A 44,405-nucleotide genomic window follows, 5' to 3' on the forward strand; every position below is an offset into this window, starting at 1 on the left:
AAAATCGCTACACTCCACTATTTCTCATGCTTCCGCCTCCTTGTCACCCCTTCAGAATATCTACTTATTTCAACTTGACAGAAGTATTGAGTGAAGACTCAATACTATATGACCAGTTTGTTAAAGAAGTATTTTCAATACTACAATAATTTGTAATGTCTATTTTAATCAGATATTTTCTGTGTGCGATCGCGTATTGGGAGTCAAAGTAATTAAATCATCAATATTACGCTTCATTGTCTCGCAAATTGCATCTAATGGTAAATCATTAGCGTCATAACCAAAGGGGTTTTCTATCTCTAAGCCAATGGCTTCAATGCCAAATACAGTGAACCCAACTAAAGAAGAAATTAAACCTGTCCACCAACCAAGACTATCTACTATTTGAAATGGTAGCAGAAAGCAATATAATATCAGCAATTGCTTCAAATGAATAGCATAAGCAAGCGGCATAGGCGTTTTTAAAATACGTTCGCAAGCACCTAAATTATCCACAAGATTATTCAATAATTCTTGCATAGATGTTAGTTGGTAGCTGTTAAGGCAATTACGATTATACTGTTCCTGTAAATAATCTCCTATCCAAAAGGCAACCTCTATGGGGGGATTATTCATAATCTTCAGTTTTATGTACTTAGTAGATGGCATTAAATCTTCTAACTCGCTATTGACAGCTTCTCCTCGCAAATGTAATTTAGTTGTTACAGCAAAAGCTGCTAATAAGTTTAATGCTGTAATTTTCTTGTCTTTATCTTCTGGTGAAATTTCATCAACTGATACCCAAATTTGCCGCGCTAGATTTCGGACGTTATTTACTATAGATCCCCAGCATTTTCTCCCTTCCCAAAATCGCTCATAAGCAGTATTTGTACGAAAGACAAGTAACAAACCTAAAACAATACTAGGAATAACACTTCCTAAAATAGGTTGGGATACAGGTTTGTCAAAATGGTGAAGCAGAGAAATTAAAAATCCGAAAGCTCCACACCATAAAATATGTTTGAAAATTGCTTTCGTCACTGAACCTTTAGGTTGTAGTGCTGTGTGCACCCATTTGATTTTTTCGGCTATCATGTAGTCACCCTAATAAAATATTTATTGAACCGATATATTCAGCATTTATTAGCTTAAAAATAATCATTACAAAACTAGCAGAATTAGTAAATAGATACTAGAAAAACTATTCTTGCTAAGAGGTTGTTTGAAAAGTGGTATGTTGTGATTTTAATCGAATTATTACCCCCCTCAATCCCCCCGATATATTGGGGGGAAATAAGAAAATCCGGTTCCCTCACGCCACTTGCTTTTCCCAAGGGGAAGGGGAGACGCTGCGCGAACAAGTCGGGCATTGCCCGCCCAACGCAGTGGCTCCCCAATATAGCGGGGAGGGTTAGGGTGGGGTAAAAATATTTGATACATCAATCATGACTTTTCAAACATTCTCTAAAAACATAATATTCTGACGGTTATGTATTGTATTCTAGTTTCTGTTATAGAATTTCAAGCCCGGTTAAATACTTCTTATTACTACTGACACAAAGAGTTTTTTGATCGTCAATTAGGTAAATATTATATAAAAGTCAAAAGCGATGCCTACATGACAATTGTAAATAAATGTAAAGATTTTTCCGTGGCTGCATAAACTCCACATTTCATCCCGATAAATCTATGGAAGAAAAGGTATATTCCTATCGATAATGTTCATACAGCATTAGTCGGTATCATGTACCTTAGTAAATCAAAAAGTTCTAGCCTGTAAAAATCCTGCCCTGTACATTAAATATCTAGACATAACTTATTGGGTTATGTCTTTTTTGTTGTCATTAGTCTCGAAACGTTGAATTTCAATCAAATAACCATCAGGATCGCGGAAAAAACAATGGTAAATGTTGTATTTTTCATTTAATGTAGGTGGCTTTTCAAATTCGACGCCACGTTTTTTGAGATATTCAAACCATTCATCCACCTGCTGTGTTACTAGGGTAAAAATAATATTTGATTGCTTATCGGTTGGAGGAGCCGATGTTGCGCTTGCTTGACATAATCCTAAGTATCCAGAACCACTAACAGTATAAATTCGGCAGGTTCCTTGGTCAAGCCATAACTCCAAGCCTAGCTTTTGTTCGTAGAATTCTGTAGATACATTGAGATTATGGGTAGAAAAGAAGGTAACTTGTTGGTCGATTTGCGGATGAGTAGACATAAAACACATTTGAGTATATACCCTAACGACATCGGGCGATCGCAGATGTAAAAATTGATTGATGTTAGAAACCTGTTACTGCTCCAGAATGCCTTAAGTGCATCTGGAGTTTCCTTTTGAAAAAAGCTATAAAAATTTTCCCAATCATCGTGATATGCCAAAACATGGCTAAATAAGGATGCATACTGAATTATCTATATTTACCACGGGCATCACTTATTGATGTACCCCTCCTACCAAACAACTCTCGCAAAACAGCCTCAGTTTACCTGGGGCTGTTTTGCGTTACTTCCCACAGAGAAGGAATCTAAACAAGAATCCTCAAATACTTTTATCTACATTTGAGTGTATACCCGGATGACGTAGGATTTTATCAGGGTGAAAATTTGGTATAGGTAAATGCGTATCTTTCCTGACTCCAGATTTGTCACAAACATTTCTGGAGTTTTTATCATTACTGGAGTTTGAAATTAGCCATCTAGTCTAGATAGTGAATATTTTATTTTGATTATCAACACGTATGTTATAGCTGTGCAGTAAAATAAATATAAATTAGGAATTCTTATAAGAATTACTGAGAAAGTATGGAAATCTCAAATTTTACTCCTCAGAGAGACATGCCACAGCTACAAGCTTCAGAAACACTTGTACAAGCTAAGAGTATCAGCCGTCGGGAGTTTATGAAATTGTCATTAGAAGAACGGCGATGCATATTGGCAGCACAGGCTGAGTTAATGTTATTACATTACGAGCAAGATAGAGAATGGCAGGAGTTACAGACAGGAGACTTGATTGATTATTAGCTTTTTTACTTATAAATAGGGTTATCTGGCTTGCTGATTTTGATCCGACAGTGAAAGCATAAATAACAAAGGTCTGCTCTTTTTTTAAAGTAAGTTTAAAAACCTATTATCATTGTCATCATCGTCTTGATCTCTCCCAAGATTTAATATATTTTCTATACTTTTATGTATATATTTTTTACTTGATTCCGCCGATTGAATCACATTTATTAGGTTTTTAGACAAACCATCAGCGACAGCAATACCATTATGTCCTACAATTTCTTTAGCATTCTCCACTTGAAGACTAATTGGTTTGCCTATTTTACAATAACGTGCAAAATGCTCACAGTTATTATAAAAAATATTGTATGTTTCTTCTCCTAACCTTCGTTTTGCTCTCATAAAGACAACTATTGGAGGATCAAATGTATCATATTTCTCAATATAAACTTTCCTGTTTTTAGCAAACTCAATCATAGAAACCCATAGGATTATTCCATCATTTCTGTCTTTATATTTTTTTTGATAATGAATAACAGTTTCGTTACCACAATCGATTCCATGATGATAAGGAGGTTTATCATTATTATAAATACTACAGTATATGTGATCTCCTTGTGCCATTATTGATCTCCAGATATAACTATATATTTATTTTTAAATCTTTAGGCACATTTTATTAAATGGATTACTTATTTGTCATGAGTAAAAGTCGTAAATTTTTTCAATCAAGTTAGAAAAATCTTTAATTAGAAAGGTTTAAATATTAGATTTTGTCTAAGTAAATATTCAGTAAAATCAATAAAAAATATAAAACATTATAGAAAGTAAATCGCAAAACATAAAGTAAATTAGAAGCGCGATAGCACCAATCTTATTGATCTGACTCCGAGGAAAAATAGTTAAGCGATCGCACTTCCAATTTTGACTAAATCAAAGTGCGATTGCACTAAATATAAATGTTTATTTCGTTGTATATGTCACAAAAATATCCTTTTTCATTTCAACTTCTGCCGGTGCATCTGGATTATAAACTGGTGATAATAAAAAACTAGCAAACGACGGTAAAGGAACTCCAGTTTTAGAACCACATGAGGGATAAAATAATGTGTAAAATGGCTCGGCTACAGAAGGAGTACTAAGTTTAACTTCCATCGCAGTTGCTAAAGCCTGAGCGCGGCTTTGAGCATCTTTCATCGCTGATTGATAAACTGAACTCTGCAAAGCCTGACAGTCATTTACTGCATATTCAACACCCACACTCTTGACAGAAAGGTTTTCAATTTGGCTCGTGGACTTATTCGTTGTACCAACAATTTCCTGGACGCGATCGCGTGTTGGTTTTTCTAGTCTCACCAATATCTTGGCGTTATTGTCACTGGAATTAGGGTTAATCTGCACTTGAATTTTATCAGCCCTAATGCCTTTGGCAACTAAGCTATTAACTATAGGCTCAAGAGTTGCTTTAGTTAGGGATTTTTTGCTTGGTAAAGATTCTGCTGCTGTTTTGTAATTTAAAAGTAGAGTCGGTAAGGATATGGGACGGGTTTCGGGTAGAGATGATGGTTGCGTTTGTAACTGATCATTGCTACTTCCGCTACTGAATACCAACTCAATATCTGCTGTATCTGCTGGCACTCTCACTACGCCTTGACCGATTACCATTAATGAATGGCGATCGCTTGCTGGTGGGTAAAATAATTGGGCATTAGTGACTTTGGGTGTTAATGTCCCTATCCCAACAGTCACAGTAATATTTAGCAGTATTAAAGCAGTTATTTTTTTCATATCCTGGGAATGTCCTTTGAACTTAGTAATTGTCAAAGTTTACACCTCAAGAGGAATATACTGAATCCTTTATCCAAAATAATTGACTAAAAAAGGTACTGGTGATTGGGAATTGGGGATTAGGGGCTGGGGAAGAATTATTCTAATCCTCATCCCTAATTCTACATATAGTGCCAACCATCAAAGAAAGGTTGCGCTTTGACAAAAAATATTGAGCCAATCCCACGTTTTTTACACTGACTTTAGTCGTGAGATTAGCTGAAAATTCAAAAATTAACTGCGTACATGATTATATCTCAGCAGAGAGCCAAATTTTATTAAAGATATTAACCAAACCAGTGGGAAGGTTCACAAGCTGGTTCAACTGTTTCACAAACATGATGGTTAATCCAATCTGATTTTTCTTGAACGATTAGACAAATGCCTTGGTGAATCAAATTCTGTAAATGTAGTTGCTGCTCTAAGGGTTTACGAGGCAATTTGTAATAAGCCAAGCTTCCTTGTTCAGCCTCCGGTGGAATCTGTTCGTCAGACATGACGCTGTAAAAGGAAGGAATGCGATTGAGGACGAAAGTAATTAGCTCTTGGCGTAAATCAGGAATCGCAAAGGCTTGTTGATATGGATCGGATGGATATGTATTCAAAACACTTTCAATTTCTTCCACTATTGATTGTTGTGTTAAATTGACTACCGTTTTCATGATTTTTAAACTCCTTTTTTAATCAAGTCAATGCTTGGTTTAGAAAATAACTTTTTTAGATGGTCATGTCCTGATGACAACCAGTCAAATTACTTTTAGCTAATAGATACAATCAACCCCGAAACTAGCTTTTTATCTTGGTACAATATCAGACATTTGGCTTTGCTTATTTTAGTTAAATTTTATACTGTTTCACAGCATCACTTATTAAAATAGCGTCCAACCATCTGGTAAGTTAGCGACATTTTATATTTATAATCATAATTATTTCAAATTTCTGCCAAAAAGGCAGAAATCTACATAAAACGCAGTATCAAAGCTAGGGGATCAAGGTTAACAGCAATAAAATAACTTGAATTAGGAACAAGTTTTGAATGAAATTAAGCTTTTTGAGTAATTGACATCACTTTTTAGGCTTGGGGCAAAATTTGCTATTTCATCTAAAAAACTTATTTGTTGCACTTTGATTTAGTCAGTCATAAAAATTGCGACTCACTATAGTGCAGAATCAGTCTAGCGACAGATGAAATGAACGGGTAAAAACGTTTAAAAAGTTCACATTATCGAAAGGGAGATAACGCAACTGATTGTTAATTTCATCAGCCGCAGCTAATCCAGAAAGCATCGCACCTTTTACAAGATTGCCGCCACACCAATTACCACAGCAAACTAAAGGTAAGCCTGTTGTCAAAAGAAGCAGGGGAGCAGGGAGCGGGGAGCAGGAGCAGGGGAGAGAGCCTGGGACGAAGCTTGTAACCCCTCCCCAGCCGAGCCTTACAAAGGTAGGTATTTTGTATTTGGTCATTTTTTGACTATTTCAGCTGATGCTTAAATCCTGAAACGACCAAATCACGTTAAACACTTGAGAATTTTCTCAACTATTTTCAAGATTCTAAAAAACCTACCCTTGAAAGCCCTGCTCCCTTCCCCTCTGCCTCTTCGGTGAGTTCGTAAACCTCATCTGTCCAAACTTCGAGGATATGGCACGCTCGCAATATCTCCACAAAACGTCTAAATAATTCACCCTTTGGCTTCAGGTAACAAGCCCCATGATCCACCAAAGTTCCATGCAAGCGGCGTGTAGCTAGTCTTCCTCCCAAACCACGCGACTTTTCCACCACTACCACCGAATATCCAGCTTGACTTAACTGCTGGGCGTAGACTAAATCGGCAATTCTGGCACCAATCACTGCAATATCAGTCATGAGTCAATAGTCCTTAGTTAGTTATTGGTCATTAGTTATTGGTTATTATCAAAGGACAAAATTACTACTAATGACTGCTGAAAGCTAATAGTAGAATAAGGTACAGAAAGCTGCACGGAAGGGAGGAAGGGAAAGTGGATGAAATGAGGGCGGCGCTAGAGTTAGCGACCGAAGAAGAGTTGCAAGACTTAACGGCAATTCTATTTAGTCGTAAGTTCAATCCCTTAGACTATGTACACACACCCGAACCCATCGAAGTACAAAGCCAAGACCGCAAAGCTTGGTTAGATGCACTAGAGGGCCGCTTTCGTTTTTTGGCGGCAGATGGGATGACAGTATTACGGGGACGCACAGGGCAGGTAACTTACCGACAAGCGTTAGTTCAAGTATGTAAGTATCTAAAAATTCCCTATTCTCATCAGCTGGCAACTATTGATTTAGAAGCAGAAGTATTTTTGCATCTGCTAGGACAGGTGTGGAAAAAATTGCCGGAACAGGAAAAGCAAAAATTGACTATACAGGTGCAGCGTCAGCTGCTGAAATCAGAACTAAAACAACCCCTACCACTTTTATTGCAACGCGATCCCTTGGGATTACTTTTTAAAGGCGGTAGTGCGCTGGCGGTTACTTCTCTTCTCCAGCCACTTGTACTTAAGCAAATTGCCCGTCAATTTGCCATTCACTTTGCTACTTATGAAGTAGCAAAACAAGCGGCAATTACAGGCTCAGAAGCAGCTGCAACCCAATTTCAAAGCTATGTAACCATGCAAATGGCGCAACGGGGTATGACAGTGAGTGCAGCTCGTTATGGGGCAGCCCGCACGATGTTTGCTGTGATTGGCCCAATGATGTGGACTTGGTTTATTGCAGATTTAGGCTGGAGAGCGATCGCCACTAACTATGGTCGAATCATCCCCACTATCTTCGCCTTAGCTCAAATTCGCCTCACCCGTGAGGAATGTTGGGAGCCAGCTTGAACAAGGTTTTTGACTATTTCAAATCTCGTTGGCAATCTTCTTGGAACTACTCTCTATGGGCACTGTTAATCTTCCCATTGAGTCCTTTAGTGGGGGCGGTGACTGTAGGTTTTGTCTCATTAATAACTTGGCTGAAACAATCCCGCAAAATTAATCGCCGCCCCCTCAACTGGGGATTTGCCCTATTGAGTGTTTTACTGATCGTGAGTGCTGGGTTTGCCCAAGACAAAACAGCAGCTTTCCTCGGCTTATTTAATTTATTACCATTCTTTTTACTTTTCGCTGCCCATAGCGCTCTGATTCAAACATTTACCCAATTGCGGCAAATGGCTTGGGTTTTGGTGATTGGTTCCATGCCAGTAGCAATTATGGGCTTGGGACAGTTATTTTTAGGCTGGAGTTTCAAGTTCCAGTTTGTGTGGGTTGTGTTTAGTTGGACAATCAGACCAGGCGGAAACCCACCAGGTCGTATCGCTTCACTTTTCTTGCACGCTAACACCTTCGCAGCTTATCTAGTAATAGTTTTCATCCTTGGTCTAGGGTTGTGGATTGAACAATGGCGATTGGCGATTGGGTATTGGGGATTGAACATAAAAGGCAGAGGGGAAAGACTTACTGCAACTTTTCCTCTGCTACCCCAGTCCCCAGTTGCCTTTTTCTTCCTAACCGTGGCGGTGATTACAAATTTCATTGCCTTGATTTTCACCAACTCGCGTAATGGGTGGGCGATCGCTATTTTTGCCTGTTTAGCTTATGCACTCTACCAAGGTTGGCGCATTCTTGTAGGTAGCGTTGCTGCGATCGTTTCTAGTGTGTTTTTGGCAGCTTTTGCTCCCTTACCAGTTGCTCAAATTTTTCGCTTGGCAGTTCCTGCATTCTTTTGGGCAAGGTTAAATGACGATATGTATCCAGATAGACCAGTCGCTTTAATGCGAAAAACTCAGTGGGAGTTTGCCTGGTCTTTAGCTCAACAACATCCTTGGACTGGTTGGGGATTACGCAGTTTTAGTACACTTTACAGAGCAAAGATGCAGATTCCCTTGGGTCATCCCCATAACTTGTTTTTGATGTTATCTGCTGAAACTGGTTTTCCCAGTGCTTTTTTATTTTGTGGCTTACTAGCTTGGATTTTGATTACAAGTGTCCAATTACTGCAAAAGTCAAAATATCTAAATACAGGAGACAAATTGATATTTTTCAGTTATCTTCTGTCCTTTGTTGGGTGGATTTTATTGAATACAGTAGATGTAACCCTCTTCGATTTTCGTCTGAATGCGCTTTCATGGCTAATTTTGGCTGCCATTGCTGGAGTAGTACATCGTTATCACGAAAAAGACAGGCATGCATCTCATCAAAATTAGCTATTAGTTTTTTCAGTGTATGCACTGGGGACATTGAGAGTTTTAAGTTAATAATATTGTTATATTCACGTCTGTGAGTGTGACTAATACCTAATTAGTCACTGTTGCTGATTGTTGGGAAGGTGTAGGGACATCCCTTTGGGGTTTTCCTGCATGACGGGCATCTCTTGTAGATGCCCTTTTGTATATTTATTATTTTTCTTTAGTTAAACACCATCTTAACAATATTTAATTTGACCAATATCTGAAAAATTTTTATCTTTCATAAAGGAATGTAAAACATGGTTACTGAAGTGAAATTAGGTCTTTGTAACCCACCAGAACCTATTTATTTGCATGTGAAAAGCGGAGAATTAAACGGGGAATCATACTTGTGGTACAACTACGATATCAATAACGATCAAACTATTCCTGTCCACAAAACAGGGCTAACTGGGTATATATCTGAACTGAAATTAAAATCGGGAGAATTTAGGGGAAATATCAACCATAAATTACATATCGTTGTTAGAGCGGATGAAATTTATGTTGTTAGGACTGGGATAGAAACAAACTTTGCTAAAACTTTCCTTTTAGCTGCGTCATGTGTCCAGGACTTTTCCAAACCCCTGATTATCGCTGCAATTGCTGGAAAAGAGAATGTGGTTTTTTGTAACCTCTACGACGCGGCGACTAAAACCAGGATTCGCTCTGAATGGAACAGAGATGCCGATTGGCTAGCAATCATTGATAGTGTTCAAACGAAGTTGCAGACATCTCAAAATTCCCATATTGTTTCTGGTGAGCCAATACTATTTTAGAAAAACTGGGGAGGCTGGGGAAGTCGGTTAAGCAATTTCTTTCCCAGCTTTATTCGCTAAAACCTAACAAAATTAAATTACTCACTAACGGAATGATGCTGTGTTTTTTAGCTATGGCTCTAAGCCTTGGCTACGTTTTTCTTGGATGATTTGTTGTAGCTCATCTACTGAATTAAGACGTTTGCCATTAGACTGAACATGTAATGTTAGGGCGTGAATTGCTTCTGTATCGCCACGATTTTGTAAGATATAATCTCGCAATTGCTTGCGTGTCATTTCTCTAAAGTTAGGCTTATTCATAATCAACCTCTCCTTCTGGATTAATTACTACAACTGTCTCTTCACCTGCTATTACTACGATGTTATCTGTTCGCTCATCTAAGCTAACTAGGTAAACCGGGAGATACATTCGCGTTAACCAAGTCAAGACTCTGTATAACTGTTTCAATTGTTCTGAGGTTGGCTCTATTCACCGCTAAACTTAGGCTAAACACAAGTTGAAACTTTATTATGACCGATAACCTTTATGGTGTAATACTAATTCTTTGTAGAAACTGCACAAAATTAGGCTTGGTGATACAAGAGGCTTAAGCAAGTTGTTCTATCTATGCAACCTCACAGGTAATCGATGTAAGCTCTCGGTAAAATGGGTGTGTCGGTAACGAAAAAAAGACGCCTCCATAACCAACTTTATGCTCACAACAGCTAACTTTCTTCAGTACACCCAATGGTCAGGTATAGCTACATTGGTATTTGCTGCCTTGACATTTTTGGCTTTTATTCTCAAATGGGGCATTCGCTTTCGCCTGGTGGGTACGACTGGCTTTATGCTGGTGGTGACTGCTGGTTTATTTGCACTCTCAATAGTCCCCTTGAGTCGGACTGTGATTCCCGGAGCAGCTCGGTACACTCTAGTTTATGACAATGGCTCAACACAAGCAGTGATTGCCACATCACCCCAAATTACACCCACACAATTAGAAGCAACTTTACGTCAAGCAGCTAGTAATCTCTTTTCTTATGGTCGCTCAGGTACACAAGAAGACGACAAGTTGACAGTTCGCGCCCGTACCATTATCCATCAGGAAACAGGGATTTCTGTCCCAGTTTACTTGGGTGAGGTCAAGCGATCGCTCATTTCTCATCAAAATTCCCCAGTTACAGTCAAAATTTACACAGACAATTTTGCCAAATTGCCAAAACCCAACGCTTAAGAGGTAGGGAGCAGGGAGTAGGGAGAGCAAAGGAGAAGAATAATTAATGCCCCATGCCCCATGCCCCATGCCATATGCCCTATGCCCCATGCTCAGAGAAAAAAAGTAATTTACCTGTTATCAGGATGACAAAAATTATTTTGTATTTACTGATACATTAATGGTTATTTTTAGATTAAGATATTCACACTTTAGTGGTTATACTGTGGGAAAAAGTTAATCAGCGTGGGGTAATGGGTACTAATAGTTGTAATTTGTCAGTTGTTATCCTAATTGCCCCTGTTGCCATTTTCAAAATTCTTTGCAGCAAATCAAGGGGTTGTAGGGGCATATATTTGCATACTTTACATATATATCTGTAGCTAAAAATTGTATGAAATAGCACGCTCGCCTACACATTATCAATTCTCGATTGCTTTTCTTGAGAATCTGACAATGGTAATGTTAATTAATTATACGGTTATTCAAAACTTTGATAGTTCGGAATTTCAGGTCAATGGGTATTTATAGATTCAAGCAATGTCGTCAAACTACCCAATCAGTCGGCAACAGGACTTGTCTATTTAATTGCTTGGCTAAAATCCAGATCAGCCGGGTGTCAGGTTGGAGCCATCCAAAAACCAGCTTGGCAACAAGTATCCTCGATCGCCAGTCTATTTGATTAAGAAATATCAAGGTTTTGGCAAACGAGATTATATGCCCAATAATTTTTCTACTCAACCTTCTTTGTCTACTCAAACCTCTAGTTCATTATTTACGCTCACAGTTTCCCCCGCAAAAGTAATCCGTGGTTCTGGGGTGTTGCAAACAGCCGCAGCAGAGATTGCCTGTTTGGGAAGTCGTCCCTTAATTGTGGCAGGTAAGTCTACTCTCGGCATCAGCCAACAAAATTTACAACCAATTTTAGAAGCACAACAGTTACATACTGTCCAAGCTTCTTATGGTGCAGATTGCTGCGAAGCTAGCCTGAAATCTTTACAGAAGAAGGCAAAAGAACATAAAGCTGATGTAATTATCGGTGTTGGTGGCGGCAAAGCCTTAGATACAGCGAAATTAGTCGCGCAGCAGTTACAGCTGCCAGTGGTGACAATTCCCACTTCCGGGGCTACTTGTGCAGCTTGGAGTGCCTTATCGAATGTTTATTCGGAAGATGGGGCTTTTCTCTACGATGTGGGGCTATCTCGTTGTCCCGATTTATTGATACTCGATTATGACTTGATTAAAACTGCACCACAACGTACCTTAGTAGCTGGAATTGGTGATGCGATCGCTAAGTGGTACGAAGCCTCAGTTAGCAGTGGACACTTGCAAGACACTTTAATTATTGCTGCGGTGCAACAAGCACGAGTTTTGCGAGATATCCTGTTGCAAAAGTCAGCCACCGCCCTCGAAGAACCAGGTAGTGAGGTTTGGCGAGAAGTGGTAGATGCCACTGTTTTATTAGCTGGGGTAGTTGGGGGACTTGGAGGGGCACAGTGTCGCACTGTTGCCGCCCATGCTGTGCATAACGGTTTAACTCATATTTCAGGACGTGGAAGTATTCATGGCGAAAAAGTTGCTTTTGGGATTTTGGTGCAACTGCGTTTAGAAGAAATGCTACAAGGCAATCAACTTGCTGCATTGGCACGGCAACAGTTGTTAAAGTTCTACGCAGAAATTGGACTACCCCAAAAATTAACTGATTTAGGATTGGGCAATATTACATTAGGCGAATTGCAAACAGCCGCCGAAATGGCTCTAGTTCCTAATTCTGACATCCATCGACTACCGTTTAAAGTCGCGCCAGAACAGTTAATGGCGGCAATGGTTTCTACCACTGCACCTATAGATAGTAGAGATACTACAAATCGAGTTTCGCCCAAGGGAATGAGTGACGAGGTTTTATGAGTTTAAATTGGATTGTCCCAGCAGAACGCATACAAAAACTACCACCTTATGTATTTGCCCGTTTAGATGAACTGAAAGCTAAAGCACGGGAACAAGGGTTAGATTTAATTGACTTGGGTATGGGAAACCCGGATGGTGCAACGCCAGCACCAGTTGTTGAAGCGGCGATCGCAGCTTTAAAAGATCCTGCTAATCACGGTTATCCACCCTTTGAGGGCACAGCTAGTTTCCGCCGTGCCATCACTAACTGGTATCATCGCCGTTATGCTGTGGTTCTCGATCCTGATAGCGAAGCCTTGCCATTGCTGGGTTCTAAAGAAGGATTAACTCATTTAGCACTCGCCTACGTTAACCCTGGTGATTTAGTTCTGGTTCCTTCCCCGGCTTATCCGGCACATTTTCGCGGCCCGGCGATCGCTGGTGGGAAAATCCACAGCTTGATTCTCAAACCCGAAAATGACTGGTTAATTGATTTAGCTGCGATTCCTGACGAGGTTGCCAAACAAGCTAAAATCCTTTATTTTAACTATCCCAGCAATCCTACCGCCGCCACCGCCCCCCGCGAATTTTTTGAAGAAATCGTCGCCTTCGCCCGCAAATATGAAATTTTGCTAGTGCATGATTTGTGTTACGCCGAGTTAGCTTTTGATGGTTATCAACCCACTAGCTTGCTAGAAATTCCCGGCGCAAAAGATATTGGTGTGGAATTTCACACCTTATCTAAAACCTACAATATGGCTGGTTGGCGCGTCGGGTTTGTCGTGGGGAACCGCCATGTAATTCAAGGTTTGCAGACGCTGAAAACTAACTTGGATTACGGCATTTTTGCCGCATTGCAAACAGCAGCTGAAACAGCTTTGCAACTGCCAGATGTGTATTTGCACGAGGTACAACAACGCTACCGTACCCGCCGCGATTTCCTCATTCACGGGTTAGGAGAGTTGGGTTGGGATATCCCTAAAAGCAAGGCGACGATGTATCTTTGGGTGAAGTGTCCCGTTGATGTTGGTTCCACAGATTTTGCCCTGAACGTATTGCAACAAACAGGCGTTGTGGTTACTCCAGGTAATGCCTTTGGGGTTGCAGGTGAAGGTTATGTCAGGATCAGTTTGATTGCAGACTGCGATCGCTTGGGTGAAGTTTTACATCGCTTCAAGCAAGCTGGCATCCGCTATCAGCCTGAAGCTGTAGTCCCTGCTTCACAGGCGATCGCCGATCTCGTTAGTTGATTATAGAAAGGAAAACCAATATTACATGACTAACATTTTTGCTGATGATCTTTGAGATCGTGTAAAAAATAGATGAATCAGTTTTAAATTTTTCTTCTTTACCCGCAAACTAGGATATTGAATGAAGAGGGATTAATTGCGTCTCCCCTTCTCTACGAGACGCAATCATGCCAATGGTGGACGCTCAAAGCTTTTCAAGAGAGGGGTTTTTAGGATACTTTACGACTTTCCAAACATCTCTTTAAACTTAAACGAAGATAGTGTCAAGGCTAAACGAGAAGTTTGTTACGCCTTCCAATCTTGCGATCAGGTTATTGTCGGTTGTGCGAAGAAAGGTGTCGGCTCCAAAATTACCTATAGTTGCTCTATAATCGGATGCGCTACCTTTTAGGACAACCTTATCTCCTTCGTTTCGGTCGAAGTCCCGAATTATGGCAAAGCTATCATTGCCTCGATAGAAGACACTAAGGTTGGTACCGAGAACAAACTGGTCAGATCCAGTCCTACCAATAAGATTGTCTTGTTCGCCGTTAACCGGGTTTGGTACACCGCCTATCAGAACATCATTACCAGCTCCAGCATCAAGTTGATCGTTACCATTTCCTCCAACAAGTCTATCATTACCAGGTCCAGCAAATAGTCGATCATTACCATTAAGTCCGGTAAGAGTGTCGTTACCACCCAGTCCAGAAATAGATTCTGATGCATTAGTCCCTACAAGATTATCGTCGAATTGAGTACCATTTATATCAGCCATAAGTTTTCCTATTATTTAAACGTTTGATACTCCATATACACTTCAGCTAATAGGAATTATGCATGTTGTTGGCGAAATATAATTTAATCCTTCAACAGAATTTTCCCGTTAAGTCTTAAAAAGCTTGCTGAGAAAGGATTCTGGATAAAGCACAACATATACGGTACAGTCGATGCAATTGTTATCCTCAATCCCCAACAAATTCGCATTTTGAAAGCTAAATCACCCAAACTACCCAAGACATTAACAGTTAGTTGGGCTGTGCAAGCGTTGGCGCAGCCCGCCGCAGGCATCCCTTGTTTAGGGGGCTACTTAGAACATCGACATAAAACTCCTATTGGTATCCAGGTACTGTGGCGAGGCTGGTTAAAATTGCACGACAAGAGTGAGGGTTGGCAAGCTTGCAAAAGAGACTTAACGGGAAAAATCAGAATCTTAAATCCAATATCTAATTTTTTTGCTATGGTAATCCCAAAGGAATTGTTAAGTGCTTACGAGATGTAAATTAAGTGATTAACTACTTATTGAGTATATTTATACAAATATACAGACGTATTTTACAGATAAAATACATCTTTATTGTTACTTAGTAGGTTGAGTAATACGCATTTCAATATCTTTTAATGTTTGTAGCAATAAACGATTTGCCTGCAATTTCCAACCCCATTTCTGAATTCTATAAGCTAATACAGTTCCAACTACAGACGCTAACAAGCCTATGGGTTGATTTAAAGAAATTCCTAGTAACAAACCCAATCCAGCAATTCCCCAAAATGGTAAGGCTACTGCTTGTCTTTGTTCTTCTATAACTTGGGTAATTATATTAGATTTCATAGTAGCAAGTAATGCCTCTTTGACTTGCTGCTGTTCTGTTAGCGATACTGTTAAACTTATTTTACGGCGTAGTTTTTCTATTTTGCGAGCATCAGTGCTGTATTCAGTTAGTTCATCTTCTGCCATTTTTAGGAGTCGTTCTAGCTGCGCCATCATGTATTACATCCGGTATTTTGATTGAGTTATTAAACTGAATAATTGTTAATTTTTCTTGCTTAAAATTTTGTATTTCATTGCCAAAAATCAAACTACGCGACAGAACCAAAAATCTAAAGTTGAATATGGGAAAAATAAATATAGTAGCAGTTATGCACTTACAAGTTGAGTATAAACTTAAAAGGTAATATTTATGACTATAGTATCTAAAAGCACTTTGTCTCTATTTGCCCAAGAACGATCGCTCATTCTTTGGTTTGATGAAATTGGTATTGCTGATATACCAGTAGTTGGTGGTAAAAATGCCTCACTGGGGGAAATGATTCAACAGTTAACACCCAAAGGCATTAACGTTCCTACAGGATTTGCTACTACTGCTTACGCTTATCGTCATTTCATTCAATCAGCGGGGTTAGAAGCAAAACTACGTAAACTCTTTGCTGACTTGGATGTTGAAGATGTCAAAAATTTACGAGAACGCGGAAAAAAAGCGCGATCACTATTAATCCACACACCATTTCCGGTAGAATTGCGGGAGGCGATCGCCACAGCATACCATAGTCTCTGTGAACGATACCATGCAGACACAGATGTGGCAGTCCGTTCCAGTGCCACTGCTGAAGACCTTCCCGATGCTAGTTTTGCTGGACAGCAGGAAACCTACCTCAATGTTGTCGGTGTTGAAGGAGTTTTAGCAGCTTGTCATAAATGCTTTGCGTCTCTATTTACCGATCGCGCTATTTCTTATCGCCACACCAAGGGATTTAACCACTTTAGCATTGCTCTAGCTGTGGGTGTGCAAAAAATGGTGCGCTCTGACTTAGCAACCTCTGGGGTGATGTTCTCCATTGATACAGAAACCGGTTTTAAGGATGCAGCACTAATTACAGCCGCCTACGGTTTAGGTGAAAATGTTGTTCAGGGATCTGTAAATCCCGATGAATATTATGTTTTTAAACCAACTTTAAAAGCTGGTTTCCGCCCAATTATCGATAAAAAATTGGGCAGTAAAGAACTGAAAATGATTTATGATGACGGCTCAAAATTTACGAAAAACGTTTCGGTTTCGCTCAGCGAAAGAGGTAAATTCGCCCTGAGTGATGAAGAGATTTTACAACTAGCAAGTTGGGCATGTTTAATTGAAGACCATTATTCCCAAGTCCACGGCATTTTCACTCCAATGGATATCGAGTGGGCAAAAGATGGGATTACTAACCAACTTTTTATTGTGCAAGCGCGTCCCGAAACTGTCCAGTCACAGAAGACGGGAAATGTGTTGCGGAGTTATCGGTTGGTATTGGGGAATAGAGAATGGGGAATAGGGAATGGGGAAAATTCCCACTCCTCACTCCCTGATTCCCAATCCCCAATCCCTCTGGTTACGGGACGTGCGATTGGGGAAGCAATTGGTCAGGGAAAAGCACGCCTAATTTTAGATGTTCAGAAACTAGAACAGTTTCAAGTTGGGGAAGTTTTGGTGACAGAGAGAACCGATCCCGATTGGGAACCAATTATGAAACGTGCCAGTGCAATTGTCACCAATTCTGGAGGCCGCACCTGCCATGCAGCAATTATTGCGCGAGAATTGGGTGTACCTGCGATCGTCGGATGCGGCAATGCTACGGAAATCTTGAAACCTGGTCAAGAGGTAACAATTTCTTGCGCTGAAGGGGAAGAGGGAAAAGTTTATGCAGGTTTATTACCTTTTGAAGTGGAAGAAGTTCCTTTAGAAAATTTGCCCCGCACCCGCACTCAAATTTTAATGAATGTGGGTAATCCTCAAGAAGCATTGAGTTTATCTGCAATTCCCAACGATGGCGTAGGTTTAGCGCGGACAGAATTTATCATTGCTAACCAAATTCAAATTCATCCAATGGCGTTGATTTACTATGACTTGTTAAAAGATGAATTTGTCAAAGCTAAAATTGCTGACATTACCGCACTTTACGAGGAGAAACCCCAGTATTTTGTAGATAAATTAGCCCAAGGTATAGGTAGAATTGCGGCGGCATTTTATCCCAAACCAGTGATTGTGCGAATGTCAGATTTCAAAAGTAATGAATATGCCAATTTGTTAGGTGGGCGACAGTTTGAACCCCATGAAGAAAACCCAATGCTGGGTTGGCGGGGGGCGGCGCGTTACTATGATGAAGGTTACAGAAAAGCTTTTGCCCTAGAATGTCATGCCATCAAGCGGGTAAGGGAAGAAATGGGTTTGACAAATGTTATCCCAATGATTCCCTTTTGTCGCACTCCCGATGAAGGGCGTTTGGTTTTGGCAGAGATGGCAAAAAATGGTTTAAAGCAAGGTGTTAACGACTTGCAGGTTTATGTAATGTGCGAGTTGCCGAATAATGTGATTATGGCTGAGGAGTTTGCTGATGTATTTGACGGCTTCTCAATTGGTTCCAACGACCTAACTCAATTGACACTGGGGATAGATAGAGATTCGGCGTTAGTGGCGCGGTTGTTTGATGAACGCAGTCAGGGTGTGAAACGAATGGTAAAAATGGCGATAGAAGCGGCGAAAAAATGCGATCGCAAAATCGGCATTTGTGGACAAGCACCCAGCGACTATCCAGAATTTGCCCAGTTTTTAGTTGAACAAGGAATTGACTCGATTAGTCTGAATCCAGATTCGGTTTTAAAGACAATGTTGGAAGTGGCAAAAGTCGAGGGTACTAATTCGTAATTCGAGTAATTTATGCCAGTTAAAGACCGTTACCACGAGAACGTCAAAAATGCCCTGATTAAAGATGGCTGGACGATTACCGACGATCCATTTGATCTGAAGTGGGGAAAAAGGGATATGTATGTTGACCTGGGTGCAGAGAATTTGATTGCTGCTGAAAAGGAAGGACAGTGGATAGCCGTTGAGATAAAAACGTTTCGTAGTGTATCGGACATGACTGATCTTGAACACGCGCTGGGACAATATCTTGCATACCGCTCTGTGATGACCAGAACCAATCCCGAACGCGTCCTCTATCTCGCTGTTCGTGACGAAGTATACGCCGATATCTTTGATGAACCAATTGCTAAACTTTTGATAGAAGATTACAAAGTCCATATCCTTGTATTTCAGCTAGAGCAAGAGGTTATTTTCAGATGGATACCTTGGAGCAGTACAGGCAATTAATTCGGAATATTCTGATTGAGCATACAACAATCCCTTTCAGCATTGGCAATATTCAATTTGAAACAGTTTTCGACAGCGAACAAGACCGTTACTTGTTGATGATTTTGGGAAGAGAACCAGCCTATGATTTATCTCCTACTGTGACTCGTCGCGTTCACGGCTGTCTGATTCACATTGATATTATTGATGGCAAAATTTGGATTCAACGTGATGGCACTGAAGAGGGGGTAGCAACAGAATTGGTGAAGGCAGGTATCACAAAGGATCGGATTGTGTTAGGGTTCCGATCTGAAGAACTGCGGAAAGATTCAGAATTTGCGATTGCATAACCAACGGTAGTTAAACTTCTGCATAACTGCCCATAGCATAGCGAACGCCATATTTTGTTTGTGTAATTGTCTACATAACTTTTGACTGCTCAACCATAAGTATCTTAGTATTTTGCAGAATGGCGATTTATTTTAGCCAAAAGCAAGATGACAAATCTTTTGCAAACCGAACGCTTGATCATTCGCAGCTGGATACCCGAAGGCGATGCCGAACAAGCCTTTGTAATGTACAGTGATCCTGAAGTTACACACTTTCTCCGTAAAACTTCTCGCCCCGCAAGCATTGAGTTACAGCGTCAGCGCTTGATCGAAGGTATCGAGCGAATGCACCAACGCAACAATGGTACTGGTTCTTGGGCAATTGTTGAAAAGGAAACTACAACAATTGTAGGAACTATCCTTCTGTTACAATTGCCCGACAAAGATGGTTTACCCACTCCAGATTATGAAGTAGGCTGGCACTTGAGGCGAGCTTCTTGGGGTAAAGGGTATGCAACAGAAGCAGGACGAGTTATGCTCAACTACGGGTTTAGTGTCCTCAACTTGCCAGTGATTTATGCTGTAGTGAAGCCAGAAAATCATGCTTCAATCCGTGTAACTCAAAGACTGGGTATGAAACCAATAGGGACTACAAACAAGTATTACGGTATTGAGTTACTCCTGTTTCAACTAGATGCACTTAAAGAGGGGAGGGAGAACAGGGGAGCAGTTCTTGAGTAGAGGGTAGGGGGGCAAAGGAGTGGAGTTCAAAGACTCATTCACGAGTATCAAAGACTCGTCGGCGAGTATCAAAGACTCATTCACGAGTATCAAAGACTCGTCGGCGAGTATTAAAGACTCATTCACGAGTATCAAAGACTCGTCGGCGAGTATTAAAGACTCATTCACGAGTATCAAAGACTCGTCGGCGAGTATTAAAGACTCATTCACGAGTATCAAAGACTCGTCGGCGAGTATCAAAGACTCATCCCCTATTCCCCATGCCCAATCCCCAATCCCCAATGCCCCATGCCCAATGACTAATGACAAATGACTAATGACAAATGACTAATGACTAAAAAGTGGTTCCGAATTGGGATGGTGAGTGTATTTATTCTGTCACTTGCCTTACGGTTTTGGGGATTGGAGCGATTCAACACTCTGGTATTTGATGAAGTTTACTTTGCTAAATTCGGTAATAATTATCTCACGCGTACACCATTTTTTAATGCTCATCCGCCGCTGAGTCAATATATGATTGGCATCAGCATTTGGATTGGCAGTCACATTCCTTTTTGGCACGATACGGTAAATGGATTGACAGGTTCTTTGCGATCGCCTTGGACTTATCGTTGGTTAAATGCCCTCACCGGCTCATTTATTCCTGTAGTTGTGGCTGCGATCGCTTATCAGTTAAGTTATCGTCGTACCTTTGCAATACTTGCAGGATTATTCACAACTTGTGATGGTATTTTTTTAGTTGAGTCTCGGTATGCTCTAAGTAATATTTATATCGTTATTTTTGGTTTGTTAGGGCACTGGTTTTTATTATTGGCATTAGATAACCAAAATCGGCGACGTTCTTTTTGGTTAGTTTTTGCTGGCATTGGTTTTGGTGCCTCAGTCGGTACTAAGTGGAATGGTTTATGGTTCCTATCAGGTGCTTATCTCATTTGGGTAGCAGCTTGGGTAATTCATTTAACATATTCTTTTCCTAACCTCAAACTCTTTTTTACATCCTCTTCATTGAAGGAGGCAGGAGGCAGGAGGCAGGAGGCAGTAATCAGGAGTCAGGAGTCAGGGGTTAGTACTTATTCTCCCTCATCTTTCTCATCTTTCTTATCCCCCTCATCTCAGACACCACTACAAAACTTGACTCAGCTCAACATTTTTCAGATGCTGTTTTATCTAGGAATTATCCCAGCTTTTATCTATAGCATCATCTGGATTCCTCACCTTCAACTAGATAAAACTTATGGATTTATTGCAGTACATCAGCAGATTTTAAAGTTTCACTTACATTTAGGTGGCAACAGTCCTAATGTGCATCCTTACTGTGCTGCCTGGTACAAATGGCCTTTGATGACTCGACCAATGGCATATTATTATCAAACGGCTGAAAGTATCACCGATCCGTTACCTGTGATGGACCCGCCTTTGCCTGCCAGCGCTGGAAAAGTTATTTATGATGTCCACGCAATGGGCAATCCATTTTTGTGGTGGTTTGGTGTTGCTGCTATGTTGTTTTTAGTAGGAATGCTGGTTTCACAAATCCTAATTCCTTGGGTGAAGGAAAAGCGTTTTTCTTTTAAAGCAACTCCTAATGTTGATACTTGGATTGCTTTATATATAGTTATCAATTATGCTGCTAACTTATTACCTTGGGTGAAGGTTAATAGGTGCGTTTTTATTTATCACTATATGTGTGCATTGGTGTTTGTATTTTTAGCGATCGCTTGGTTTGTGGATCGATGTCTTTGCAGTTATTATCAACAACTCCGGGCGCTAGGTGTCACCATTACTTTTATTATTCTGGCTGCTTTTATTTTCTGGATGCCCATTTATTTGGGTTTACCCCTCTCTCCTGACAGTTATAAATTGCGGATGTGGTTCAACTCTTGGATTTGATTAATCAACTACTATTGATACATTCTACTGTCAGAAGTAGCATTAACAGTTACCAGTTATCAGTTACCAGTTACCAGTTATCAGTTAAATCAATTGGGTTTAAGTCCCCCACAAAAGGAAGAGTGGAAAGCGTTGGTGGCGGGTTTAAATCCCCCACCATACGCTTGGTCACTGGTCACTGTTTTAATACTGTTAAGTTGTCCGGTAGCACCGATGACGGTTTCAACAAAATCTTTAAAAGTGTCAGTTCCAATCGCACCTTTTTGGATAACCACTGGTCGGATTATTACCAAGCCCCGTTGGGGCGGGTGTGGGGGTTGCATGGTGGTAGGGCGGGGATATCTAGCCCCAACCACCCGCATGAGTCTTTAGCCCAGCTATAAGTTGGGCAACCGTGAAGTCCTTTGGTTTCAATCCAAAGGACTTCACCTTACACCCCTAATGAAAGGTTGTCCTAAACTGCTGTAGTCAATAAGCAATAGTACCTAAAATATCGCTATAATCGGGCTAAAATGGGGGTTGAAAACACAATTTTTGAGCAGGCGATGCCTACGGTATTTGCTAGCCTACGCGTAATTTTGATACGTATCTTTTATTCTTACTCCATTGGTTCAGCACAAGAGTTAACTTCATACCTCTGCTTGTTCTAAATTTTCAGCATAATTTTTAATTGCCAAACGTAAGATTATTTTAACCTCTCACCGATGGAGTCCTATATATCCTTTTGAATTACAAAAGTATTTTACTTGTAAAGAAAATGTACAGTAATTGTCGTATTTAGCCTAGCATTTCATAAAAGTTTTACGGTTAATTTACCGAATTCACATATATGATTTGTAGCTTGATATATACCTGACATACAATACATATAATACATAAAAAATTGTCCACTACTAGGGTAATCACTAGCCCCTAAATAAATTTGTTTGTGAGTGCTTGAGAAAATATATCCCAAGCACAAGGCTTTTATGCGTTTACAAAACTAACAATTTTACGTTTATGTCTGACTACCAAGGCAAACCGGAAACTAACTACTTAAGTGAATGTACTGGTAAGTATTTAACAGCGTTTCAGCGGAAACTGCTACTAGAAAATTTGCATAAAAGTTTACTTGAATCCTACCGCCAACGAATTGAAATCATGTTGTTGGCAGATGAGGGAAAAACTCAAAGGTCGATTTGTCAAACCTTGGGATGTTGTGCAGCAACAGCAAGACATTGGATGCACATAGCTCGGACTGGGATGGCGCATCAATGGCAAGATTGCCCCATTGGTCGCCCGAAGGCTGTGAATGACGAATATTTAGAACGTTTGAAAGAACTGATTAATAGTAGTCCCCGCGATCATGGCTATGCTTTTCGACGCTGGACAGCAAACTGGCTTGGGAAACATCTAGCGAAAGAATTGGGGATTGAGGTGAGCGATCGCCATATCAAGCGACTGCTCAAACAGATGGGATTATCCACACTACCAAAACCCAGCAATGCTGAACAGGCTCAGGGTTCCAAAATTTTGATTGGTGATCTCAAATCGGCAGCTGTTCCCGATGATTCCGAATTTTTACCTATTAACTTTCCAAAATTAGGAAAAGATGTAGATATTCATGGCGCAAGATATATCCGCTCAATTAGTAACTCTGCAACAGTTCAACAATACTCTGGGTTATTCTCTTTCGACAGAGGAATTTCAACATTGTCTTCAACAAATTAAATTTATCAATCCGAAAGTTGGCAAGTTCTGGCAAGGAACTGATGCCAAAGTAGGTATTTATATTGCGATCGCTGGTAAGGTCAGGTTGCTAGATAGCGCCGATGAGTTAATTGCCACTTTAGAGGCAGGTGAGTCATTTGGAGAATTTACCTTGTTTAATCAGGGTGACTTTAAACCTTACGCTGCCAGGGCTTCAGTAAACTTGCAACTGTGCTTTGTTCCGGGTGAGGTGTTGTGGCCATTGATGGCTAAATATCCCCAAATTCGGGAGCATTTGTGGGCTAAGGCGCTATCTCGTAACCCTCAACAGGTGGACTCAGATAATCCCCCATCTGACTCAAAACGCCTGCATGAAACAAATGTTTTGTCAACCCCAGCAGTAGAGTCACGCCAGAAAAAGATTAGCAAAGCCTATTTTCCCAACTCCACACAGCGAGTCGGGCATTTATTACAGCGTGTGATTCGGCGCTATCCGTTTTTTGCCCAACAGAGTGGATCGGATTGCGGTGCAGCTTGTTTAGTGATGGTGTCTCGTTATTGGGGGAAAAACTTTAGTGTAAATCGGCTGCGGGATATCGCCAATGTTGACCGTAATGGCTCGTCGCTGCGGGGGTTATCGGCGGCGGCGGAAAGTATTGGGTTTGCTACGCGACCGGTGAAAGCGAGTCTTGACCAATTGGCGAAGCAAAAATTGCCTGCGATCGCTCACTGGGAGGGGAAGCACTACATCGTTGTCTATGAAATCACTTCTAAACAGGTGATTGTGGCAGATCCTGGTATTGGTCAACGCACCCTCAGCCACGCGGAATTTAAAGCCTACTGGACTGGCTATACACTGCTACTGCAACCCACAGCCTGGTTGAAGGATGCCAAAGAGGCTACAACTCCCTTTTGGCAATTCTTTGAGTTGATCAAGCCTCACTCTTTAGTGATGCTGGAAGTGTTTATTGCTTCCTTATTTATCCAGATTTTTGGACTGGTTACTCCCTTATTCACGCAGTTAATTTTAGACCGAGTGGTGGTGCAGCGTTCTGAACTAACCTTAACGGCAGTGGGGTTAGGGTTACTGATTTTTAGTTTATTCCGTGTGGCGATGACGGGGTTGCGGCAATATCTGTTAGACCACACGGCGAATAAGCTCGATTTAGCACTGATTGTGGGATTTATTCGCCATACCCTGCGGCTACCTTTGAGTTACTTTGAGTCCCGTTATGTGGGGGATATTATCTCTCGTGTACAAGAAAACCGCAAAATTCAACGCTTCCTCTCCGGTGAGGCGTTGTCCATCCTGCTGGATTTAGTCACTGTCTTTATCTATTTAGGATTGATGTTTTGGTACAGCTGGAAAATGGCGTTACTGGTGTTGGTGATTATACCGCCTTTTTTCCTGCTAGCATTGATTGCCACACCTTTTTTACAAAAGATTTCTAGAGAAATATTTAATGCTGTTGCTAATGAAAGTAGCTATCTGATTGAAGCCCTTTCTGGTGTGCGAACAGTTAAATCTACAGCAGTGGAACAGACGGTGCGTTGGCATTGGGAAGAGTTATTAAGTAAGGAGATAAAAACTAACTTTTCCGGGCAAATTATCAGCAATCGCCTGCAAATATTTAGCAACACAATTGAAGCAGTGGTAACTACCATCTTGCTGTGGTTTGGGGCGTACCAAGTGATTCACAACCAGTTAACCATTGGGCAATTGGTGGCATTTAATATGTTGCTGGGAAATATTATTAGACCCTTCCAACGATTAACAGTTTTGTGGAATCAATTGCAAGAAGTGGTGATTGCGGTGGAACGGATTAATGATGTGTTAGATGCGGAACCAGAAGAGGATTTGCAGCACCAGGCGCGGCAATCTTTACCACTTATTCAAGGTAACATTCGCTTTGACAATGTGACATTTCGCTATCACCCTGAAAGCGATATCAATGTTTTGGAAAATCTTAGTTTTGAAGTACACAGCGGGCAAATGGTTGCCCTAGTGGGACGGAGTGGTTCAGGGAAAACCACGATTTCTAAGCTGGTTTTGGGGTTATATCCCCCCACAGATGGCAAAGTGTTGATTGATGAGCAGGATATTAGCAGTCTTTCGTTGCGTTCTCTACGCGAACAGGTTGGGGTAGTTGACCAAGATACCTTTTTGTTTGGCGGAACGATTCGGGAAAATATTAGCTTGGCACATCCTGGGGCAACTTTGGCAGAGATTATTGAGGCGGCGCGATTGGCGGGTGCTGATGAGTTTATTAAAAAGTTACCTATGGGTTATGAAACTCAGATTGGTGAAGGAGGGGGGATGTTGTCTGGAGGACAGCGACAAAGAATTGCGATCGCAAAAGCGTTGTTAGGCAATCCCAAACTGTTGATTTTGGATGAGGCGACTTCCCATCTGGATGCAGAGTCAGAAAGAATTATTCAGACGAATTTAAACACAATTCTCAAAGGCAGAACCACCTTAGTAATCGCCCATCGCCTTTCAACTGTGCGGAATGCAGATTTGATTTTGGTACTTGATCGCGGCGTGTTGATTGAAAGTGGGACTCACAAAGAGTTGATGGCAAAGCGGGGACATTATTTTTATCTCAATCATCAGCAGATGGATATTGCGGGGTGAAAGAAGAGGACAAGCAGGAAGCTTTTCTTGTCTCCCCACTCCCAATACGGTTCGGATAAGACTTGATCCCTCCGCCTGCGGCGACCCCTTTAAAAAACAGGTAAATAGGAGACTAAGCCCCCCTTTTTTAAGGCTACGGTGTACACACAAGTCTAAAGTTGTTCAAAAATCTGGGTTTTACCCCACCCTAACCACTGCTTGAATTCAATGAACGATACCTCCAATTCAATAAACGACCACCCGAAATCAATAAATGACCACCCGAATTCAATAAACGACCACCCGAATTCAATAAATGACCACCCGAATTCAATAAACGACCACCCGAATTCAATAAACGACCACCCGAATTTAATAAACGACCATCCGAAATCAATATATTTATTGCATAAATTCTCAAAACCTCACCTGAAACCTCATTTACTAAGGTTTTAGCTTTAGTTTTACCCCACCCTAACCATCACTGCGATTAAGTAGGTAATCTTTGGGATTTAAGAAGAAATTCAACTTGTGCGTACACGGTAGCTTTTTTAAGGGGGTTGGGGGGGATCTCCAAGAGCCAAACATATTAACCGAACTGTATTGTCCCCACTCCCAAAATCCAAAATTGATCTCAAGAAAAATCATGCCAAACACATTTAACGGAAGAGTTCAAACCCAAATCTATGAGGTAGAACAGCGCGAGGAAATTTTAAGGGAGCAAACACCAGCTAGATCAACTGATGATTGGGCTGACGCAACTAAGGATTTACTTGACAGCTTGCCCCAGGTTTGGACAAGGGGATTGCTGTATTTTTTGGTGGTGTTTGTGTCGATCATTTTACCTTGGGCGATGCTATCTAAGGTGGATGAAACGGGTACGGCAACAGGGCGACTTGAGCCAAAGGGAAAGACGGTTAGGCTGGATGCTGCTGTGGCAGGTACTGTTGCTGAAATTCGGGTAAAGGAAGGTGATTCAGTTAAAGTGGGGCAGACTTTATTGGTGTTGGAATCGGAATTAGTTAAGGCGGACTTGCGGCAGGCACAGGAGAAGTTGGAGGGACAATTAAATCGACTTTCTCAGTTAAATTCATCTAAAAGTCAGTTAGTTGTCTCTTTGACAACTCAACAGCAACAAAATCAATCTCAACAGTTAGAAAAGCAGGCTCAAATTGACCAAGCGCGACAAAATATGAATGCTCTTAGAAATTCCTATGATTTACAAAAAGACGAAAAATTAGCTCAAGTCAATCAGGCACGACAAACTCTTGAGCATAATAAAACTGCTAACAAGTTAGTAGACAGTAGTTTAGCAAGTACCGAGCGGGAAGTTGAACGCTACCGCAGTCTTTGGCAGTCAGGAGTTGTTCCAGAAATTAATGTTGTGGAGAAGCAAGATATAGCTAAAGACAAGCAACAGTTATACGAACAAAATCAGTCAGATATTCAGCAGGCTAAACTACGTTTAGTAGAACAACAGAGTAGTTATGAGCGGACTATTCGGCAAGCAAATGCAGATATTGAGCAGGCACAATTGCGACTGAAAGAACAGGAAAGAAGTTATCAGACCTTAACTCGTTCCAGCAAGTTAGCTTTGCTAAAAATCAACGAACAACAGAAGAGTTTGGATACAGAAATTACTACGCTTCAGGCAGAAATTGCTCAAAGTAAGAGTCAAATTGTCTCGTTAAAGTTTCAGTTAGGACAACGAGAGTTAAGAGCCACCGTCAATGGTAGAGTGTTTCAGTTACCGATACAACGGGCTGGGTCTGTAGTGCAGCCTGGAGCAATGATTGCGGAGATTGCGCCCCAAGGTTCGCCTTTAATAATTCGGGCGCAAATGGCGACAACTGAGAGTGGTTCTTTGCGAAGAGGATTGCCAGTCAAGTTAAAGTTTGATGCTTATCCGTTTCAGGATTATGGCGTGCTGGAAGGAGAATTGTTAGATATTTCTCCTACTACCATAGAGGTGGAAACACCTAATGGAAAGGTAGCAGCTTATGACTTGGAAATTGCCCTGAAACAAAATTGTATTCCCTCGGCTAATAAATGTATTGCCTTGCATCCTGGGGATACGGCAACGGCTGAGGTAATTGTGCGCCAGCGTCGGATTATTGATTTTCTGCTTGACCCATTTAAAAAGTTGCAGCAGGGGGGGGTGAAATTGTAGAGCGATCGCGGTAATTATGCATTTCTAAACCTAACCACCTTACAAGTAAGGTAAGGGGGCGGAAAGCTCACTTCTCAGCGAAAAACATTTAATGTCGTCTATCTACTTAGGAGAAATATCATGTCACAAACTATCATTATTACCAACGAAGATATTCTTTCTCAAGTCAAGCTATCTTGCAAAATTCCTGAGTTCATTGAAGGAATTGTTACCCGCAAGGTTATTGCAAATGCCGCTGCTGAGGCGGGTATAAAAGTAGAGACTGAGGAACTTCAGAAAGCAGCAGACCAAATCCGGTTAATGAACAAACTCAATAGTGCTGATGATACCTGGGTGTGGTTGGAAAAACATAGTCTTTCTATAGATGATTATGAAGAAATTGTCTACAGCACCGTCATTTCTGGGAAGTTAGCTGCTCATCTGTTTGCAGATAAAGTTGAACCTTATTTCTTTGAAAATCAACTAGATTATACTGGTGTGGTCATGTATGAGGTTGTTCTGGATGATGAAGACTTAGCGATAGAACTCTTTTATGCGATTAAAGAAGGTGAGATGAGTTTTTATGATGTTGCTCACAAATACATCCAGGATACGGAATTACGTCGCAAAGGAGGATATCGGGGGATAGTACGTCGCAAAGATATAAAGCCGGAAATTTCTGCTGCTGTGTTTGCTGCCAAGCCCCCACAGATTCTTAAACCGATTGTGACTTCTAAAGGGATACATCTAGTTTTAGTTGATGAGATTGTTCAAGAGCAATTAGATGAGAAACTGCGCTCCAAGATAATCTTAGATTTGCTTTCTACATGGTTGAAGCAACAAGTTGATCAACTTAAACTTGATGTTGCTCTTCCCTGAAGCAAGCTAGTTGCCCATATTAAAGCATAACTCTCACTTTCTTGACATCCAATTAGAAATAGAGCAAAGCAGGAACAGCCATAATACTAGTCAACTTACACCAAGACTCGGATCTTTGATGCATCACTTAGCGATGGCGATCTTCAGTTGCACTCAGTTTAGTTGGTAAGGAAACGTTAAATACAGCCTGACGACATAGCTGATAATCTCGACTGGAAAGCGATGATGGGTGTAAATTATAGGTAATCGACAGGGTAAAGCAGGAATATCCAGGTTTTACTACTTGCTGCATCCGCATTAACTTAACAATGACGTGTAGCCCCAGAATTTATTCTGGGGCTTGTTTGCCAAAAGGGGATGCTTACATTGAACTTTGAACAAAATCAAAACTATCCAAAGTCCAAAACTTAAAACAATACGCTGAATTTGAATGTGTACTTCCTACTAAAGAGGTATTAATAATCCTTTTTTCTTAAAAAGGAGCAAGAGCTCCTACGCCTGCACCAATTGTAGCTCCCTCTGCGACAGTAACATCCTCTAAGAAGTATCCAACTATACCTCCCACAACTGCTCCTATAAGAGCTCCAAAAACCCCCCCACCAGCGATAAAAGCTTTTTGTTCAGAAGAGAGTTCAATAATTAAGCTTTCCTCATCTAGGGATGGGGTTAGATTTGAGATTGTAATCTTAGCCATTTGAAAACTCCAAGTAAAGTTGTTTTGTTTGGAATCAAACTTTAAATTGCCTTCTTCCATTACTATGATCTGTTATTTAATGTAGTAATTCAATGTTTTATTAATTGAAAAAGTGCCAAAATTAGTGCAATTATCTATTGTTTTAAAGCGAAAATATAACCTATTTTAACAGTAGTATAAAGCTTATTTATATATATTTGGTATCAATCACCGACTTGATCATGAAATATATAAAATATTTATGTCCTTTTCATTTCTTCATTGCTTACTTCATTTCTACAAATTAGAAAAACCAATAAAAAATCAGCCCAAGAATCCTCTTAGACTGAACAATAAAAATTTAGAGCTATTTCATTCTGACGGTAGAAGCAAACTCCATGCTATCCGCTACAGTCTGTCGAACTCAGGTGAGACGTGCTGCAAACTGGGCGATCGCTTTCCACAGCCGCTCTTAAATCTGCTCCCGCAAGCAGGATTGGTAGCATCAATTAATGTGCTACAAGTCTTTAATAGGCGGGGGTCGCGGTTAGGAATAAGATTATCCAGATAAGTCCCAGACCGCCGTGAGTCCCATTCATATCCTCGTCTGTTAGCTCATTTATAAAGCTTTTAGAGTCACAGATTAGTTCAGCGCCAGCAGGACGCAGGTCAGAGATTGTGATTTTAGCCATTTTGAAATGTACTCCTAATTAAAATTTTTTTGGTTGGGATTAGACTTTGAATTGCTTCCTCCAATTACCATAATCTGTTCTTTACTCTATTATTTCAATGTTTTATTAATTAGAAAAAGTGCCAAAATTAATGCAATTATATATTGGTTAAAAGTTAAAAATATTGCCACAGATGCTATTCGTCAGGCAAACCAGCTGACTCCGGGTCTTCAGAAAGCAAGTTATATATGGTAAGCAAGGTTTCTTTCGGAGGGCGGGGCGGTAAGAAATACTCAATCGGGAGTCTTGCTCTGGACATGAGGAGCCTCGTTGGTAAAGAGTTTTTATGAGTCTGATATACTCATATTGTACTTACCAAGCTAATTCCTAGTTATGAGGTAACATGACCACGCCGATATCATCTAATCCAGAAACGGTAGAAACCAAGCGGCAGAACTTCAACATTACTCCAGAACAAGAAGCAAAGCTCAACTGGCTACGTGATGCGATCGCAGCACCTAATACCAAAGAAACAATCCTGCGTTCCATCGACCTAATGGTTACTCTCAAGCGCCACATGCGTCCCGGCACTCAACTATTTCTCCACACAAGAGAAGGGCAAGTTCGTTTACTTATCCCAGAACTTGAATCTCCACAAATAGGCGACTGGCTGTATCTGGTGGAACGCCCTCACCCCTGGCGGCGGCAACTTTACATTAAAGGGCGAAAACTACTTGCCTCGACTGTATGGCAGGATATGATTGCTAACCAGATGTCAATAGAAGAGGCAGCAGACAATTGGAACCTTCCTCTTGCTGCGATCGAGGAGGCTATTCACTATTGCGAAAGTCACCAAGAACTTTTGAAACTGGAAGCAGAAGAGGAGCGTTATCGCCTCGAACAACAAGGAGTCTCCCTTGAGCCTAAAACTACTCATTGATGAAGACTCCCAGGCAAAACGTTTAGTTAATTTCTTACGGAGTGCTGGTCATGATGTTATAACAGTCAACGAAGCGGGTTTGATGAGCAAGCCTGACTCAGTTGTACTTGACTATGCAAGACATGAAGAGCGTGTGTTACTAACCCGTAACTGTGATGACTTCCAGACTCTCCACAAAGTAAACCCAAATCATCCCGGTATTTTAGCAGTATACCAGCACTCTGACCCATCAAAGAGCATGAGCTACCTGAGTGTCGTTAAGTCCATCGCCAACATCGAAGCATCGGACTATAGCCTAGCCAATCAGTTTATTCCCCTTAACCAATGGAACTACTAATAAATATCTTCAGAGTTGGCATTAAGATATGAACGATGCAATTCGATTCCCAAAGAAGAAAATTGTTCACGGATAGCCTGTATTCGCCCTTCAGTTGAGTTATCTTCTTGATACCAAGCTGTTAACAACCCATTTGCTACAATCTGACAGCGATTCATGCCAAAACTTTCTTGAACAGCAAATTTTTGGTCTGGTTCTTCTGCCAACCCCAACCCTAGTGCTAGTTGTTTGGTAAATAAAGGAATTTCTGACTTAAAATGCAATTGGTGTTTTTGATAAACAGTTTTTAAGACTTGCCTAACAACTTCATAGTCTCTCTTATCAAAGTAAAGCACCCCTGAATCGTAGCGTTGGTATTCTTTGGGGTTATACAAAAGTTTGAAACTGAAAGGAATTGCTAACTCATTCAGTCCTTGTGTTAAACTACCCATCACTGCCACAGCACCTTCAGGAGTTACATTGATATAAATTCGTACAGTTACAGGCTGAATTTTCACATCTTCAATACGACTGAAGCCTGCATTGCCAACAGCCATGTAAAAGCCATTTTGTACTCGATTCTTAGGCATCTGGATAGCCACAGAATCACCTACCACAGCTGCCACTTCAGTAGGTTGAAGATGCTTATTCCGTTCAATATGCAGCCTCAAACCGCCTTTAGTCACTGCTAAACTGCCATCACTTTCTTCTCTCAAAACAGACCAACCAGGGTCAAAGTAGCCTTCTCCAAAATTACTTTCATGCAATCGCTTATAAAACCCCACATCTACCCCTAAAAGAGTATTATTCTCCAAATCTAAGGGCAAACCATTTCCCTCCCCATCTAATGCCAACGTACTTTGCATAGAACCGTTGTAATAGATACCGTAAAGAAAACTCCGCAATTGTAGACTCAGATATTTCTGTTGCATCTGAGTTGGCATCTTCTGAAAACGTTCAACTGCCTCAGATGGTAATTCCAAAGGTTTGTAATCTGGATGGTGGATGGAGAAATCAGATTTTATCTCAATTTTTTGAACAATATCTTGCAGAACTTCCAGTAATTGCCCAGTTAAACTAGTCTCTAGCTGAGTTTGAGGATAATTTAATAATTGCATAACTACTTTAGTAATAACAAAATGATTTAAACAGCAGAACTACTCAGGTGAGTTAATTCAACAGCAGCACCAAAAATTGTTGGCATCGATTGTACAGGACGGCTTAATAACGTCTTAGCAACCTGAAGCATAGCAATCCCCATATTGCCAAAAGACTTTTGATATTGAATCATTGCCTGAATCTGTTGAATCAAAGCAAAACCAGTAAATTGCACCACCCGCTGCAAGAAATCAGGGCGGTGTTCTAAAATTTCTGGAAAAGTGTTTAAATAAGCTTTGGTTAATGTACTAATTGAAAGCTGAAGTAGTTCTAAAGGTGTTATTGCCAAGCGTAGAGATTCGTCAATACTCAAAGAATTACTGATAACCAAGCTAGCAAGCCAGATTTGTACATAGCTGCCAAGAAGTGTTCCCAAATCAAAAGCTGGATCTCCCCAAGTCGAGCGTTCCCAATCAATTAGCCGGACAATATTGTTACTGGAATTCTGCCAATCTTTGTACAGAAGAATATTATTTAGTTTCAAATCATTGTGAGTGAGACAAGAGGGTGTTACAGCATTACCCAATTCAGCGATCGCCTGCCCCAAGCTATCATAACGTTGATATAGAGCAAAAAACTTTAACCCCTCGCCAGGAACTAGACCAAAAATTTCCGGCTCAACCCGTTCCAATCTCCGAACTAAATGTAATACTTGATCAGCCATTAAATTATCTGAATTTTTAGAAAAGAATTCCTGATATTCTTGGCGGTTGTAAGTATCACGATGGATAGTCCCTAAAATATTACCAATTGCCGTAGCGATTTCTGTAGGAAAGCTATTTTCCTTGGTGTAGAAATCCATTAAATCCCGATAATCATCTAGATATCTAAAGACAATAATCGAATTATCGGCATCAAAATGCAGTACCTCTGGTAAAAATGAGCGGTAGTTGTCAAGGTTTGGAAATCTTTGTAAAAACTCTTGAATTCGCCACTCACTTAAAAATTCACCAGCCGCTTTCCCTTCCTGATTGTGTCGTTCTTGTTTAACAAGAAGCTTTCTATCATTTGCTAAAGTAACTAATAAATTAAAGTTTTTAGCTGCAACTGCTTCTACCTTAATCGGTGGTTTTTGTGACTGATTAGATAACGTTTGCTCAACTAAATAATTAACAACATTATGAGAGTTTAAGAGAAATGTCATAACTTTTTAATGTATCAAACAATTTTGAGGTAGAGAAAACTGTGGTAGTTGAGTTACTACCACAGGCTGTTTTGCAAGGATTATTAAAACTAGTACCGCACATTGGAAATAAACCATCCATTCCAAATTAATCAAATGTCTGCGGTATAGAAATTACAAATTACGCCTAGCAGTACTAACCCAGTAGATAGCCGCCTAATAAAATTATCGCATCTCTCACATCTGTTGCTACTCCACTACCTGTAATGTTTTTCTGTTCTTCTTCAGACAATTCTGATAGCGGTTCTTGTGCATCTAAACCTTGTTTTCGTCTTGCTGATGCATTCACAACAGCTTCTTCAATCAAGTTCGTAATTTCAATTTGACTTGTGAGATATTTCTGATGAATGTTCATTGACATGATATTCTCCTTAAATTACATTACTTTAATAAACTTTGTAGCTTTGGCTTAGCTAACAGTCGGTGTCGCCACTTTAAGTAATAATTCAGAGGGATTGTAATTATCTGTAATAACTTGTGGACAACGCATACAAGCTGCCTTGCCTTCTTGCTCCCACCATCGGCAATCTCGGCGTATGGAACAAGGTGGTAGTTCCTCTACTACCTTTGGCAAATTTTCTACAACTCGCATTGCCAGACGACAATCTTTACCATCAAAATGTTGACAACCCTTAGTTGCACAGGGTGCAGCCGTCCGAAAAATTTCAGTGGGTGTTACTGGACTAGCTTTTGCTATCAGTTCATCTGTGACAGCTTGTGGTTGCTTGAGATAAGCAACGCGGGGTTCTGTGACTGTGCCACCAACGACGCCGAAAACAACACTGTCCTGCCATTCTGGTCTTGCACTAGGGCAAAGTGTAGTCTTTTCAGTAGCGATGTCTTCCATAAATTGAACCTATAGTGAATTGTATTTTTAAGCTGATGGAGATTTACAGCTAGTTTTAGGTCGGACTGCTCTCCATCAACCTAAATAGGCAAATTAAATGTCCAAGAGTTTAATACTGACTGGTAACTTCAAAGACTTGTGCTTTCAGATCAAGAGATCAAGTTCTGGTCTTGTGCAATTAGTCCACAAATAATCGGTTTTATCACAGGAATATCACTAATCGGTTTTATCACACCAATACCACCTGCAATGATTGGATCGAATTTTGTAACCGTTACAAAACCACCTGCAACGTTTGCCATTTCTTCATTAGACAGAGTTAGCAAAGCATCTTCTAAATCCTGATTTGGGTTGCGTCTTGCTAGTGCATTGTTAACAGCATTATCAATCAGATTGCTAATGTCCAATTGAAAATCTGAATTTTTTTTATTCCTTTCCATTGTGCTTTTCCTCTGAAGATATAACTAGATATAGGCTTAATAATTAAGTACTGTAATTACCTAGCCTGTATATATTTAAGCATGGCAATAATATATTTAACTATGTTTTGAAAATTTGTAAGTAGACATAAATAAACCTTTTATGTCACTAAACAATAAATTGAAAGTTTTCATTAACTATTTATTAATAAAGTTTATATCTCTATGAATCACTTCAGCAGCAGACTTTTTTACCAATTATCAGAGAATATTTAATTAAAATTTTGACCTTTAATAAAACATTTATGTCCCAAAAAATTTTCCAATCTTGGGCAATGTTTAATAAAAATATAATAAGTAAGACTTAAGTAAAATTAATAAATATTTATAAGGCTGCTCAATAAAACTTCAAATTTAAAATTGGGGAATAGAGTTGATATTATAAACATCTCTATTCTGTACTTCTCACTCTTTCAAACAAAGCCCGATAAACAGGCTCACCCTTTTTTTGCGTGCCTATTTCCCTTTCTGTGGCGACTGGTAACGGGTTTTCGGCTAGCCATTCTTCTGTACCAACTTTCTGAAAAGCTGAATTAGCTGCAAAGCGATCGCGCATTTCTACAGCAACAAATTCCATATCTGATTGCAGAAATACCAATCCTCCAACCGCAAGATAATTAGCTAAGTCTGCCACTAGTTCTGGTTGGACTACACGACGTTTAGCGTGGCGGGTTTTAAACCAAGGATCGGGAAATTGAATAGTAACGCGTTGTAAACTTCCTGGAGGGAGGGAAGATAAAAGTGATTGCAGTGAGTTATTCACATTGCAAAATAAATAGTGCAGGTTTGTTAAACCTAATTCAGAACGTAATTTATTCGCCTCCACCACCAGCGGTTCCCGAATTTCCAAGCCGAGAAAATTCCAGTTAGGTTCTATCTTGGACATATTCAACAAAAACAGTCCCTTTGCACAGCCAATATCTAAATGTAGTGGTTGATTTGGCCTTGTATAAATTTTTTCCCAGTTTTGGGGACTTGCTGGTGTTTGATACTTTTTACCAAGTGGATTAACATGCTGGCGGACTCGGACTGCTGCCAAAATTTTTTCTCCTTTACGTGAAAATATCCTGTGGTGATTCAGGTTATATCAATTCAAAAAATGTTTGCGACCAGACATCCCATCTTCACTGATGCGCACCCTCCCTGAAGCTTTGGCGACGGTTGGGTGGGGTCTTATCTATGTATTGCCTTCTTTTTTCAAATTGGTATTACAAGGAAGTCTAGCAAAAGTATGCCGAAAATTACCGATTTATCATTCAATTGCCTATCCAGCAGCAAGTTTGCACAACAGTATCAGTCAAATACGTCATGCTTACACTATTTTTTTTAGGTTATCGAGAAATTTATATTTTGGAAGTCCCTCATTTTGCATTAATCTCTAGAATTAAAATGGCTTAACACATTTGCTTTAGTCGTGGAGGGAGGAAACTTAAACAGTGGATATTTTAGATTTATTTTACAAGGGTGGGCCAGCGATGTGGCCATTGCTAGTTCTATCGATTCTGGCTTTGAGTGTGATTTTTGAGCGTTTGTGGTTCTGGTTGCGAATTTTGACTCAGGAAAAGCAAATAGTCGATCGCATCTTGGATGCTGCCCAGGATAATTGGGAAGTAGCTGCGGACATGGCAAGACAAGCAAGTCATCAGCCTATCGGGCGTTTTCTCTATGCCCCTCTACGTTTTGCGAAAAGTGATGCGGAAACTTTTCGACTAGCACTGGAGGCTACAGCAGAAGACGAATTAGCTGGGATGCGGCGGGGTGAAAAACTTTTAGAAGCTGTGATTGCCCTAGCGCCGTTGCTAGGATTGTTGGGTACAGTTTTGGGTTTAATTCACTCTCTGCGCTCAATTCGGATTGGCGATTTGGGAACTGAATCTACCGCTGGCGTGACTACTGGTATTGGTGAATCCTTAATTAGTACGGCAAGTGGGCTAATAGTTGCCATCATTAGTTTGGTATTTTACCGCCTATTTCAAAGTTTTGTAGTCAACCAAGTCAAAGTTTTTCGCAAGGCAGGGAATGAGATGGAATTGCTCTATCGCCAGTCTCCTCCTGACTTTAGCAATAGGACATCAGCAATTGTGCCAGAAAATTTCACTTCACCCCGCAAGCCAGGAAAGACTAAAGTTTCTGAACCTCCTGAACCCCCAAATACACCTAATTAATAATTAATAATTCAACCCCTAAACCAGGCTTGAGAGTGAGACATGAAAGTTAATCTACATACTCCAATTGAAGAAGTCCAAATTCAAATCATCCCTTTAATTGATGTCGTTTTTTGTATTCTGACATTTTTTTTATTAGCGGCTTTACAATTTACACGGCAACAGGCAATAAATGTTGATTTGCCTAAAGCCAGCCCTAGTTCAATCTCTGGAATAACATCACAGAGTGGAAGTCTGATTGTAACTATCGATGCTGTGGGCAATACTTACATAGAAAAACAGCCTGTAAAACGAGAGGATTTGAGACAGAGTTTAAAACAGTATCTCCAAGCAAACCCTAATGCCGTTGTCGTGCTGAATGCTTCGCGCACAGCAACTTACAATGATGTGATTGAGACATTGGATTTGCTACGACAAGTAGGGGGCGATAGCGTTTCTTTGGGAATTATTCCTGGCCCATCTCAACCATCCATAAACTCGCCTAACCAGCCTACTGTCCCCTCTTTCCCAATCAATCCTGGTGCAGCACCAATTCCAGGCATCAATCCCGAAGGAAATATTACCCCAAAATTCCCCTTAGCACCTAATTCTGTACCCTTTCCTAGCATCACTCAGCCTGCAACTGGGCAAGGCATCAATCCTATTAATCCTGGTATTTCTCCCGTGGTTCCTAACTCACCAGCGCCTCAAGCGCCTGTAGCACCCAAACAAACCCAACCTCCTCTTAAAAGATGAGATAGGGGAATGGGGAATTGGGGATGGTGGGGTCCCCTCTGGGGATAAGGGGTAAGGGGCATTGGGCATGGGTTATTCTCCTTGTCTCCCTTGTCCCCCACTCATGACTCCCCATTCCCCCTTCAAGCCTTTTCCCAAACCTAAAGATATCTATAACAAATCTCAGCTAAATAAAAAAAAACTGCTAATTTACAAATAATTGGTTGAGCTTTAAAGATTTTTACACCTATAGACTGAGCAATTCATCACCAATTACCATCCACATTTCATACCAAATTGGGAAAGGATGTCCAAATAGGTTAACAGATTGAAAAGCGCTTATATCAAGCGTTTTTCAATCTGTTCTAATTACAAATTACTAATTAATATCAGGGGTTGTGGCATGAATATCGTGACGCTTTTAATTGTTTGGGTCGTAACAGCTATCAGCTTGTTGATAATTAGTAAGTTGCCTTTGGGAGTTGAAATTGATACTCCTGGTAAAGCGTTTCTTTCTGCCGCAGTGCTTGGTATCGTGACGGCAATAGTTAGACCGATTTTAAGCCTCATTTTTGCAGTACCAAATCTACTAACATTGGACTTATTATCTGGCATTTTCACATTTATGATTGCCGTGGTTTGTTTTAGTATTGCTGCTTGGTTAGTAGAGGGCTTTCGCTTGCGTTACGGGATTTGGAGTGCTGTTATTGGGGCATTTACGCTGACTATAATTAACAGCTTAATCTACAAAATATTGGGTGTCTAAAGCTAAAAGTTAGGAGTTAGGAGTTATTAACAATTCTTCACTCATAACTCCTAATTCATCACTGCCAAATTGTAACTATTCGTTGGAACTTGGGGGAGCAACTGGGGTAGTTGATTGTTGTTTACGTTGCTCGCGTTTTTTGCGATCGGCTGAGAGGATATCTGCCATCACCACTAGCGCTTGCGCCATTTTGTCTAGGTTAGAACGATATAATTCCAAATCCTTGTTGAGTTTGTCATCAGAGAGGTGCAAGCCAGCAGCGATCGCTTTTAGCGCCTCAGTGAGTTGCTTTTCGTCTTTGACTAATTCGGGATCTGACTGTTCTAATAACGAAAATACACCAATTGCGAACAAACGGTTGTATTTAAAGTTAGGATTGTTAGCGATCGCTTGTAGGTTTGCTTGTAAGTCAGCATCTCTATCTAAGTAAGTAGTTTGGCCCAGCCACGCAATTAAATCTTTAACTGGCAAACCTTTAGCTACAGCTTGCAATCTCTGGGCATCCTGTCGATATTGTTGCGGTTCTTGTTCTATAGCCTGACATAAGGCGTTAAAAATTGATTCTTGATCCCGTTCTGGTTGATAGCCTTCCATGAAGCGGTCAAAAGTAGTGACGACACCCAAGGCATAAATTGGATTGTAGCTAAAATCGATATTTACTGACAGCAGATGCATTTCCACCATCAATTCTTCTACTACCCGACGATAAATAGTGTTGATCGGACGGGTATGAAGATTATAGAAAGTTCGCTTTGTATCAGAGACTGTACGGACGTTATTCACAAAGAAAAAAGAAATGTTAAGGGCGACGTATCTTTATTTTCTCGCTTAAAGGCTACTTTGCCAAGTTGAGCTTTTAGCGGGTGACGGTTTCATTTACAATATATACACATCAAAAGTATTTTATAAGCTGGCAGCTACAGCAAATAAGACCTTTTCTCCTAAAAAATAGCTAAAAATTATTATCTTTGATGATTTATTTATTGTACTTATGAACTTATCGCCACAGTTAATTGCTTTAGGTGAGTACCTAGCTGGTGAATTTGATAATCAAGAACAAGCCATAGGAGAACCAGTTTGGTATGTCCACCTGTGCATGTGGCAAAGACCAGTTAATTTATTCACAGAAGATAGCATCACCTTATTTGCCGAACAGGCTAATGTTATTACCCTAGATCAACCTTACCGCCAACGAATTATCCGGTTGCGTCAAAGCAGCGACTCTGACGCAACTGTGGAAGTACAATATTATATGCCTCAAGATCCAGGTGCATTAAAAGGCGCAGGTAATAACCCTGCTCTACTAAACACACTCACACCCGAAAAATTAGATTTACTACCAGGTTGTATCCTAGCAGTGATTCAAGAGAAACTAGCCCCAGATCGCTATAAGTTTGCTACTACACCGCTACCAGAGACTCGTTGCAGCTTTACTTATCTTGGCAATAGCGTCCATGTTTCTTTAGGTTTTGCAGCTACAGCGACAGAATTTCACAGCTACGACAAAGGAATTGATCCCGCAACTGGAAAAGCAACCTGGGGAGCGATTATGGGACCTTATCGCTACACCAAGCGAAATCAGTATTAAATAAGATAAAGTTATGAGTTATGAGTTATGAATTTTGAATTAACTCCTGTACAGACGCGATTAATCGCGTTTGTACTTCTAACTCTTTTTTAGCTAGCAATGCTACGCGGTACACCTTCTAAAGCTTCCTCTTCTGTTTCAAAGATTTCAAAAACAGTATCCATCATCGTCACTTCAAACACGAGTTTGGCTTCTGGATGTACATTACAGATGCGGAAACTGCCCTTGACTTTATCAGCATCACGCATTCCAGCTACCAAAGACGTGAGGCCAGAACTATCAATAAAATTAACCTGAGCCAGATTTACAACTACATGGCGACTGAGTTTGGAAATACACTCCTGTAACTTCAGACGAAATTGCCAAGCAGTGGTGATATCCAGACGGCCTGATGGTGTCAAGACGATAACAGTGTTTCCGTCTTGGGTTGTATAAGTTTTTTGGTCTATATGAATCACTAAAGCCCTCCCCGTGGCATTCCTTTGTAAGATTAACTGGTGACAGAATTTTCTAATGCTGTCACTTGAGATTAACAAGCTATAGCTAAATTTGTCACCTGTTTCGGCTAGGTGCTTAACTTTAATAGTTTAACTCACCAAAATAGTGGGGAGTAGGGAGTGGGGAGATAAGGGAAATCAGGGAGTAAGGGAAGATCGCTTTCTTATAACTCTTGACTCCTACCTCAGCACTCCTAACTCAGCACTCAGCACTACTTTGGTGTCCAGTTGATCCAATCTTGAGGTTTAAGGAAGGTTTCATACAACTCGGCTTCGGGGGAATTGGGTTCTGGTTGATAGCCGTATTCCCAGCGTACTAAAGGTGGTAGGGACATGAGAATTGATTCGGTGCGTCCGTTGGTTTGCAGACCAAAAATAGTACCTCTGTCATAAACCAAGTTAAATTCTACATATCGTCCTCGGCGGTAGAGTTGAAAATTCCGTTGGCGATCGCCATACTCTATCCCATGTCGCCGTTCTACAATCGGTACGTAAGCTGGTAAAAATGCTCTGCCACAGCCTTCTACAAAGCCAAACAAATCTTCCCAATTGCGGGTTGCTGGTGTTCCCACCTGGTTGCTATAAATAGCCGCTTCCCCATTGGGATTTGGGCCGCGGTATAAAGCACCCTGGCCATCTTGGTAATCAAAAAATAGACCACCGACACCCCGTGTCTCATCACGATGCTTCAGGTAGAAATATTCATCACACCACTTCTTAAACACTGGGTAATACTCTGGGTGGTGTTGGTCGCAAGCCTGCTTTAATGTTTTGTGTAAATGTGCCGCATCTTCTGCAAAGGGGTAATAAGGTGTCAAGTCAATACCACCACCAAACCACCACACTGGCCCCGCTTCAAAGTAGCGATAATTGAGATGAACCGTGGGCACATAAGGATTGCGAGGATGTAATACCATTGAAGTGCCTGTGGCATAAAAGCCATGCCCTGCGGCTTCAGGGCGTTGGGTTAAAATTGAGGGTGGCAAATGGGAACCCTGAACTTCAGAAAAGTTTACACCTGCTTGTTCAAATATTGCACCATCTCGCAGCACGCGCGATCGCCCTCCACCTCCTTCTGGGCGTTCCCAACTATCTTCATGAAACTTAGCCACACCATCTAGTTTTGCCAATGATTCAGTAATTTCCTCTTGCAGTTGTTTCATAAACTGACTGACCCTAGTCTGAGCATCAGCTGCTGGCAAAGACTTGGATGATTCTGCTTCTACAGTTGGTATTTGCGAGTTAGTCAACATAGATTCCCGAACCTAAATTACAATTTCCTGAAAGCCACAAATTTTTCATTTTAAAATTTGGGGAAAACACGCACCAACAATCAAGCTCTATTTGCCCAACCCGCTTTTTTCTTAGTGGTTAAGCATTTATACGATTGATGGGCATCACTAGAGTTATTTTCCCTCAATGCAAAAATAATTGACAAATCAATACTTTCAGCCTTCAGTTTCTAAAAAATGCTCATCTAATGCTCATTTACCCTGTTTTCAGCATTTGAGTATGAACAGTTTGTATATTTTCATACTGAGCATTTTTGCTCAACAAATGCTCAAGAGTGAGAGCGTAAATTCACCTCTATCTTATATCCTCAAGTTACTCCAAGTAATACTCTAAGTCTTGTTACTGTTCTTCTTGCATAAAGTTATCTAACAACTTATTCAACAACCTAAAACGCAGTTTAGTACAAAATTACTAATTAGCTAGTTGCACAAGCCATCTAGTCATTGAAAGTCAATTTTGATTTTGTTACATAATCAAATGTAGGTAATGCGATCGCAATCTATCAGCCCGATGCTTTATCAATGCAGCAAGATTATCATTTTGCCAAAAGATATTTTAAATTTCGATGTTGTAGTTTAACTGCCTAACTCGTTAGACTTTGAGGATGAACTTTCAATCTCCAAACAAGGTTAAATACTAGTATGAAAAACCCCTGGAATTGGGAAGAAGAGGATATTATTTTACTAATTCAGAATAGAGTGCAAGAAAGTCTTACGCTCGATTAAAAAGGATGCGAGTCATTAGATAAAAATAATCCTAAGCGAAAAAAAGATTTAAGCAAGGATGTTTCTGCATTCGCTAATTCAGCAGGAGGCATCATAGTATATGGGGTGCTTGAGAGTAATCATATTCCAATAGAAATCGATGCAGGTTACGACCCAGCAGAGGTTACAAGAGAGTGGTTGGAACAAGTTATAAATTCATCCATTCAACGTCGCATTGATGGTATTAGAATTAAACAAATTGAGCTTCATCAAAGTAATCCTGGAAAGGTTATTTATGTAGTGAGTATTCCACAAAGTAATCGCGCTCCACACATGGCAGAAGATCATATTTTTTACAAAAGGTATAATTATCAATCTATTCCTATGGAAGAATATGAAGTTCGTGATGTTGCGAATCGCGGTGATTCTCCTGACTTGTCACTACAATTGTTTCTTGAAAAAGACCCCATTGGACTTGAATTTGAAGAGAATAAAGAGTTTTCAAAACCAATAACGTTAAATGCGTATATATCAAATAAATCTATAACCACAGCCCAATACTACATAGTACGCCTACATATAGACAAACTACTTAAGATTTGTTCAAAAAGTTCGGATATTATAGAAGGTTTAGAGCAATATCTGAATATACGTAACGCAAGCTTCCTTACAACTTCATATTCCAGAAACTATAGTGTTCCCGGATCGATGCCTATTTGGCAAGGTGTCAGATTTACGATTTTTAATTCTCAAACTCCTTTTCTAATAGCTATTCAAAGGAATGATAATAATTATGCTTTAGGGTGGTCAATTGATTCTCCTGGAATGCAGCAAAAGGTAGGAGGAGCCATCCTAAATATCTTCAATGGTCAGGCGACGATTTTAAACATCCTTTAATGCTGTCATCAAGTAATATTTTAATAACTTTGGGTTATTTACCTTTCTTCTCATCTAATGCTTTCTGAATAGCTTCCCTGCAAAACTTTGGAGGATCATCTTGCTTCTGCACTTCCTCTTTCATTGATTTAGTCATGCGTATATTCATTTTTTCGGGTAAGGATTCAGGTCTAATATTTAGGAAGCAGAGATGGGCGAGACAGATAATTAT

44 protein-coding genes and 4 pseudogenes are annotated in these 44,405 nt (G+C 40.4%); 24 read left to right on the forward strand and 24 right to left on the reverse strand.

All coding sequences use genetic code 11. From position 1 onward, the window contains the following. Positions 1–168 precede the first annotated feature (168 nt). Positions 169–1,074, reverse strand: coding sequence for a bestrophin family ion channel (locus tag HWQ58_RS05685; protein ID WP_292858920.1), 906 nt, complete (start codon positions 1,072–1,074; stop codon positions 169–171). A 721-nt stretch (positions 1,075–1,795) separates the two neighbouring features. Next, on the reverse strand, positions 1,796–2,203 hold the full coding sequence (locus HWQ58_RS05690) for a VOC family protein (protein WP_292858923.1): 408 nt from the start codon (positions 2,201–2,203) through the stop codon (positions 1,796–1,798). Between the two features lie 617 nt (positions 2,204–2,820). Between HWQ58_RS05690 and HWQ58_RS05695 the strand changes: the two genes are divergently transcribed. Next, a complete protein-coding gene (locus HWQ58_RS05695; RefSeq protein WP_292858926.1) occupies positions 2,821–3,006 on the forward strand; it encodes a hypothetical protein in 186 nt (61 codons plus the stop codon). An 84-nt stretch (positions 3,007–3,090) separates the two neighbouring features. On the opposite strand, the gene HWQ58_RS05700 is transcribed toward HWQ58_RS05695, so the two are convergent. The 5 genes and pseudogenes from HWQ58_RS05700 to HWQ58_RS05720 all read right to left on the reverse strand — a co-directional run. Beyond that, entirely contained in the window at positions 3,091–3,612 is a 522-nt protein-coding gene (locus HWQ58_RS05700) for a lecithin retinol acyltransferase family protein (protein WP_292858929.1), read from the reverse strand. A gap of 339 nt (positions 3,613–3,951) precedes the next feature. Beyond that, on the reverse strand, positions 3,952–4,812 hold the full coding sequence (locus HWQ58_RS05705) for an SIMPL domain-containing protein (RefSeq protein WP_292858931.1): 861 nt from the start codon (positions 4,810–4,812) through the stop codon (positions 3,952–3,954). 290 nt (positions 4,813–5,102) lie between these two features. Continuing rightward, positions 5,103–5,477, reverse strand: coding sequence for a hypothetical protein (locus HWQ58_RS05710; protein WP_292858934.1), 375 nt, complete (start codon positions 5,475–5,477; stop codon positions 5,103–5,105). 508 nt (positions 5,478–5,985) lie between these two features. After that, a pseudogene (locus tag HWQ58_RS05715) lies at positions 5,986–6,156 on the reverse strand (FAD-dependent oxidoreductase); the annotation flags it as partial. Between the two features lie 265 nt (positions 6,157–6,421). Continuing rightward, positions 6,422–6,682: pseudogene (locus HWQ58_RS05720) on the reverse strand (NAD(P)-binding protein); the annotation flags it as partial. Positions 6,683–6,816: 134 nt separating this feature from the next. Between HWQ58_RS05720 and HWQ58_RS05725 the strand changes: the two are divergent. The 3 genes from HWQ58_RS05725 to HWQ58_RS05735 all read left to right on the forward strand — a co-directional run bounded on the left by HWQ58_RS05725 (position 6,817) and on the right by HWQ58_RS05735 (position 9,820). Continuing rightward, positions 6,817–7,659 carry a hypothetical protein gene (locus tag HWQ58_RS05725; protein WP_292858937.1) on the forward strand — a complete coding sequence of 281 codons (843 nt, stop codon included), beginning with the start codon at positions 6,817–6,819 and terminating at the stop codon, positions 7,657–7,659. Beyond that, a complete protein-coding gene (locus tag HWQ58_RS05730) occupies positions 7,641–9,020 on the forward strand; it encodes an O-antigen ligase family protein (RefSeq protein WP_292858941.1) in 1,380 nt (459 codons plus the stop codon). Before HWQ58_RS05725 ends, HWQ58_RS05730 begins: the two co-directional genes overlap by 19 nt. Before the next feature lie 281 nt (positions 9,021–9,301). Then, the gene (locus HWQ58_RS05735) at positions 9,302–9,820 is read left to right on the forward strand and encodes a hypothetical protein (RefSeq protein ID WP_292858944.1); all 519 of its coding nucleotides are present in this window, start codon (positions 9,302–9,304) and stop codon (positions 9,818–9,820) included. A gap of 111 nt (positions 9,821–9,931) precedes the next feature. Here the strand turns inward: HWQ58_RS05735 and HWQ58_RS05740 are convergent, their stop codons facing one another. Together HWQ58_RS05740 and HWQ58_RS05745 are read right to left on the reverse strand one after the other, a co-directional pair. Further along, positions 9,932–10,120 (reverse strand): hypothetical protein, encoded by a 189-nt coding sequence (locus HWQ58_RS05740; protein WP_292858947.1) that lies wholly within the window; start codon positions 10,118–10,120, stop codon positions 9,932–9,934. Then, complete coding sequence (locus tag HWQ58_RS05745; protein ID WP_292858950.1) at positions 10,113–10,268, reverse strand: hypothetical protein; 156 nt, start codon at positions 10,266–10,268, stop codon at positions 10,113–10,115. The genes HWQ58_RS05740 and HWQ58_RS05745 overlap by 8 nt, the downstream gene beginning before the upstream one ends. Positions 10,269–10,512: 244 nt before the next feature. On the opposite strand from HWQ58_RS05745, the gene HWQ58_RS05750 reads away from it, so the two are divergent. From HWQ58_RS05750 to HWQ58_RS05760, 3 genes are all read left to right on the forward strand, one after another. Next, complete coding sequence (locus HWQ58_RS05750; protein WP_292858952.1) at positions 10,513–11,034, forward strand: Ycf51 family protein; 522 nt, start codon at positions 10,513–10,515, stop codon at positions 11,032–11,034. A 696-nt stretch (positions 11,035–11,730) separates the two neighbouring features. After that, a complete protein-coding gene (locus HWQ58_RS05755; RefSeq protein ID WP_292859029.1) occupies positions 11,731–12,921 on the forward strand; it encodes an iron-containing alcohol dehydrogenase family protein in 1,191 nt (396 codons plus the stop codon). Next, a complete protein-coding gene (locus tag HWQ58_RS05760) occupies positions 12,918–14,150 on the forward strand; it encodes an aspartate aminotransferase (protein WP_292858955.1) in 1,233 nt (410 codons plus the stop codon). The genes HWQ58_RS05755 and HWQ58_RS05760 overlap by 4 nt, the downstream gene beginning before the upstream one ends. 247 nt (positions 14,151–14,397) lie before the next feature. Here HWQ58_RS05760 and HWQ58_RS05765 read toward each other — a convergent pair whose 3' ends face one another. After that, complete coding sequence (locus tag HWQ58_RS05765; protein WP_292858958.1) at positions 14,398–14,907, reverse strand: calcium-binding protein; 510 nt, start codon at positions 14,905–14,907, stop codon at positions 14,398–14,400. 183 nt (positions 14,908–15,090) lie between these two features. Between HWQ58_RS05765 and HWQ58_RS05770 the strand changes: the two are divergent. Then, positions 15,091–15,306, forward strand: a pseudogene (locus HWQ58_RS05770) (IS4 family transposase); the annotation flags it as partial. A 183-nt stretch (positions 15,307–15,489) separates the two neighbouring features. On the opposite strand, the gene HWQ58_RS05775 reads toward HWQ58_RS05770, so the two are convergent. Further along, entirely contained in the window at positions 15,490–15,894 is a 405-nt protein-coding gene (locus HWQ58_RS05775) for a hypothetical protein (protein ID WP_292859032.1), read from the reverse strand. 196 nt (positions 15,895–16,090) lie between these two features. Here HWQ58_RS05775 and ppsA point away from each other — a divergent pair, with 196 nt between their 5' ends. The 5 genes from ppsA (at position 16,091) to HWQ58_RS05800 (ending at position 21,972) form a co-directional block, all read left to right on the forward strand. Beyond that, positions 16,091–18,589, forward strand: a complete 2,499-nt coding sequence (gene ppsA / locus HWQ58_RS05780) for a phosphoenolpyruvate synthase (RefSeq protein WP_292858961.1) — start codon at positions 16,091–16,093, stop codon at positions 18,587–18,589. Positions 18,590–18,601: 12 nt separating this feature from the next. Beyond that, positions 18,602–19,036, forward strand: coding sequence for an element excision factor XisH family protein (locus HWQ58_RS05785; protein ID WP_292858964.1), 435 nt, complete (start codon positions 18,602–18,604; stop codon positions 19,034–19,036). Beyond that, positions 19,006–19,365, forward strand: coding sequence for a XisI protein (locus HWQ58_RS05790; RefSeq protein WP_292858967.1), 360 nt, complete (start codon positions 19,006–19,008; stop codon positions 19,363–19,365). The genes HWQ58_RS05785 and HWQ58_RS05790 overlap by 31 nt, the downstream gene beginning before the upstream one ends. Before the next feature lie 147 nt (positions 19,366–19,512). Then, on the forward strand, positions 19,513–20,085 hold the full coding sequence (locus tag HWQ58_RS05795; protein WP_292858970.1) for a GNAT family N-acetyltransferase: 573 nt from the start codon (positions 19,513–19,515) through the stop codon (positions 20,083–20,085). A 330-nt stretch (positions 20,086–20,415) separates the two neighbouring features. Further along, a complete protein-coding gene (locus tag HWQ58_RS05800; protein ID WP_292858973.1) occupies positions 20,416–21,972 on the forward strand; it encodes a phospholipid carrier-dependent glycosyltransferase in 1,557 nt (518 codons plus the stop codon). Positions 21,973–22,061: 89 nt separating this feature from the next. Here the strand turns inward: HWQ58_RS05800 and HWQ58_RS05805 are convergent, their stop codons facing one another. Next, positions 22,062–22,334: a hypothetical protein gene (locus HWQ58_RS05805; RefSeq protein ID WP_292858975.1), complete on the reverse strand. Its 273-nt coding sequence runs from the start codon at positions 22,332–22,334 to the stop codon at positions 22,062–22,064. 637 nt (positions 22,335–22,971) lie between these two features. Here HWQ58_RS05805 and HWQ58_RS05810 point away from each other — a divergent pair. The 4 genes from HWQ58_RS05810 (at position 22,972) to HWQ58_RS05825 (ending at position 29,303) form a co-directional block, all read left to right on the forward strand. Further along, entirely contained in the window at positions 22,972–23,682 is a 711-nt protein-coding gene (locus HWQ58_RS05810; RefSeq protein WP_292858977.1) for a helix-turn-helix domain-containing protein, read from the forward strand. Beyond that, positions 23,576–26,296 carry a peptidase domain-containing ABC transporter gene (locus HWQ58_RS05815; protein WP_292858979.1) on the forward strand — a complete coding sequence of 907 codons (2,721 nt, stop codon included), beginning with the start codon at positions 23,576–23,578 and terminating at the stop codon, positions 26,294–26,296. Before HWQ58_RS05810 ends, HWQ58_RS05815 begins: the two co-directional genes overlap by 107 nt. A gap of 625 nt (positions 26,297–26,921) precedes the next feature. After that, positions 26,922–28,445, forward strand: coding sequence for an HlyD family efflux transporter periplasmic adaptor subunit (locus HWQ58_RS05820; RefSeq protein WP_292858981.1), 1,524 nt, complete (start codon positions 26,922–26,924; stop codon positions 28,443–28,445). A gap of 120 nt (positions 28,446–28,565) precedes the next feature. Continuing rightward, on the forward strand, positions 28,566–29,303 hold the full coding sequence (locus HWQ58_RS05825) for a peptidylprolyl isomerase (RefSeq protein ID WP_292858983.1): 738 nt from the start codon (positions 28,566–28,568) through the stop codon (positions 29,301–29,303). 127 nt (positions 29,304–29,430) lie between these two features. Here the strand turns inward: HWQ58_RS05825 and HWQ58_RS05830 are convergent, their stop codons facing one another. The 3 genes from HWQ58_RS05830 to HWQ58_RS05840 all read right to left on the reverse strand — a co-directional run bounded on the left by HWQ58_RS05830 (position 29,431) and on the right by HWQ58_RS05840 (position 30,966). Beyond that, positions 29,431–29,595: a hypothetical protein gene (locus tag HWQ58_RS05830; RefSeq protein ID WP_292858986.1), complete on the reverse strand. Its 165-nt coding sequence runs from the start codon at positions 29,593–29,595 to the stop codon at positions 29,431–29,433. 180 nt (positions 29,596–29,775) lie between these two features. After that, the gene (locus HWQ58_RS05835; protein ID WP_292858988.1) at positions 29,776–30,057 is read right to left on the reverse strand and encodes a hypothetical protein; all 282 of its coding nucleotides are present in this window, start codon (positions 30,055–30,057) and stop codon (positions 29,776–29,778) included. A 786-nt stretch (positions 30,058–30,843) separates the two neighbouring features. Then, complete coding sequence (locus tag HWQ58_RS05840; RefSeq protein ID WP_292859035.1) at positions 30,844–30,966, reverse strand: hypothetical protein; 123 nt, start codon at positions 30,964–30,966, stop codon at positions 30,844–30,846. Positions 30,967–31,050: 84 nt separating this feature from the next. On the opposite strand from HWQ58_RS05840, the gene HWQ58_RS05845 reads away from it, so the two are divergent. Together HWQ58_RS05845 and HWQ58_RS05850 are read left to right on the forward strand one after the other, a co-directional pair. Continuing rightward, the gene (locus tag HWQ58_RS05845) at positions 31,051–31,587 is read left to right on the forward strand and encodes a hypothetical protein (protein ID WP_292858991.1); all 537 of its coding nucleotides are present in this window, start codon (positions 31,051–31,053) and stop codon (positions 31,585–31,587) included. Further along, complete coding sequence (locus HWQ58_RS05850; protein ID WP_292858994.1) at positions 31,565–31,924, forward strand: DUF5615 family PIN-like protein; 360 nt, start codon at positions 31,565–31,567, stop codon at positions 31,922–31,924. Before HWQ58_RS05845 ends, HWQ58_RS05850 begins: the two co-directional genes overlap by 23 nt. On the opposite strand, the gene HWQ58_RS05855 is transcribed toward HWQ58_RS05850, so the two are convergent. The 6 genes from HWQ58_RS05855 to trmB all read right to left on the reverse strand — a co-directional run bounded on the left by HWQ58_RS05855 (position 31,921) and on the right by trmB (position 36,609). Continuing rightward, positions 31,921–33,021: a T3SS effector HopA1 family protein gene (locus tag HWQ58_RS05855; RefSeq protein WP_292858997.1), complete on the reverse strand. Its 1,101-nt coding sequence runs from the start codon at positions 33,019–33,021 to the stop codon at positions 31,921–31,923. The genes HWQ58_RS05850 and HWQ58_RS05855 overlap by 4 nt on opposite strands. 26 nt (positions 33,022–33,047) lie before the next feature. Next, positions 33,048–34,205, reverse strand: a complete 1,158-nt coding sequence (locus HWQ58_RS05860) for an aminoglycoside phosphotransferase family protein (RefSeq protein WP_292859000.1) — start codon at positions 34,203–34,205, stop codon at positions 33,048–33,050. Positions 34,206–34,380: 175 nt separating this feature from the next. Further along, a complete protein-coding gene (locus HWQ58_RS05865; RefSeq protein WP_292859003.1) occupies positions 34,381–34,605 on the reverse strand; it encodes a hypothetical protein in 225 nt (74 codons plus the stop codon). Positions 34,606–34,653: 48 nt separating this feature from the next. Next, positions 34,654–35,091 (reverse strand): nitrogen fixation protein, encoded by a 438-nt coding sequence (locus HWQ58_RS05870; RefSeq protein WP_292859005.1) that lies wholly within the window; start codon positions 35,089–35,091, stop codon positions 34,654–34,656. 149 nt (positions 35,092–35,240) lie between these two features. Then, entirely contained in the window at positions 35,241–35,531 is a 291-nt protein-coding gene (locus HWQ58_RS05875; protein ID WP_292859008.1) for a hypothetical protein, read from the reverse strand. Positions 35,532–35,961: 430 nt separating this feature from the next. Further along, positions 35,962–36,609, reverse strand: coding sequence for a tRNA (guanosine(46)-N7)-methyltransferase TrmB (trmB, locus tag HWQ58_RS05880; protein WP_292859011.1), 648 nt, complete (start codon positions 36,607–36,609; stop codon positions 35,962–35,964). Between the two features lie 397 nt (positions 36,610–37,006). Between trmB and HWQ58_RS05885 the strand changes: the two genes are divergently transcribed. From HWQ58_RS05885 to HWQ58_RS05895, 3 genes are all read left to right on the forward strand, one after another. Next, positions 37,007–37,735, forward strand: coding sequence for a MotA/TolQ/ExbB proton channel family protein (locus HWQ58_RS05885; RefSeq protein WP_292859014.1), 729 nt, complete (start codon positions 37,007–37,009; stop codon positions 37,733–37,735). A 42-nt stretch (positions 37,736–37,777) separates the two neighbouring features. After that, positions 37,778–38,470 (forward strand): biopolymer transporter ExbD, encoded by a 693-nt coding sequence (locus HWQ58_RS05890; RefSeq protein WP_292859017.1) that lies wholly within the window; start codon positions 37,778–37,780, stop codon positions 38,468–38,470. Between the two features lie 382 nt (positions 38,471–38,852). Next, positions 38,853–39,215 (forward strand): phage holin family protein, encoded by a 363-nt coding sequence (locus HWQ58_RS05895; protein WP_289798955.1) that lies wholly within the window; start codon positions 38,853–38,855, stop codon positions 39,213–39,215. A 75-nt stretch (positions 39,216–39,290) separates the two neighbouring features. On the opposite strand, the gene psb29 is transcribed toward HWQ58_RS05895, so the two are convergent. Beyond that, on the reverse strand, positions 39,291–39,998 hold the full coding sequence (gene psb29 / locus HWQ58_RS05900; RefSeq protein WP_292859020.1) for a photosystem II biogenesis protein Psp29: 708 nt from the start codon (positions 39,996–39,998) through the stop codon (positions 39,291–39,293). A 208-nt stretch (positions 39,999–40,206) separates the two neighbouring features. Between psb29 and HWQ58_RS05905 the strand changes: the two genes are divergently transcribed. Further along, positions 40,207–40,803, forward strand: coding sequence for a chromophore lyase CpcT/CpeT (locus HWQ58_RS05905; protein ID WP_292859023.1), 597 nt, complete (start codon positions 40,207–40,209; stop codon positions 40,801–40,803). 89 nt (positions 40,804–40,892) lie between these two features. Here the strand turns inward: HWQ58_RS05905 and HWQ58_RS05910 are convergent, their stop codons facing one another. Beyond that, a complete protein-coding gene (locus HWQ58_RS05910; RefSeq protein ID WP_094351701.1) occupies positions 40,893–41,261 on the reverse strand; it encodes an STAS domain-containing protein in 369 nt (122 codons plus the stop codon). 251 nt (positions 41,262–41,512) lie between these two features. Next, the gene (gene hemF, locus HWQ58_RS05915) at positions 41,513–42,553 is read right to left on the reverse strand and encodes an oxygen-dependent coproporphyrinogen oxidase (protein WP_292859026.1); all 1,041 of its coding nucleotides are present in this window, start codon (positions 42,551–42,553) and stop codon (positions 41,513–41,515) included. Between the two features lie 807 nt (positions 42,554–43,360). On the opposite strand from hemF, the pseudogene HWQ58_RS05920 reads away from it, so the two are divergent. Continuing rightward, a pseudogene (locus HWQ58_RS05920) lies at positions 43,361–44,194 on the forward strand (ATP-binding protein); the annotation flags it as partial. Positions 44,195–44,405: the final 211 nt, after the last annotated feature.

Origin of the sequence: Nostoc sp. LPT (genome assembly GCF_017115165.1) — a bacterium.
GTDB lineage: Bacteria > Cyanobacteriota > Cyanobacteriia > Cyanobacteriales > Nostocaceae > Nostoc.

Excerpts from the sequence above, each read along its gene's own strand:
- HWQ58_RS05890 (WP_292859017.1), top strand. The coding sequence starts at position 37,778 with ATGAAAGTTAATCTACATACTCCAATTGAAGAAGTCCAAATTCAAATC.
- HWQ58_RS05695 (WP_292858926.1), top strand. The coding sequence starts at position 2,821 with ATGCCACAGCTACAAGCTTCAGAAACACTTGTACAAGCTAAGAGTATC.
- HWQ58_RS05800 (WP_292858973.1), top strand. The coding sequence starts at position 20,416 with ATGACTAAAAAGTGGTTCCGAATTGGGATGGTGAGTGTATTTATTCTG.
- HWQ58_RS05845 (WP_292858991.1), top strand. The coding sequence starts at position 31,051 with ATGACCACGCCGATATCATCTAATCCAGAAACGGTAGAAACCAAGCGG.
- HWQ58_RS05805 (WP_292858975.1), bottom strand. The coding sequence starts at position 22,334 with ATGCGGGTGGTTGGGGCTAGATATCCCCGCCCTACCACCATGCAACCC.
- HWQ58_RS05785 (WP_292858964.1), top strand. The coding sequence starts at position 18,602 with ATGCCAGTTAAAGACCGTTACCACGAGAACGTCAAAAATGCCCTGATT.
- HWQ58_RS05765 (WP_292858958.1), bottom strand. The coding sequence starts at position 14,907 with ATGGCTGATATAAATGGTACTCAATTCGACGATAATCTTGTAGGGACT.
- ppsA (WP_292858961.1), top strand. The coding sequence starts at position 16,091 with ATGACTATAGTATCTAAAAGCACTTTGTCTCTATTTGCCCAAGAACGA.
- HWQ58_RS05730 (WP_292858941.1), top strand. The coding sequence starts at position 7,641 with ATGTTGGGAGCCAGCTTGAACAAGGTTTTTGACTATTTCAAATCTCGT.
- HWQ58_RS05855 (WP_292858997.1), bottom strand. The coding sequence starts at position 33,021 with ATGCAATTATTAAATTATCCTCAAACTCAGCTAGAGACTAGTTTAACT.
- HWQ58_RS05825 (WP_292858983.1), top strand. The coding sequence starts at position 28,566 with ATGTCACAAACTATCATTATTACCAACGAAGATATTCTTTCTCAAGTC.
- HWQ58_RS05710 (WP_292858934.1), bottom strand. The coding sequence starts at position 5,477 with ATGAAAACGGTAGTCAATTTAACACAACAATCAATAGTGGAAGAAATT.
- HWQ58_RS05760 (WP_292858955.1), top strand. The coding sequence starts at position 12,918 with ATGAGTTTAAATTGGATTGTCCCAGCAGAACGCATACAAAAACTACCA.
- HWQ58_RS05895 (WP_289798955.1), top strand. The coding sequence starts at position 38,853 with ATGAATATCGTGACGCTTTTAATTGTTTGGGTCGTAACAGCTATCAGC.
- HWQ58_RS05865 (WP_292859003.1), bottom strand. The coding sequence starts at position 34,605 with ATGTCAATGAACATTCATCAGAAATATCTCACAAGTCAAATTGAAATT.
- HWQ58_RS05820 (WP_292858981.1), top strand. The coding sequence starts at position 26,922 with ATGCCAAACACATTTAACGGAAGAGTTCAAACCCAAATCTATGAGGTA.
- HWQ58_RS05875 (WP_292859008.1), bottom strand. The coding sequence starts at position 35,531 with ATGGAAAGGAATAAAAAAAATTCAGATTTTCAATTGGACATTAGCAAT.
- HWQ58_RS05795 (WP_292858970.1), top strand. The coding sequence starts at position 19,513 with ATGACAAATCTTTTGCAAACCGAACGCTTGATCATTCGCAGCTGGATA.
- HWQ58_RS05690 (WP_292858923.1), bottom strand. The coding sequence starts at position 2,203 with ATGTCTACTCATCCGCAAATCGACCAACAAGTTACCTTCTTTTCTACC.
- HWQ58_RS05750 (WP_292858952.1), top strand. The coding sequence starts at position 10,513 with ATGCTCACAACAGCTAACTTTCTTCAGTACACCCAATGGTCAGGTATA.
- HWQ58_RS05740 (WP_292858947.1), bottom strand. The coding sequence starts at position 10,120 with ATGAATAAGCCTAACTTTAGAGAAATGACACGCAAGCAATTGCGAGAT.
- HWQ58_RS05790 (WP_292858967.1), top strand. The coding sequence starts at position 19,006 with ATGGATACCTTGGAGCAGTACAGGCAATTAATTCGGAATATTCTGATT.
- hemF (WP_292859026.1), bottom strand. The coding sequence starts at position 42,553 with ATGTTGACTAACTCGCAAATACCAACTGTAGAAGCAGAATCATCCAAG.
- HWQ58_RS05775 (WP_292859032.1), bottom strand. The coding sequence starts at position 15,894 with ATGGCGCAGCTAGAACGACTCCTAAAAATGGCAGAAGATGAACTAACT.
- HWQ58_RS05735 (WP_292858944.1), top strand. The coding sequence starts at position 9,302 with ATGGTTACTGAAGTGAAATTAGGTCTTTGTAACCCACCAGAACCTATT.
- HWQ58_RS05905 (WP_292859023.1), top strand. The coding sequence starts at position 40,207 with ATGAACTTATCGCCACAGTTAATTGCTTTAGGTGAGTACCTAGCTGGT.
- HWQ58_RS05815 (WP_292858979.1), top strand. The coding sequence starts at position 23,576 with ATGGCGCAAGATATATCCGCTCAATTAGTAACTCTGCAACAGTTCAAC.
- HWQ58_RS05870 (WP_292859005.1), bottom strand. The coding sequence starts at position 35,091 with ATGGAAGACATCGCTACTGAAAAGACTACACTTTGCCCTAGTGCAAGA.
- HWQ58_RS05755 (WP_292859029.1), top strand. The coding sequence starts at position 11,731 with ATGCCCAATAATTTTTCTACTCAACCTTCTTTGTCTACTCAAACCTCT.
- HWQ58_RS05840 (WP_292859035.1), bottom strand. The coding sequence starts at position 30,966 with ATGTCCAGAGCAAGACTCCCGATTGAGTATTTCTTACCGCCCCGCCCT.
- HWQ58_RS05810 (WP_292858977.1), top strand. The coding sequence starts at position 22,972 with ATGTCTGACTACCAAGGCAAACCGGAAACTAACTACTTAAGTGAATGT.
- HWQ58_RS05700 (WP_292858929.1), bottom strand. The coding sequence starts at position 3,612 with ATGGCACAAGGAGATCACATATACTGTAGTATTTATAATAATGATAAA.
- HWQ58_RS05860 (WP_292859000.1), bottom strand. The coding sequence starts at position 34,205 with ATGACATTTCTCTTAAACTCTCATAATGTTGTTAATTATTTAGTTGAG.
- HWQ58_RS05685 (WP_292858920.1), bottom strand. The coding sequence starts at position 1,074 with ATGATAGCCGAAAAAATCAAATGGGTGCACACAGCACTACAACCTAAA.
- HWQ58_RS05830 (WP_292858986.1), bottom strand. The coding sequence starts at position 29,595 with ATGCAGCAAGTAGTAAAACCTGGATATTCCTGCTTTACCCTGTCGATT.
- HWQ58_RS05835 (WP_292858988.1), bottom strand. The coding sequence starts at position 30,057 with ATGGAAGAAGGCAATTTAAAGTTTGATTCCAAACAAAACAACTTTACT.